Annotated in this window: 50 protein-coding genes; 41 read left to right on the forward strand and 9 right to left on the reverse strand. The window is 40.1% G+C overall.

Features of this window, described 5'->3' with window-relative positions; all coding sequences use genetic code 11:
• Positions 1–451 precede the first annotated feature (451 nt).
• From H8Z82_RS09765 to H8Z82_RS09775, 3 genes are read left to right on the forward strand one after another with little or no spacing between them, the layout of a single operon-like run.
• A complete protein-coding gene (locus H8Z82_RS09765; protein ID WP_118248154.1) occupies positions 452–2,551 on the forward strand; it encodes a penicillin-binding transpeptidase domain-containing protein in 2,100 nt (699 codons plus the stop codon).
• Between the two features lie 40 nt (positions 2,552–2,591).
• Positions 2,592–3,749: a DUF6070 family protein gene (locus H8Z82_RS09770; protein WP_055052404.1), complete on the forward strand. Its 1,158-nt coding sequence runs from the start codon at positions 2,592–2,594 to the stop codon at positions 3,747–3,749.
• Positions 3,736–4,983, forward strand: coding sequence for a DUF6070 family protein (locus H8Z82_RS09775; RefSeq protein ID WP_186995006.1), 1,248 nt, complete (start codon positions 3,736–3,738; stop codon positions 4,981–4,983). Before H8Z82_RS09770 ends, H8Z82_RS09775 begins: the two co-directional genes overlap by 14 nt.
• 27 nt (positions 4,984–5,010) lie before the next feature.
• Here the strand turns inward: H8Z82_RS09775 and H8Z82_RS09780 are convergent, their stop codons facing one another.
• Both H8Z82_RS09780 and H8Z82_RS09785 read right to left on the reverse strand, forming a co-directional pair.
• Positions 5,011–6,807: a BlaR1 family beta-lactam sensor/signal transducer gene (locus H8Z82_RS09780; protein ID WP_117457978.1), complete on the reverse strand. Its 1,797-nt coding sequence runs from the start codon at positions 6,805–6,807 to the stop codon at positions 5,011–5,013.
• Between the two features lie 10 nt (positions 6,808–6,817).
• The gene (locus H8Z82_RS09785) at positions 6,818–7,192 is read right to left on the reverse strand and encodes a BlaI/MecI/CopY family transcriptional regulator (RefSeq protein WP_092073165.1); all 375 of its coding nucleotides are present in this window, start codon (positions 7,190–7,192) and stop codon (positions 6,818–6,820) included.
• A gap of 118 nt (positions 7,193–7,310) precedes the next feature.
• Between H8Z82_RS09785 and H8Z82_RS09790 the strand changes: the two genes are divergently transcribed.
• Positions 7,311–7,724 carry a winged helix-turn-helix domain-containing protein gene (locus tag H8Z82_RS09790; RefSeq protein WP_186995007.1) on the forward strand — a complete coding sequence of 138 codons (414 nt, stop codon included), beginning with the start codon at positions 7,311–7,313 and terminating at the stop codon, positions 7,722–7,724.
• A 450-nt stretch (positions 7,725–8,174) separates the two neighbouring features.
• Here the strand turns inward: H8Z82_RS09790 and H8Z82_RS09795 are convergent, their stop codons facing one another.
• Entirely contained in the window at positions 8,175–8,513 is a 339-nt protein-coding gene (locus H8Z82_RS09795; RefSeq protein WP_186995008.1) for a type II toxin-antitoxin system RelE/ParE family toxin, read from the reverse strand.
• A complete protein-coding gene (locus H8Z82_RS09800; protein WP_178731713.1) occupies positions 8,500–8,673 on the reverse strand; it encodes a hypothetical protein in 174 nt (57 codons plus the stop codon). Before H8Z82_RS09800 ends, H8Z82_RS09795 begins: the two co-directional genes overlap by 14 nt.
• A gap of 644 nt (positions 8,674–9,317) precedes the next feature.
• Between H8Z82_RS09800 and H8Z82_RS09805 the strand changes: the two genes are divergently transcribed.
• Complete coding sequence (locus H8Z82_RS09805; RefSeq protein ID WP_186995009.1) at positions 9,318–9,788, forward strand: low molecular weight protein-tyrosine-phosphatase; 471 nt, start codon at positions 9,318–9,320, stop codon at positions 9,786–9,788.
• A 234-nt stretch (positions 9,789–10,022) separates the two neighbouring features.
• Positions 10,023–10,958 carry a DUF5688 family protein gene (locus H8Z82_RS09810; RefSeq protein ID WP_186995010.1) on the forward strand — a complete coding sequence of 312 codons (936 nt, stop codon included), beginning with the start codon at positions 10,023–10,025 and terminating at the stop codon, positions 10,956–10,958.
• A 66-nt stretch (positions 10,959–11,024) separates the two neighbouring features.
• On the opposite strand, the gene H8Z82_RS09815 is transcribed toward H8Z82_RS09810, so the two are convergent.
• From H8Z82_RS09815 to H8Z82_RS09825, 3 genes are all read right to left on the reverse strand, one after another.
• The gene (locus tag H8Z82_RS09815) at positions 11,025–11,819 is read right to left on the reverse strand and encodes an ABC transporter ATP-binding protein (RefSeq protein ID WP_186995011.1); all 795 of its coding nucleotides are present in this window, start codon (positions 11,817–11,819) and stop codon (positions 11,025–11,027) included.
• A gap of 2 nt (positions 11,820–11,821) precedes the next feature.
• Complete coding sequence (locus tag H8Z82_RS09820; RefSeq protein ID WP_186995012.1) at positions 11,822–12,739, reverse strand: ABC transporter permease; 918 nt, start codon at positions 12,737–12,739, stop codon at positions 11,822–11,824.
• Between the two features lie 91 nt (positions 12,740–12,830).
• A complete protein-coding gene (locus H8Z82_RS09825; RefSeq protein ID WP_186995013.1) occupies positions 12,831–13,859 on the reverse strand; it encodes an ABC transporter substrate-binding protein in 1,029 nt (342 codons plus the stop codon).
• 169 nt (positions 13,860–14,028) lie between these two features.
• On the opposite strand from H8Z82_RS09825, the gene H8Z82_RS09830 reads away from it, so the two are divergent.
• Both H8Z82_RS09830 and H8Z82_RS09835 read left to right on the forward strand, forming a co-directional pair.
• Positions 14,029–14,793 (forward strand): N-acetylmuramoyl-L-alanine amidase, encoded by a 765-nt coding sequence (locus H8Z82_RS09830; protein WP_186995014.1) that lies wholly within the window; start codon positions 14,029–14,031, stop codon positions 14,791–14,793.
• A 137-nt stretch (positions 14,794–14,930) separates the two neighbouring features.
• Positions 14,931–15,530 (forward strand): YdcF family protein, encoded by a 600-nt coding sequence (locus tag H8Z82_RS09835; RefSeq protein ID WP_186995015.1) that lies wholly within the window; start codon positions 14,931–14,933, stop codon positions 15,528–15,530.
• Positions 15,531–15,580: 50 nt separating this feature from the next.
• On the opposite strand, the gene H8Z82_RS09840 is transcribed toward H8Z82_RS09835, so the two are convergent.
• A complete protein-coding gene (locus tag H8Z82_RS09840) occupies positions 15,581–16,867 on the reverse strand; it encodes an HlyC/CorC family transporter (RefSeq protein WP_186995016.1) in 1,287 nt (428 codons plus the stop codon).
• Between the two features lie 292 nt (positions 16,868–17,159).
• Here H8Z82_RS09840 and H8Z82_RS09845 point away from each other — a divergent pair, with 292 nt between their 5' ends.
• The 14 genes from H8Z82_RS09845 (at position 17,160) to H8Z82_RS09910 (ending at position 34,781) form a co-directional block, all read left to right on the forward strand.
• Positions 17,160–18,653, forward strand: coding sequence for a hypothetical protein (locus H8Z82_RS09845; protein ID WP_243176439.1), 1,494 nt, complete (start codon positions 17,160–17,162; stop codon positions 18,651–18,653).
• Between the two features lie 90 nt (positions 18,654–18,743).
• On the forward strand, positions 18,744–19,094 hold the full coding sequence (locus tag H8Z82_RS09850; RefSeq protein WP_186995018.1) for a TIGR04086 family membrane protein: 351 nt from the start codon (positions 18,744–18,746) through the stop codon (positions 19,092–19,094).
• A 73-nt stretch (positions 19,095–19,167) separates the two neighbouring features.
• Entirely contained in the window at positions 19,168–19,308 is a 141-nt protein-coding gene (scfA, locus tag H8Z82_RS09855; RefSeq protein WP_015524633.1) for a six-cysteine ranthipeptide SCIFF, read from the forward strand.
• Between the two features lie 126 nt (positions 19,309–19,434).
• The gene (scfB, locus tag H8Z82_RS09860; protein WP_019162136.1) at positions 19,435–20,802 is read left to right on the forward strand and encodes a thioether cross-link-forming SCIFF peptide maturase; all 1,368 of its coding nucleotides are present in this window, start codon (positions 19,435–19,437) and stop codon (positions 20,800–20,802) included.
• A gap of 40 nt (positions 20,803–20,842) precedes the next feature.
• Complete coding sequence (secD, locus tag H8Z82_RS09865) at positions 20,843–23,257, forward strand: protein translocase subunit SecD (RefSeq protein ID WP_186995019.1); 2,415 nt, start codon at positions 20,843–20,845, stop codon at positions 23,255–23,257.
• A gap of 163 nt (positions 23,258–23,420) precedes the next feature.
• Positions 23,421–25,133 (forward strand): single-stranded-DNA-specific exonuclease RecJ, encoded by a 1,713-nt coding sequence (gene recJ / locus H8Z82_RS09870; RefSeq protein ID WP_186995020.1) that lies wholly within the window; start codon positions 23,421–23,423, stop codon positions 25,131–25,133.
• Positions 25,134–25,229: 96 nt separating this feature from the next.
• Positions 25,230–25,754 (forward strand): adenine phosphoribosyltransferase, encoded by a 525-nt coding sequence (locus tag H8Z82_RS09875; RefSeq protein ID WP_019162133.1) that lies wholly within the window; start codon positions 25,230–25,232, stop codon positions 25,752–25,754.
• 36 nt (positions 25,755–25,790) lie between these two features.
• The gene (locus tag H8Z82_RS09880; protein ID WP_186995021.1) at positions 25,791–28,118 is read left to right on the forward strand and encodes a RelA/SpoT family protein; all 2,328 of its coding nucleotides are present in this window, start codon (positions 25,791–25,793) and stop codon (positions 28,116–28,118) included.
• A gap of 53 nt (positions 28,119–28,171) precedes the next feature.
• Positions 28,172–28,801, forward strand: coding sequence for an MBL fold metallo-hydrolase (locus H8Z82_RS09885; protein ID WP_019162131.1), 630 nt, complete (start codon positions 28,172–28,174; stop codon positions 28,799–28,801).
• Entirely contained in the window at positions 28,773–30,305 is a 1,533-nt protein-coding gene (hemZ, locus tag H8Z82_RS09890) for a coproporphyrinogen dehydrogenase HemZ (protein ID WP_186995022.1), read from the forward strand. Before H8Z82_RS09885 ends, hemZ begins: the two co-directional genes overlap by 29 nt.
• A gap of 18 nt (positions 30,306–30,323) precedes the next feature.
• Complete coding sequence (locus H8Z82_RS09895) at positions 30,324–30,893, forward strand: HD-GYP domain-containing protein (RefSeq protein ID WP_186995023.1); 570 nt, start codon at positions 30,324–30,326, stop codon at positions 30,891–30,893.
• A 21-nt stretch (positions 30,894–30,914) separates the two neighbouring features.
• A complete protein-coding gene (hisS, locus tag H8Z82_RS09900) occupies positions 30,915–32,171 on the forward strand; it encodes a histidine--tRNA ligase (RefSeq protein WP_186995024.1) in 1,257 nt (418 codons plus the stop codon).
• A gap of 52 nt (positions 32,172–32,223) precedes the next feature.
• Complete coding sequence (gene aspS, locus H8Z82_RS09905) at positions 32,224–34,020, forward strand: aspartate--tRNA ligase (protein WP_186995025.1); 1,797 nt, start codon at positions 32,224–32,226, stop codon at positions 34,018–34,020.
• A gap of 2 nt (positions 34,021–34,022) precedes the next feature.
• A complete protein-coding gene (locus H8Z82_RS09910) occupies positions 34,023–34,781 on the forward strand; it encodes a sulfite exporter TauE/SafE family protein (protein ID WP_186995026.1) in 759 nt (252 codons plus the stop codon).
• Between the two features lie 83 nt (positions 34,782–34,864).
• On the opposite strand, the gene H8Z82_RS09915 is transcribed toward H8Z82_RS09910, so the two are convergent.
• Positions 34,865–36,013 (reverse strand): hypothetical protein, encoded by a 1,149-nt coding sequence (locus H8Z82_RS09915; RefSeq protein ID WP_186995027.1) that lies wholly within the window; start codon positions 36,011–36,013, stop codon positions 34,865–34,867.
• Between the two features lie 254 nt (positions 36,014–36,267).
• Here H8Z82_RS09915 and H8Z82_RS09920 point away from each other — a divergent pair, with 254 nt between their 5' ends.
• The 19 genes from H8Z82_RS09920 to H8Z82_RS10010 all read left to right on the forward strand — a co-directional run bounded on the left by H8Z82_RS09920 (position 36,268) and on the right by H8Z82_RS10010 (position 57,563).
• Positions 36,268–37,737: an efflux RND transporter periplasmic adaptor subunit gene (locus H8Z82_RS09920; protein WP_186995028.1), complete on the forward strand. Its 1,470-nt coding sequence runs from the start codon at positions 36,268–36,270 to the stop codon at positions 37,735–37,737.
• A complete protein-coding gene (locus tag H8Z82_RS09925; RefSeq protein ID WP_019162123.1) occupies positions 37,734–38,405 on the forward strand; it encodes an ABC transporter ATP-binding protein in 672 nt (223 codons plus the stop codon). The genes H8Z82_RS09920 and H8Z82_RS09925 overlap by 4 nt, the downstream gene beginning before the upstream one ends.
• Positions 38,406–38,409: 4 nt before the next feature.
• Positions 38,410–40,350 (forward strand): efflux RND transporter periplasmic adaptor subunit, encoded by a 1,941-nt coding sequence (locus H8Z82_RS09930; protein WP_186995029.1) that lies wholly within the window; start codon positions 38,410–38,412, stop codon positions 40,348–40,350.
• Between the two features lie 18 nt (positions 40,351–40,368).
• On the forward strand, positions 40,369–41,631 hold the full coding sequence (locus H8Z82_RS09935; RefSeq protein ID WP_186995030.1) for an ABC transporter permease: 1,263 nt from the start codon (positions 40,369–40,371) through the stop codon (positions 41,629–41,631).
• A 270-nt stretch (positions 41,632–41,901) separates the two neighbouring features.
• Complete coding sequence (locus H8Z82_RS09940; protein WP_186995031.1) at positions 41,902–42,774, forward strand: DegV family protein; 873 nt, start codon at positions 41,902–41,904, stop codon at positions 42,772–42,774.
• Positions 42,775–42,830: 56 nt separating this feature from the next.
• Entirely contained in the window at positions 42,831–44,597 is a 1,767-nt protein-coding gene (gene argS / locus H8Z82_RS09945) for an arginine--tRNA ligase (protein ID WP_186995032.1), read from the forward strand.
• A 176-nt stretch (positions 44,598–44,773) separates the two neighbouring features.
• Positions 44,774–46,030, forward strand: a complete 1,257-nt coding sequence (locus tag H8Z82_RS09950) for a serine/threonine protein kinase (RefSeq protein WP_186995033.1) — start codon at positions 44,774–44,776, stop codon at positions 46,028–46,030.
• Positions 46,014–46,886, forward strand: coding sequence for a hypothetical protein (locus H8Z82_RS09955; RefSeq protein ID WP_186995034.1), 873 nt, complete (start codon positions 46,014–46,016; stop codon positions 46,884–46,886). The genes H8Z82_RS09950 and H8Z82_RS09955 overlap by 17 nt, the downstream gene beginning before the upstream one ends.
• A gap of 66 nt (positions 46,887–46,952) precedes the next feature.
• Complete coding sequence (locus tag H8Z82_RS09960; RefSeq protein WP_019162116.1) at positions 46,953–47,600, forward strand: HAD family hydrolase; 648 nt, start codon at positions 46,953–46,955, stop codon at positions 47,598–47,600.
• 188 nt (positions 47,601–47,788) lie between these two features.
• Positions 47,789–48,439: a CPBP family intramembrane glutamic endopeptidase gene (locus tag H8Z82_RS09965; RefSeq protein ID WP_019162115.1), complete on the forward strand. Its 651-nt coding sequence runs from the start codon at positions 47,789–47,791 to the stop codon at positions 48,437–48,439.
• Positions 48,440–48,789: 350 nt separating this feature from the next.
• Positions 48,790–49,164 (forward strand): GntR family transcriptional regulator, encoded by a 375-nt coding sequence (locus H8Z82_RS09970; protein WP_019162114.1) that lies wholly within the window; start codon positions 48,790–48,792, stop codon positions 49,162–49,164.
• A complete protein-coding gene (locus H8Z82_RS09975; RefSeq protein ID WP_055058424.1) occupies positions 49,161–50,063 on the forward strand; it encodes an ABC transporter ATP-binding protein in 903 nt (300 codons plus the stop codon). The genes H8Z82_RS09970 and H8Z82_RS09975 overlap by 4 nt, the downstream gene beginning before the upstream one ends.
• Positions 50,038–52,095: a DUF6449 domain-containing protein gene (locus H8Z82_RS09980; RefSeq protein ID WP_019162112.1), complete on the forward strand. Its 2,058-nt coding sequence runs from the start codon at positions 50,038–50,040 to the stop codon at positions 52,093–52,095. Before H8Z82_RS09975 ends, H8Z82_RS09980 begins: the two co-directional genes overlap by 26 nt.
• Positions 52,092–52,859 (forward strand): pseudouridine synthase, encoded by a 768-nt coding sequence (locus H8Z82_RS09985; protein WP_186995035.1) that lies wholly within the window; start codon positions 52,092–52,094, stop codon positions 52,857–52,859. The genes H8Z82_RS09980 and H8Z82_RS09985 overlap by 4 nt, the downstream gene beginning before the upstream one ends.
• A 216-nt stretch (positions 52,860–53,075) precedes the next feature.
• Positions 53,076–53,819: a 30S ribosomal protein S2 gene (rpsB, locus tag H8Z82_RS09990; protein ID WP_019162110.1), complete on the forward strand. Its 744-nt coding sequence runs from the start codon at positions 53,076–53,078 to the stop codon at positions 53,817–53,819.
• A gap of 101 nt (positions 53,820–53,920) precedes the next feature.
• Positions 53,921–54,859, forward strand: coding sequence for a translation elongation factor Ts (tsf, locus tag H8Z82_RS09995; protein WP_019162109.1), 939 nt, complete (start codon positions 53,921–53,923; stop codon positions 54,857–54,859).
• A 304-nt stretch (positions 54,860–55,163) separates the two neighbouring features.
• Positions 55,164–55,706 carry an RNA polymerase sigma factor gene (locus H8Z82_RS10000; RefSeq protein ID WP_019162108.1) on the forward strand — a complete coding sequence of 181 codons (543 nt, stop codon included), beginning with the start codon at positions 55,164–55,166 and terminating at the stop codon, positions 55,704–55,706.
• Positions 55,700–56,806: a DUF4179 domain-containing protein gene (locus H8Z82_RS10005; RefSeq protein WP_186995036.1), complete on the forward strand. Its 1,107-nt coding sequence runs from the start codon at positions 55,700–55,702 to the stop codon at positions 56,804–56,806. Before H8Z82_RS10000 ends, H8Z82_RS10005 begins: the two co-directional genes overlap by 7 nt.
• Positions 56,807–57,179: 373 nt before the next feature.
• The gene (locus H8Z82_RS10010) at positions 57,180–57,563 is read left to right on the forward strand and encodes a glycoside hydrolase family 95-like protein (RefSeq protein ID WP_147641607.1); all 384 of its coding nucleotides are present in this window, start codon (positions 57,180–57,182) and stop codon (positions 57,561–57,563) included.
• Positions 57,564–57,671: the final 108 nt, after the last annotated feature.

The following is a 57,671-nucleotide window of genomic DNA, read 5'->3' on the forward strand; positions in this document are numbered from 1 at the left end:
GCTTAATCTATAAACCACATATTTAGGGGGATATGTCAAGATATTTATATAAAAAAATCCAGAATATAAGCCCAGAATGCTGAAAATTCAACCATTCTGGGCTTAAGTTGACCACATTGGGGTCTGACCCCAAAACAAAATGATTATAAGAAACGAGCAGGGTTATTTCAAAGATCTGCAGATTTAGAGTAGTTCTTTTTTTCTGAGAGAAAATTAAAAATCGTTTTTGGTTCTTCTGGAGAGTGATTATAGCGTTTGGGAAACATCCGGAGAAACCATTACCTCAGGGTGTCGGTAAAGTTCTTTATCAAAGAGGGCTTTGAGATGCCCTTTCTTTTTTTATCCAAATCTTTCCTCTTGTTTACATATATAAACCTAAGAAAAAACTTGACGTTTAAATGTTACAAGTGTAATATTTAAGAAAATACGAAAAAAGGAGAAATAAAACTATATGAGAAAAACGAAAAGAAAAAAACACACGAAGACTATCACAAAAATAGTTTTATTTAGCGGTATATTGATTGGTGGTGGAATCGGTATTGTAACAATAATGAATCGTAATGTTCCTGAAAAAAGACTAATGGAATATATGAAATATATTGAAAAAGGGGAATATGAGCAAATGTATGCCATGCTGGATCAGAAAAAAAGCAGCATGAACAGTAAGGAAGAATTTATAGAACGAAATTCTAAAATATATGAAGGCATTGAGATGTCTGATCTGTCCATAACCGATATTACAGCAAAAAGAAAAGAAAACGGAAATGCGGCAGTTTCCTATACAACAAATATGCAGACTGCTGCAGGAAATGTAGAATTTACCAACAATGCGGTATTTTCACATAACTGGACAGGATATCATTTAATCTGGCAGGATCAGTTGATTTTTCCAGAGTTATCTGCAACGGATAAAGTTCAGGTAACGTCAGAAGAGGCAAAAAGAGGAAATATTTTAGACAGAAATGGTCGCCAGCTGGCTGGAGAGGGAACTGCATCTTCGGTAGGAATTGTTCCGGGCAGAATGGAGAACAGGGAAGATACAATAAAAAAACTGGCAGAGTATCTTGGAATTGGAGCAGACGAAATTGAGGATAAGTTAAAAGCCGATTGGGTAAAAGCAGATTCTTTTGTACCAGTAGCAACAATTCCTAAAATACAAGAGGTCGATCTTCTGACAGTGAATCCGGATGAAACTGTTCTGGAAGAAAAAGAAAAGCAGGACACATTATTGAAGATTCCAGGTATTATGTTATCTGATGTAAAAGTACGAACTTATTATCTAAAAGAAGCTGCCTCTCATCTGGTAGGGTATGTACAGGCGGTTACAGCCGAGGATTTGCAGGAACATAAAGGGGAAGGGTATCGTACAAACAGTGTGATTGGAAAGACGGGACTGGAAACGCTTTATGAAAAAGAACTAAAAGGGACAGATGGGTGTGAGATCTGTATTGTAGATGCAAATGGAAATAAAAAAAGTGTCATTGCATATGAGCCTAAAAAAGATGGAGAAGATATCCATACTACGATTGATGGCGATCTTCAAAGTACTCTTTATGAACAATTTAAAGAAGACAGAGGATGTTCTGTAGCCTTGAATCCTTATACAGGGGAAGTACTGGCGTTGGTAAGTACGCCATCTTATGATAATAATGATTTTGTACGTGGAATGGACAACAGCCAGTGGAGTGCATTAAATGAAAATGAAGACAGGCCTTTATACAACCGCTTTCGCCAGACATGGTGTCCAGGCTCAACTTTTAAACCTGTAATTGCTGCAATTGGATTAAAAGTGGGGGCATTTACTGCAAATGACGATTTTGGAAATGAGGGTCTGGCATGGCAGAAAGATTTCTCGTGGGGAGATTATACAGTGACTACACTTCATGATTATGCACCTGTGATCTTGAAAAATGCGCTTATTTATTCAGATAATATTTATTTTGCAAAAGCAGCATTAAAAATCGGTGCGGATCAACTGATGCAATCTCTAAATCAAATAGGATTTAATCAGGAACTTCCATTTGATATTAAAATGTCAGAGTCTCAGTATTCTAATACGGACAAGATAGAAACAGAAATCCAGCTTGCTGACAGTGGGTATGGACAGGGACAGATTCTGGTAAATCCTTTGCATCTTGCAAGCATTTATACGGCTTTTCTAAATGATGGAAATATGATAAAGCCATATCTTCACGCGGATGGAAGCACTTCCAGTGAAATCTGGATAAAAGATGCTTTTTCACCACAGATTGTTTTGGAGGTTATGGAGGGGCTAGAGGGTGTAGTGAATAACCCGGAAGGAACTGGTTATGGAGCATGCCGGGAAGACATTAGATTAGCAGGAAAAACCGGAACAGCGGAACTGAAAGCTACAAAAGAAGATACATCTGGAACAGAAATTGGCTGGTTTACAGTTTTTACTACAGATAGAGATACAGAGAATCCTATTTTGCTCATCAGTATGGTAGAGAATGTGAAAGATATTGGAGGAAGCGGTTATGTGGTGGAAAAGGATAAGGCGATACTGGATGAATATCTCGGTAATGAATAATTTTTACCTTTAAATATTACAAATGTAAGAGGAAAATGATATGAAAAAAATTTGGAAAATATTTTGGGGAGTTATTTTTCTTGCTGTCTGTAGTGGATGTGGCATAAAGAAAGAGCAGAAAAAGACAATTGAAGATACGAAAGAAAAAATTTACAGAGAGTGTGAAATGCTGGCAGAAGACTATCAGAGCATATATGAGAATGCTGCGAAAGAAAATGCACTATATGAGCTGAGTACAATACAAAAAAGTATGGATTATTTTGGAAAATATGGATATGCAGTAATTGATTCCTACAATCAGCTGGATATGGTTCAAAGTATTAAAGTAGATGATTTTTTGAAAAAAGCAGAAAAAGAGAAGAATGGAAAAACTACTATATTTCAAGTTATAGCAGGAGATCATTTTATTCGGTATGATCTGAAAACCAAACAGGGGAAAATAGACGTTGAAGTAAGCTCTTTTAAATGGAAAGAGGATACTTGGCAGGAAACATATTATCATGAGTTTAGAGCTAATTCATGGAAATATACAGAAAACGGGTATTTCTTTATGGAAGAATATCATCCGGCTGGATATGATGGACCGTCTGGATATCGGGCCTTTCGGGTAGTGCCGTTAAATAAAAAATGCAGGGAGCTGAATCGAAAATATATACTTCCTTTTGGATATACACTTAATAAATTGTTTACTTCTAATTGGAGTGAAAAAAATTATGATGGAATAAATTTTTATGATGTTTTTGACCGTTTACTTTCAATGGAAGAAAAAACTGATGAATTTAAGGAAGGAAAGACTTATGAAATCCCAAAAGAATCATTTGAAGCGATATTTCAAAAATATTTTAATATAAGCGCAGAGATACTGCAGACAGGAACGGTATTTCACACGGAAACACAGACATATCGGTATCGAACCAGAGGAATCGTATATGATTTTGCTCCCACACCATATATTCCATATCCGGAAGTTGTTTCCTACATAGAAAATCAAGATGGAACAATAACACTGGAAGTAAATGCGGTATGGCCACAAAAAGAATTAGATCAGGCGTTTTGTCATAGCGTAACCATTCGGCTGTTAGATAAAGATAGATTTCAATATGTATCCAATTATGTATCAAGGTCAGAAATAGAGGTTACCTGGTATACGGAAAGATTATCAGACGAAAAGTGGGAGGAATGTTATGGAGATAATTGATATGAGTACAAAAAGAAAACTGAAAAAGATGGTGAGTGTTTTATTTATTTTGGGATGCTTTTTCATAGGAAATACAAAATGTAAAGGGGCTGATTTAGAATATATTTCACAGGAAACTGCGAATTATGCTGTACAAGAAAGAGGATATGATTTGCCAGTAGATGAAGTCGTGAAAGAAGAAGCTATTGAAGATTGTAAGAATGTTATGAATCAGATGAAAGCCATTTATCAAAAGGCGGATAAAGGAACTTCATCGAATGTAGTAGTTTCTGAGACAGTAATGGAAGAAATGCAGGAAGTATTAAAGGAAAAAAATGTCCCTGTTATTACATCAGCGCCGTATTCAAATATGGCTAATTATTCTAAGATGGAAGAATTTCTTTTCAGGGCAGAACAGGATCTGACAGGAGATATCGTCTTATATAGGATTAACAGGGATGGTGGGATAGAAAGACTCAAATTCAATTATGATGGGACAGATATGTATTTGCTGGCTGTGAAAGCTGTTTGGGGTATGAACGACAATCCATCTATTGTATATGTTTCGTATACAAGGATAGAAGAATGGAAATATACAGAAAAAGGCTGGTTTGGTTATACGCTATGCGTTCCAAAGTATCCGGAAGTATCAGAAGCGGTTGATGGCAGTTCTATGATAAGAATTAAACCTTTAAGTGATGAATGCCGGGAAGTTTCGAAGAAGTGTGTGTATTTGCTTGGATATCAGGGGAATAATCTTTTATGTTCTGATTGGGATAGATCTGATATGGAAGGGTTAGATTATAATGGTTTATATGAATATTTATATCGAATGAAATACGGGGAGAGATATGAGTTTTCAGGTAACTCAAGTGGAATTCCGGCAGAAGAGTTTGAAAATCTGATAATGGAGTTTTTGCCGATAACAGCGGAGCAAATTAAAAAATGGGCAGTATTTGATTCGGAACATCAAACTTATGACTGGGAACGATTAGGCTGTTTAAATTATAGCCCTACTTATTTTGGAACATCTTTACCGGAGGTCGTTGAAATAAGAGATAGCGGAGAGGGAAACAGTGTGTTGGTTGTTGATGCTGTATGTGATACATTTATATGTAATGATGCCGTTATTACAAGTGAGCTGACTGTTAAGTTCAACGATGATAAGAGTTTTAAATATATGGGGAATAAAATTCTGAATAATGGTACGAAAGAAGTTCCCAAATATCAATATAGAATAAAAAGAAAGAACTGATAACAACTATCAGCCCTTTCATATTTGTTAATTCCATATATGTAATTTTTTTAAGATATCAGAAGTGATTTCAAATGCTTTTTTGCCAGTTGCATTAGAATCACTTTGGATATTGGTTGCAAAATAATAGCTGTTATCGGAAGTTTCTACATATCCGATAAACCAGCCGTTGATATCCTGTCCGTTGACACGACCGGTTCCAGTTTTTCCGTAGAAATTACCATTAGGTGTACTGGCAATTTTTATAGCATTTTTAACAGAAAATACATTTTGGAAATTTAGATGGAATTCATTTGTGTTAAATTTTTTTAATAATGTTACTTGCTCTAAAGGCGAGATTTTTAATGAAAAATCGGACCAGTATAAATCCAGATTTGAACTGGTTGTTTGGTTTCCATATTCTATTTTATTCAAAAATTCCTGGACTCTGTTAATTCCGAGCTGCGAATCAATTGCCTGGAAATACCAGTTAACGGAATTTTGCATAGCAGAGTTTAAATCCTGATCAGCTTCCCAGGATGGAAAAGGAAAGGCATCACCATTCCATGTCATGGAAGAGTGTTCTGGTGTGATGATTCCGGATTCCAACCCTAATAATGCATCGTATATTTTGTAGGTAGACTCTGGCGGAATACGTTTGGTGGCTTCTTCAAGATCGTATATTTTCCAGGAATCCAAATTATTGTCATACAAAACAAATGATCCATCATATGTTCCAAATGTTTCGGATATATCTAACAGGGAGATATTTTTGTCTGTATCACTAAAATGATATACGCTTTGAGTAGAGGCATCAATGGATAAAATGGGTGTACATCCAATAAAAACAGCACTAATGACCAGATAAATTATCAATGCTCTCATTTTTTGATAAAGAGTTTCTTTCCTAAAAACGGCGATGTTGAGAATACGTCGTTTCATCTGCCTGAAATTTCCGGACATTCCAACTGCCAGTGGAGAGGAAAAAGAGGATATTTTTTCTGCAAAATTAATCAGTGTAGTTCCATAAGCTTGGTATTCATCAGCAGAAATCATCTGCAATACAGCAGAATCACAGGCTATTTCACGGTCACAGAGAATTTCTTTTAAAGTGTACCAAACAAAAGGGTTAAACCAGTAGAGTATATTACTTATGACCATGAGGAAGCCAATAAATGTATCTTTGTGACGGTAATGCTGTAATTCGTGTAGCAGCATAAAACGCATATCATCAGGATTCAGTTCGGAAATTAAATGGATGGGAATGTAAATTCTGGGATGTATTATTCCGATTAAAACTGGTGATTTTAAAAATGCAGTACTGTAGACTGATACTGGGTGAGAGATTTTAAGTTCCTTTAAACAATTGTAATAAATAGTTTTTACCTGCTGATTTTGAAGCGGGAGAGCAGATCTTTTTATGGAACGTACATAGTTTAATGAATGAAGGGTGAGGACTGACATAATCATAACACCCGTTATCCATATTAGAAAGAGTATGGTATTCAAGCCTCCAGAAAATTGACTACTGATGGAAACTGAAAAATCATTCACCTGGTTTAACAAAATATTTTGTGTATTACTGGTAAGTTCGGATAGCGTGTCGGTACCAGAGTTAAGTCCTGAGTCAGTTTGAAAAAAATGTAACCATGAAAAAAGTTGTGAGCCATGAATCTGTACAGGAAAAAATGGCACGGCAAGTAATAAAAATAAAAGAAAACAGAGATGGTACTGTGTAGTCGCAGATAAATATTTTTTCAGAAGTTTTTTTGTTCCGATTATTACAAGTGTAAAAATACATATGAAGATATTACTGATTAAAAAGTGGATGATCCAGTTGCTCATTCAAAACCTCCTATTTCTGATGTTTTGATAATAAATGGCGTAAGTTATCAATTTCTGTTGAAGAGAGCTTATCGTCTTCAAGGTAAGAAGCCAGCATAGAAGAAAGATTTCCATTATAATATCGCTTTAAAAAAGAATTGCTTTCCTGGCGTATATATTCATCTTCTTGGACTAATGGAGTATAGACAAATACCCGGCTTTGTTTTTCGTAGGAAAGAGCTTTTTTGGAAACAAGTCTCTTGATAAGAGTTTGAATTGTTTTTGGACTCCAGCTGGTAGTTAGAGTAAGTTTTTCTGTAATTTCATTTGTATTGATGGGAGCATATTTCCATACAATTTTCATAACTTCAAATTCGGCTTCTGAAATCTGGGGTAGTGACATAATAAAATCCTCCTGCTAAATCCTACATATGTAATAAATATATTATATTACTTGTAGAAGAAAAAAGTCAAATGGCAGATGATATATAGAATATAAAATTAATAATGTAGAGGCAATAAAGGTGAAAAAGATAGAAATTATTGAGAGAATCACAGATGCTAATGGAAGCATAAGTGAAAACATATTGACTAGCTGGGAACATAAAAACCAATTCATACCGGAAATTATAAGGTTTGGAGAATTAAAAATATATCTACAGGAACGAATTGTTAAAAAGAATGATAGTGATGTTCATCTTTCAAAATATGAATATGATATTTTACTTCTTTTAGCGAAAAGTCCAGGTAGAATATTTGGAAAAGAAATGGTTTATGATCTGGTATGGAATGAACCTTATTCCGGTGATTATAATGTGGTTATGCGACATATCTGCAATATCAGAGAAAAAATAGAAGATGATCCTGGACAACCATTATATATACAAACAGTACGAGGTGTAGGATATCGGTTTAATGGGAATTTAGGCAACGAGTGAAATCGCTGCCTATTATTATGGTTTTACAAAGAAGGGAGTTGGTTATGAGAAGATCTTTGTATTTCAGGAGCATCCTGTTTGAGATATTTGGACAGGTTTTGATGTATCAATTCCAACTCTTTTATTTCTTGCTTAAAGGAAACGTATTGAGTATTTAGTGATTCCTTTCTGGAAATAAGATCTGCAATTTGCTCTTGCAACTTATTGGAATTAAGATGTTTCAGGTTTATACCATTTTCCTGTAAAATATGTTCAGCACCCGCGAAAAGAATAATTTGAGATTCATATTTACGGAAATAACGATCTGGATCTTTGGAGCTTTTATAATGGTCGTCGTAAATTTTATTTTTCTGATTTTCTGGATATGAGTTATGATTTAATTGACAGTGGGAAGTAATTAAAATTAAAAAGGAAGCTTTTCAGAAAAATCTCTGATCGGCTCCCAGGTATTTATTCTGGATATGTATAAGTTGATCTTTGCAACAGGATATTTTCCCAATCTCGTTCATGGCGCAACACTCGGAGAATATGAATCTCTTTTGTTTCTTCCATTATAATATAAAAAATAATAGAGGGCGGAAAAGATCTTTTATGTATGGAATATCCTCTGTACAGAATTTGAGTTCGGGGAAAGGCAGTACTGAACTTGCTTAAATTCTGCATTTGTTCTTTCAGATCAGATTGAAAACGGTCAGCACGTTGCTGGCCGAATTCTTCTTCAATATAATCTGCAATGTCTGTGACATCGTAAATTGCTTCCCAGGTTAAAATAATTTTATATTCTTGCATTTCTTCGATTATCCCTTAATTCTGTGATTTTGCGAAAAGCATCTTCCAGTGGCAATTCACGACCAGCTTCCATATCATCAATTCCCCGGTCTAACATGCGGAGAAGATGATTGTTTTCCTGGCTTTTATCGGTTGTAGGGATTTTTTTTGTTAATTCCATGAAATCACTCCAATCATACGGTTTATAAATAGTGTATGTTGTTCAGAAGTATCTATCCATAGTCTAGCATAGAATGGGTGGTAATACAATAAATTATTTTGCGGGAGCGTCCGTCAGACCGAGAAGATATTCGCAGGATTGCCAGATCATTAAAATCATATCCTGCAAGTTGTAATTTGGCAGCGAGCGTTTTCTGAGTAAGATTATGAGCCTTTCGTAATTCTTTTACCCGTTGTCCTATTCTGTTTTTACTGTTCGTTTTTTTATCCCAATAAATAATCATTCTGATCCTCAAAAGTTTCTAAAGATGAAGTATTATTATTGATTTTACTGGGACATTCTGATATAGGGGTTACGTTAAATGTATATACGCATCTGGGATTAATTGATGCAAAAGAAGAGATGAATAGGATTGCAAAACTGGCATAGTATGATAAAATAATAGAAAAAAGAATTAAGAATAATCTGATTATAAGGTTCTTAGAAAGCCTGTTTTCCAGGCTGATTATTACTAAGAAGTTACTAAATTTGGATAAGAAAATATACGAATTTATGCTGTGATATACAGGAAAATGACAGGATTGAAGATTATCGGAAAATGCCTGCAAACAGCGTAAATACAGCATTTCAAGGAGTTTTAAGCAATGATAAGTGTGTTATTTGTCTGCCACGGCAATATTTGCCGATCAACTTTAAGTGAGAGTGTCTTTACCTACAAGGTAAAGTCCATGGGCTTAGCCGATCAATTTATAATTGATAGTTTTGCAACAAGTCGTGAGGAGATTGGTAATCCTCCGCATAGGGGAACAGTAAACAAATTAAGGGAGGTAGGAATCCCTTTAGTGCCTCATAGAGCTAAGCAGATTACTTTAGCTGATTATGATAAAGCGGATTATATTATTGGCATGGATACCGCCAATATACGAAACCTCAATAAGATGTTAAAGGGAGATCCAGAGGGGAAGATTTATAAGCTCCTGTCATTTGCCGGGTTGGGAAGAGATATAGCGGATCCATGGTATACCGGTGATTTTGATAAGACGTATGATGATGTACTGGAAGGCTGTGAGGGCTTTTTGGAATATTTGTATGAAAAAGGAGAAATCCATAGATAAGAGGGAATATTACCTTGCAAGGACAGTTGTTTTGGTGAGGTTTTGTCGATGAGTTTTACTTTACAAATGACAGAGAGTATTTTATACTTGGTCTACAGCAACTCTTAAGGGAGCTATCTGCTCCCTTCTTTTTTACCCTGAACATAATTGCCGGGGAATTTCAATCAGGGCGTCCTGCCCGAATATGTTTCCAATTTTTATTCAGTAAAAAAAATAATAGAAAGGAAAAATTATATGCAGAAGGATTATGAAATCTTTATTGAGGATCTCCAGGAAAAAATTTATCAGAAGGGAGATATCCCGCGGGAGAATATGAAGTTTGAAAGGGAGGGCGGCAAATATGCTATTGGCGGTGATAGGCTTTTAGTAAAATTTGCAGAACATGAGGATGCCTGGGAGATGTGCGGAGTGTATACCAAGGAGCTTTTTCGAGCGTTTCAGGAAGGCAGAACCATAGAAGACATTGTGGAAGAAATTGTCAGAGATATATCAGGAATCAGAAAAGCTGCTATTTATGAAAAGACTAGGGATATTTTGGATTATGAGAAAACGAAAAAGAGACTTTTTATCAGATTATTAAATGCAGAAAAATATGAAAATGAATTAAAAGACGCAGTTTACAGAACTCTGGGAGATGTGGCACTGGTACTCTATATGAAAGTTTCTGAGCAGGATGACTGCATTACCAGTACTAAAATTCGCCAGAGTATAGTGAAAAAATGGAATAGAGACTGCGATACAGTAATAAAAGAAGCACTGGTGAATACTTACCTTATGAGTCCTCCCAGAATTTACAGATGGGAACAGATGATTTTTGATCCGGAATATGAAGGAGAGAACTTTATGGATCTGACGGGAATCCATGAATTAAAAAAGGATGCCATGGGAAACTGTTTAAGTACTTCAAAAAAGACAAATGGTGCAGTGGCTGTATTTTTGCCGGGAGTGGCAGAAAGATTGGCGGCACTTCTGGAGTCGGACTTTTATATGGTATTTACCAGTATTCACGAAGTAATGATCCATAATGACAGGAATGTAGAACCAGAGGATCTGAAAGAGGTATTGCAGGAAACCATAAAGTCTGCAACTCCTAAAGAAGACTACCTTACTTCCAGAATCTATCACTACAGCAGGGCAACACATAAGTTTACCTGTGTGTCAGAAGACTAAAAAGAAAAGCCGTTTCGCCAGAGACTTTAGAAGTTTCTGGCCGAAACGGCATAATGATTAAGATTATCATCCTAATAAAGCGGAATCATTACTGAATTCTTTTCCACTTGCTTGTTCGAACTGATCCAGGAGATTTTTCACTGTCAGTTTTTTCTTTTCTTCACCCTGAATATCCAGGATGATTTTTCCTTCCATCATCATGATCAGACGGTTGCCATGAGCGATTGCATCTTTCATGTTATGAGTGATCATCAGGGTTGTGAGATGATCGCGGTTAACAATCATATCTGTGATTTCCAGAACCTTAGAAGCTGTCTTGGGATCAAGCGCTGCAGTATGCTCGTCCAGAAGAAGAAGCTTTGGTTTCTGTAAGGTTGCCATTAACAAAGTTAATGCCTGACGCTGTCCACCGGAGAGAAGTCCTACCTTGGAAGTTAATCTGTCTTCCAGGCCAAGTCCTAGGATTTTAAGCAATTCCTTATATTCTGTACGTTCAGCTTTTGTGATACCGGGACGGAGCAGGCGGGATTTACCGCGGCGCTTGGCAAGGGCCAGATTCTCTTCAATGCCCATGGTAGCTGCTGTTCCGGTCATAGGATCCTGGAATACACGGCCAAGATATGCCGCACGTTTGTGCTCAGAAAGCTTTGTGACATCAATATTATCGATCAGGATCTGGCCTTCATCTACCAGCCAAGTGCCGGCTACTGCATTCAGCATAGTAGATTTACCTGCACCATTTCCACCGATGACTGTTACAAAGTCTCCTTCGTTTAGTTTCAGATTCAGCCCGTTTAAAGCCCGTTTTTCATTAATGGTTCCGGGGTTAAAGGTTTTATAGATATTTTTCAGTTCAAGCATTTTTATTTACCTCCCCTTTTGACTGATTTGTTGAAATACTTGCCCTTCCAGTATGGGAATGCAAGGAAGAGGGCAACTACGATAGCGGAGAGCATCTTCAGAAGATCTGTATCAATGCCCATCCAGATTACTGCCTGAAGAACCAGGTAATAGAGAATGGAACCAAGGATTACAGCTACCATGCGCAGGGCAAAGTTGTGGAAAATACGTCCGAAAATTGCCTCACCGATGATAACAGCAGCAAGACCGATAACGATGGAACCACGTCCCATATTTACATCGGCAAATCCCTGATACTGTGCAAGCAGCGCACTGGAAAGTCCTACAAGACCATTGGAGATCATAAGACCGAGAACTTTGCACAGATCTGTATTTATGCCCTGTGCCCGGGACATGTTGGGGTTACATCCCGTAGCGCGCAGGGAGCAACCGAGTTCTGTACCAAAGAACCAGTAGAGAACAGCAATAAGAACAATACATATCACTGCTACAATAAAGATAGCGTTTTTGGTCAGATCGGAGTTTTTAATATGGCGCAGGGAAACCAGAAGATTATATTTATCTACGTTAATTGCTTGGTTAGCTTTTCCCATGATTTTTAGGTTGATGGAATACAGGGATAACTGAGTCAGGATTCCGGCCAGGATTGCGGGTATTCCCATGAAAGTGTGAAAAATGCCGGTTACAAGTCCTGCGAGCATTCCGGCAATTGTTGCTGCCAGCATTGCAGTCCAGACATTGTGTCCTGACAGCATCATCATGATACAGACAGCGCCTCCGGTACACATAGTACCGTCTACTGTAAGATCGGCAATATCAAGAATACGGAATGTCAGATAAACTCCGATTGCCATGATTCCCCAGATCAGACCCTGAGCAACAGCACCGGGGAGCGCTGCGATTAATGTCATTATTTGCATTATACTTATTCCTCCTGTTGAACGCGAAAAGCGAGAGAGGTACATAGCCTTTCTCGCTGATCAATTTTTAATTAATTTGTGAGTTGCTTCTTTATTCTGCTGCTTCTGTATCAGCAGTGTCGTCAGAAGCTTCCTCAGAAGTGCTATCGTCAGATGCTTCGCCGATTGCTACATAATCGTCCGGGACTTCAACTCCAAGCTCTTCACAGATATCTTTGTTATATTCCTTGGTGAAGTTTGGTGCATATTCAATTGGCATCTGAGAGATATCTTCTCCGTCTTTCAGGATTTTTACAGCCATTTTACCAGTTGTAGCACCAAGGTCATAATAGTTAATAGAAAGAGTAGCAACACCGCATCCAGCACAAATTCCCTCTTCTCCTGTGATTACAGGAACTTTTGCAGGAAGACAGATATTGTTAATGATTTCTGTGTTGGAAGCAACGGTATTATCTGTAGGAACGTAAATAACATCGCTGTCATTAGCTGCTGTTGTTGTAACAGAAGACAGGTCATTTGAATCGGAGAAAGCATAGTATTCGCATGTATATCCAAGTTCCTCCAATGCAGCTTTTACAGTATCAACCTGATACTGGGAATTTGCTTCTGCTGAACAATAGAGAAGCCCCACTTTCTTTGCATCAGGGAAAAGCTCCTGGAGCATGGCTGCCTGCTCATCCAGCGGAGCAAGATCAGAAGTACCGGAAATATTTCCACCTACTGTACCGTCAAAGTCCTTTAAATCCAAAGCAACACCATATTCTGTAACTGCTGTACCAAGAATAGGGATATCACTGGTTCCTGCAGCTGCTGCCTGAAGAGATGCGGTAGCGTTTGCGAGGATCAGATCCTCGTTATTGGATACAAAACTGTTGATGATAGTAGAACAGGTATTGGAATCACCCTGAGCATTCTGCTCATCAAAGGTAACTGCGTCTTCACCCAGTTCTTTTACAATTTCATCCTTAAATCCCTGAGTTGCTGCATCCAGTGCTTCATGCTGTACAAGCTGACAGATACCGATTGTATATTTGTCCCCATCTGCAGCACTGGCTGTAACTGCGCAGGTTCCCATTGCCATAACAGCAGCAAGCGTAATTGTTAATGCTTTTCTTTTCATATATTATAACCTCCTAAATAATAATCACTTTAAAGTAGTTGATTTTTAAAGTATAACGCTTTAAAGCGAAAAAGTCAAGATGATTTATAAATAATTTCACAGGAGGGATTTTGTGTCATATATTAAAGTGAAAAGTTATTTATGATAAAAGTCAGAAAGGTTATTGGCTATGGCATATTCAATCATGCTGGATGCTGGCCATGGAGGCCAGGATCCGGGAGCGGTATATAAAGGAAGACAGGAAAAGGATGACAATCTGAAACTTGCACTTGCTGTAGGAAAAATTCTGGAAAGTAATGGAATTAATGTGTTATATACTAGAACCACAGATGTTTATCAGACTCCTTTTGAAAAGGCCCAGCTGGCAAATCAGGCGAAGGTGGATTATTTTATTTCATTTCATCGTAACAGCAGTTCAGGTGAGGATAAGTACACAGGTGTGGAGGTCCTGGTTTATGATAAAAGTGGAATCAAATATCAGATGGCAGAAAACATTCTGGGGGCTCTGGGGGAAATTGGTTTCAGGGAAATCGGAGTAAAAGAGCGACCGGGACTTGTTGTGCTTAGAAAAACCAGGATGCCGGCTCTTCTTATTGAAATAGGATTTATCAATTCTGAAAAAGATAATCAGTTGTTTGATAATAAGTTTGCCGAAATCGCACAAAGTATTGCAGATGCAATTTTGGGAACCTTAGATAAAGAAATAATAGAAGAACCTTTATATTATCGGGTACAGACTGGTGCCTTCCGGAACAGAAAAAATGCAGACCGTATGTTATATCAATTGCTGGATAAGGGATATCCGTCATTCCTGCTTCATGAAAACGGGCTATTTAAGGTGCAGACCGGTGCTTATCGTCAGTTGGGAAATGCAGTCCGTATGGAACAGAGATTGCGGGAAGACGGGTATCATACAGTGATTGTGACGAGATAAAGTAAGTGTGCGGAAACATAAAAAGCTAAAGACAAGACTTTGATAATATGATAGAATCTATACCAGGTTAGAAAGACAAAAATATCTTTTGATCCTGGTATAGACAAATGAAACTATGAAAGAAGAATAGAATAATTATGATAAAAGATACATACCCACAATTTCTGGCTGATGTGGAAGAATTTATTTTTGTTGAAAATATACCACAGAAAGCAGATATTATTTTTGTACCTGGAAACGGGTATCCTCAGATGGCAGAAAGGGCAGCACAGCTTTATAAACAGGGACTGGCAGATTTTGTTTTGCCCAGTGGCCGATATAGTGTGGTAAATCAGAAATTTTCAGGTGTTATGGCAAAACAGGATGTTTATAATGGAAATTATGAAACGGAATGGGAGTTTCTTCAACAGGTTCTGATTAAAAATGGTGTGCCGTCAGAATGTATTTTGAAAGAAGATATGGCTACCTTTACTTATGAAAATGCTATTTTTTCCAGACAGGTTACAGATAAGGCGGGACTTAAGATAAAAAAAGCCATTTTGTGCTGTAAATCTTATCATAGCAGAAGGTCACTGATGTATTATCAACTGTTATTTCCAGATACTGAATTCTTTGTAGTACCTGTGGATGCAGATGGGATTACAAGGGAAAACTGGAGAAAAACAGAGGAAGGGATAGAGGCAGTTACAGGAGAAATAAACAGAATTATGAAACAGTTTTCGTTGATGCTTGCATAAAAAGGGCTCTGGCAAATGCCAGAGCCTAAAATATTCAGAAAAATAGGTATTTAGTCTTGTTCACTGTTAGCATTCTCTGACTTTTCGGGAAGCCAGATATGAACAAGTTCAATTCTGTTTTTGTCAAGAAGATCAACAACCAGACGGGTTCCGTTTTCCAGAGTGACGGATTGACCCTCAGAGGGGAGACAGTCCAGCTGTTCAATGATATATCCACCGATGGAATCATAATCTTCGGATTCTAGCTGTGTTCCCAAAGCCTCATTAATATCATCAAGCTTTGCGGAGCCCTGAACTACATATTCCCTGCCAGGCTGAATTTCTTTGATATCTTCAACCTCATCTTCATCGTATTCATCACGGATTTCGCCTACGATTTCTTCCAGAAGGTCTTCCAGTGTGACCAGACCGGTAGTGGCACCGTATTCATCCAGGACAATAGCAAGATTTACGGATGCTTTCCGCATTTCAATCATAAGATCGGCAGTTGCCTTATATTCGTAAGTAAAATAAGGTTCGCGGAGAATCTTTCGTATGGAAAATGTCTGATCCTTTGGATAAACAAGGAGGTCTTTCATGTTAATGATTCCGATTACATTATCCGTATTATCTTCATAAACAGGAAAGCGTGTATGCATGACTTCTCGGAATATTTCCATAAGTTCTTCATAAGTAGAGTCTACATTGACAAAAGTCATATCTATACGTGGAATCATTACATCTCTGGCTGCAGAATCTCCAAAATCAAAAACATTATAAATCATCTTTTTTTCTTCGTTTTCGATCACACCCTCTTCCTGACCTACGTTGACAAGGGTGCGGAGTTCATGTTCGGTCATTACATTTACCCGTGTATTGGGATCAATATGAAGAAGAGCCAACACACCGGAGGTTATTTTTGTAATAATAAATGCGGCTGGTGTGAGAAGGACAATCAGGAAATATATAATCCGTGAGTAGGAGAGTGCCAGCTTCTCTGCATGGATTGTGGCCAGATTCTTTGGGGTGATCTCTCCGAAGATCAGAATTAACAGTGTCAGGATTCCGGTGGCAATCCCTACATATGCATTTCCGAAAAGCTGAATAGTGAGTGTGGTCATCAAGGCAGAAACGGACATATTTACAATATTGTTGCCGATAAGGATTGTGCTGAGCATTTTGGGAGAATTGGAAATGATTTTCTCCAGGATTATAGCTCGTTTATCTCCTTGAGAGGCAAGAGATTGTACCCTTATCTTATTGACAGTAGTCATGGCGGTTTCTGCAGAAGAAAAGAATGCAGAAAGTAAAATAAGGATAATAACTGCAGTTAATTGGAAAATAGTACTTGAATCCAAAGTGGTGTCACTCCTTCTTATATTTTAGACATTATGTGTTTGACAGAAAATATACCGTATTTTTTATGGAAAATCAAGAATAAAAATAGAAAAGGGGGTGTTTAAAAAGATGAATTTGTGCTATAATGCATTCGACAAAAAGCGAAAAAAATAATGTTACAGATTCTTTACAAAAGAATAAAGATTTGATAATATAAAAACGTACGATATCATCGTGTTATATAAAATTGATAAATACAAATAGATTTGTTTAAGAATACAGAGGTGCAAAATGTCTAATAGAAATAAAAAAATGAAAAAGAATTACATGTTAACCGGAAAAAAAGCAGGATTTCTCGCTGTTGCAGCTATGTCTGCAGTATTAGTGGGAGGACAGGTTTCGGCAGGTGCGGCTTCAGCCGGTGCTGCACAGGAGGCTTCTGTTTCCAATATGATTCCGGATAATATTACCATAGACAAACCGGTTCAGTTGGCAGATATCAGTCTTCCGGGAAATGAATATGGTTCTCTGGAGTGGTTGGATGGAAGCTATGTTCCCTCCAATCGTGTAGAATCCTGTAAGGTGATTCTGAAGCCGGCAGAGGGACGTGATCTGAGCCAGGTACAGGGCTGGGATTCAGAAGCTGGCGGAGTGATAGGATATATTAATGTGATTGTCAATGACCCGGAAGAAGATGGGGACGATGTGAAGGATAACAGTGCAGACAATCAGACGGAGCCCACAGTGACACCTGAAAATATTCAGCCAACGCAGAAGCCGGATTCAGAGACTGATAAAGAAGATAATAAAAACAATAACAAAAAAGAAGAAGATCAGAAACAGGATAAAGAGGAACTTAAAGACGGCCAGAAAGATGAAGTACCACCGTCAGAAACACCGGATACAGAACTTTCAGTAACTCCGGAACCGGGAAAATCAGAAGCTCCGGACAAAGAGGGAGAAGAACCGGAAGAGGAAACAGAAAAATCAGAAGAAATAGAGGGAGAACTGGAGCCTGAGGAAACTCCGGCAGAAGATGAAAAAACAGAGGATAATATTTTTGATAATCCTGTGAAACCGGATCAGGAGGACGACCGTCCTGCAGAGGCTGAAGAGAATCTTACTGAAGAAGAAAAAGAAGCGCGTGCTCAGGTGAACCATACCTGTGACGGAATTACGGTAAGTGGTATTGATCTGCCCTGGTATGTGCAATTCAGAGTTTCCAGCGGGGACAGCTACCAGTTTACAAATGAAACAGATGCAATGATTTTTCAATCCTTTGAGTTTGAACTTTGGGATTTGCAGAATAATACGGAGTATGAGATTCCCAATGGAGAGTATATCAGTGTGACAGTACCGGTGAAGGCAGGATATGAGTATACCATTGAGCATTTGCTGGACAATGGGGCTACAGAATCAATTATTCCTACTGTGGAAAATAATACTATGGTATTTAGTACCCATTCTTTCAGTCCCTTTGGCATTGCAGGAAGCAAGCAGCTGGTTGGACCTGATGACAGTGACAATGCAGAGGTTACGCCTGTTGCTGATTCTACAGTGACTGTTACACCATCTGCACAGAAAACAGAAACTTCTGCGCAGAATTCTGATAATGCAGGAGCGGTCAGTGAGAATTCCAATGGCAATGCCGCATCTGATGAAAAACAGGCAGACAGCAACTCTTCCAAATCTGATCATGCGGTAGAGACAGGTGATACAACAACAATCATGCCCTTTGTGGTGCTGATTGCGGCAGCGGCGGTTATTATTGGTGCAGTTGTTTTCCTGAAAAAGAAAAAGAAATAAGCAGAATATCATAAGAAATCTCCTCATAATATTTTATAGAGCTTTAAAAAAGAAATCTGTAAAATATATTCGTAAAGTTGGGGGAAGCTTATGAAGATGAGAAATATTTTGAGTTCACTGTTATTTGCATATGCGCTTACAGGTGTGGGGTTATTACTGTTGGCTTTTTTTCTATATGTTTTTAAACTGGGAGAGACAGCTGTAGATGTGGGTATTATTTTGATTTGCATTTTCGTTTGCTTCATGGGCGGACTTATGACCGGAGGATTCTTGCGGGAAAACAGAGTTTTCTGGGGAATGCTCACAGGTTTGGCATATTTTCTTTTGCTTCTCATTGTTTCTTTTGCAGTAAAACGACGTTTGGATATGAGAGCTGTTCATGCCGTGACCACTTTTTGCATGTGTATTGGGGGCGGAACTCTGGGAGGAATGCTGTCGTAAAAAAAAGCTTTCATAATTTATAAAATTATGGTATACTATGCCAAGAATATAATTACATAAGGAGGATAGAGTGATGGAACATATCAAAACCCTGAATACAAAGAATTTACAGAACACAGTAAAAAAAGGTGGATGCGGTGAGTGTCAGACTTCCTGCCAGTCCGCATGTAAAACTTCCTGTACAGTAGGAAACCAGAGCTGCGAGCATAAATAAGATCAGCTGTGGATACAGAGAACCTGCCACCGGCAGCTTCTCTTATATGCTGTGGCATAAAAGAGATAAGCAGCGGAGTAGATTACTTCGCTGCTTATCTTACGCTTAGAAAGGATTTAGTTAGAAATGAGTCTGATTCATCGTTACAAAAGCAATGGCTTTAATATTGTTCTGGATATAAACAGCGGATGCATTCATCTTGTAGATGATGTTACATATGAAGTACTGCCTTATCTGGAGGAAGGACTTTCATCAGATGCTATTGTTGAGAAACTAGGAGACCAGTATAAAAAAGAAGATATTGAGACATCCGTAAAAGAGTGTAATAAGCTGAAGGAAGATGGAATGCTTTTTACCCGGGATGTCTATGAAAATGCAATTGAAGAATTTTCTAATAACCGGCAGACCGTTGTAAAAGCATTGTGCCTGCACATTGCTCATGACTGCAACCTGGCCTGTCGTTATTGTTTTGCCGAGGAAGGGGAATATCACGGAAGAAGAGCACTGATGTCCTTTGAAATTGGTAAGAAAGCTTTGGACTTCCTTATTGCCAATTCAGGCTCCAGGAGAAACCTGGAAGTGGATTTCTTTGGCGGAGAGCCGCTGATGAACTGGCAGGTTGTAAAAGACCTTGTAAAATATGGCCGTGAGCAGGAGAAAATACATAACAAGAATTTCCGTTTTACCCTTACTACCAATGGCGTATTACTGAATGATGAAATTATGGAATTTTGCAATAAAGAGATGGCGAATGTGGTACTTAGCGTGGACGGGCGTAAGGAAGTTCATGATTATATGCGTCCTTTCCGTAAAGGCGCGGGAAGCTATGATCTCATTATCCCGAAATTTCAGAAATTTGCCGAGTCCCGTAACCAGGAGAAGTATTATGTGAGAGGTACCTTTACTCATCATAATCTGGATTTTTCAAAGGATGTGCTTCATCTGGCAGATCTTGGGTTTGAACAGATTTCTGTGGAACCTGTAGTTGCGGCAGATACAGAGGAATATGCAATCCGTGAGGAGGATATTCCACAGATCATGGCTGAATATGATGCACTGGCAAAAGAAATGATCAGGAGAGAAAAAGAAGGAAAAGGCTTTAACTTTTTCCATTTTATGATTGATCTTACCGGTGGTCCCTGCGTTTATAAGAGACTTTCAGGCTGCGGATCAGGTACTGAATATCTGGCAGTAACTCCTTGGGGAGATCTTTATCCCTGTCATCAGTTTGTGGGAGAAGAAGAATATCTTATGGGAAATGTGGATGAGGGTATTACAAAACCGGAAATCCAGAAAGAATTTGGCGGCTGCAATGTTTATACAAAAAAGGATTGTAAAGACTGCTTTGCACGTTTTTACTGTAGTGGCGGATGTGCTGCTAATGCTTATCATTTCCAGGGAGACATCAAAGGTAATTATGCAATCGGATGCGAGCTCCAGAGAAAACGTGTGGAGTGCGCTATCATGATAAAAGCTGCCCTGGCATGTGAGTGATCAGATGACAGCCTAAATAAATCAAGAAGGGAAAAGAACTATGAAAAAAAGTAGAGGAATCGTAGTGCTGCTTCTTACAGTGATTCTGACAGTGTTCTTTTGCTTTACTGCAGCCGTAGGTATCGGTCCTACCGGAACCGGCGCAGCAAAACATATTAACACAGGTCTGGATCTTTCTGGTGGCGTCAGCATTACCTATCAGACCAAGAAGAGCAATCCTACCAAAGAGGAAATGTCAGATACTAAATATAAGCTTCAGAAACGTGTAGAACAGTACAGTACAGAAGCACAGGTATATCAGGAAGGCACTGACAGAATCACTGTTGAAATTCCTGGCGTAACAGATGCAGATGCAATTCTGAATGACCTGGGTAAACCCGGATCATTATATTTCATCACACAGGAGGATGCAGACGGCAATCAGAACTTTACCACAGGACAGAATGGTTATGTGCTTGCAAGAAGCATGGATGAGATCAAGGAATCCGGCAGTGTTGTTCTGGAAGGTAGTGATGTAGCCGACGCAGAGGGTGGAGCTATTCAGAATCAGAGTACCAGTGCCAAGGAATATGTAGTCAGCCTGACACTTACTTCTGACGGTAAGAACAGTGGAAAAGAAAAATTCTCTGAGGCAACCAAAGAAAACGTAGGCAAACAGATTGCTATTATTTATGATAATCAGGTTGTAAGTGCTCCAAATGTAAATGAGCAGATTTCCGGTGGAAAAGCACAGATCAGTGGTATGAAGGACTTGGAGGAGGCACAGAATCTTGCTTCTTATATCCGTATCGGTTCTCTTAGCCTTGAACTTGAGGAACTCCGTTCCAGCGTGGTAGCTGCACAGCTTGGTGAGGAAGCAATTTCTACCAGTGTTATAGCAGGTGCTATAGGACTTATAATCGTAATTCTGTTTATGATTATTGCATATCGTGTTCCGGGTATTGTTGCAGGGATTGCATTGATTCTTTATACAGTCCTGATGCTGATCACGCTGAATGCTTTTGACATTACCCTGACGCTTCCGGGTATTGCAGGTATTATTCTGGGTATTGGTATGGCTGTAGACGCCAACGTTATTATTTATGCCAGAATCCGAGAGGAAATCGGTGCAGGTGTTTCTGTGCGGAGTGCTATCAAGGCTGGCTTCAGCAAAGCTTTTTCAGCTATCTTTGATGGAAATATTACAACATTGATCGCAGCTTTTGTATTAATGTGGCTGGGCTCAGGTACAGTTAAGGGATTTGCTTATACCCTGGCACTTGGTATTGTTATTTCAATGTTCACATCCCTGGTTGTATCCAGACTGATCGTGAACGCACTGTATGCAGTGGGTATACATGATCCTAAGTTCTATGGAAACACAAAAGAGCGTAAAGCAATTAATTTTGTGGGAAAAAGAAAGGTATTTTTTATTGTTTCTATTATCCTGATTCTGAGTGGTCCTGCTGCAATGCTGATCAATTCTCAGGCAGGCAATAAAGCATTGAATTATAGCCTTGAGTTTTCAGGCGGTACTTCAACGACGGTTACATTTAATGAAGACATGGATATTAAAACCATTGATTCAGAGGTGACTCCGGTTGTTGAAGAAGTGACCGGTGACAAGAATGTACAGCCTACTAAGGTTGTGGGAACGAATCAGGTAGTGATCAAAACACGTTCCCTGACTCAGGAAGAACGTGAAGCTTTACAGAATGCCCTGGTTGAAAAATTTGGAGTGGATGAGAATACTATTTCCACAGAGAGCATTTCCTCTACAGTAAGTAAAGAGATGCGTCAGGATGCAATCGTAGCTGTGATTGTTGCAACAATCTGCATGCTTCTTTATATCTGGTTCAGATTTAAGGATATTTGTTTTGCCAGCAGCGCAGTTCTTGCCCTTCTCCATGACGTTCTGGTGGTACTTGCGTTCTATGCCATTGCCAGAATATCTGTAGGTAATACGTTTATTGCCTGCATGCTGACGATTGTAGGTTATTCTATCAATGCGACTATTGTTATCTTTGACCGTATCCGTGAAAATATGCATGGAAGCCGTAGAATTGATAATATTGAAGAGGTTGTTAATTCAAGTATTACCCAGACACTGACCAGAAGTATTTACACTTCCTTTACTACCTTTGTTATGGTAGCAGTTCTTTATATCATGGGTGTTTCTTCTATCCGTGAATTTGCTGCGCCGTTGATGGTTGGTATTCTGGTAGGTGCTTATTCTTCTGTTTGCGTAACCGGAGCTCTGTGGCTGGTAATGAAGAAGAATATTAAAAGAAAAGGTCAGCCGGCTGTTACAATGACAGCTACAGGAAAAACTTCCGGTACATCCTCTGTTCAGAAGAAAGCAAGAGATGTATCCCAGAAAGATCCTGCTCAGCCGAAAAAGAAAAACAGAAAAAGAGTAGCTGAGCGTCTGGCTGCACAGGAAGCAGCTCAGAATAAGACTGAGGATGAGAAATAAAAAATGAATCAATAATAAGAAGACTGTTGAGCATGAGCAGCTGCCGTAAAAAGCTGCTTATGACAACAGTCTTTTTTATTATGTAAAATAATAGATGCACGTGACAGAATCTTTTTTGTGCGGTAGAATAGGATGAGATTATGATGAAAACAGGAGATACAAAATGGAAAAATGGGTTGTGGCTGCGAAAAGGGCGGATTTTAATTCTATAGGACAGGAATTTGAAATTGATCCGGTAATTGCCAGACTGATCAGAAATCGTGATGTGACAGGACGAGATAATATCCGAATGTATTTAAAAGGGGAAATAGAGGATATTCCCTCTCCCTGGCTTATGAAAGATATGAAAAAAGCAGTGAAAATTATAAAAGAGAAAGTATCTGAGAAAGCAAAGATAAGGATTATTGGAGATTATGATATTGATGGTGTGATGTCTACATATGTCCTGTTAAGAGGACTAATAAGAATTGGTGCAGATGTAGACACATATATTCCGGACAGAGTGGCAGACGGCTATGGTATTCATGAGCATCTGATTAATAGGGCGGAAGAGGATAAAGTTGATACGATTCTGACCTGTGACAATGGAATAGCAGCAGTTTATGAGATTCAGCTTGCAAAAGAAAAAGGCATGACGGTAATTGTGACAGATCATCATGAAATACCTTATAAAGAGACGGAAAATGGACGGGAAATTATTCTTCCGCCTGCAGATGCTATTTTGAATCCTAAGCAGCAGGATTGCCCATATCCAGGCAAAAATCTGTGCGGAGCAGTAGTTGCTTTTAAGCTGATTTCTGCTCTTTATGAAGAATTTGGTGTTCCCGGGGAGGAACTGGAGGATTTTTATGAACTGGCGGCTATCGCGACAGTGGGAGATGTTATGGACCTTCAGGGAGAAAACCGGATTCTGGTTAAAGAAGGACTGAAACGTCTAAAAAATACCAGAAATCCAGGATTACGGGAATTGATAAGAGTCAATGGTCTGGAGGATTCAAAAATTACAGCCTATCATGTGGGGTTTGTCCTGGGTCCCTGTATTAATGCAAGTGGAAGGCTGGATACAGCTGCCCGCTCGCTGGCATTGCTGAATGCTGAAAACCAGGACGAGGCTGCAAAGTTGGCCGGAGACTTGACTGCGCTGAATCAGAGCCGGAAATCTCTGACGGAGGAAGGAAAAGAAGCGGCGATCCATCAGGTGGAAAATACAGATTTGAAGGATGACAGAGTTCTGGTAATCTATCTTCCGGATTGCCACGAAAGCATTGCCGGAATAATCGCCGGTAGAATCAGAGAAAAATATCATAAACCGACTTTTGTGCTGACGAAGGGAGAAAACAGTGCCAAGGGAAGCGGGCGGTCTATTGAGGCTTATTCCATGTATGAGGAACTTGTCAGATGCGCAGATCTGCTGATCCAGTTTGGGGGGCATCCTATGGCTGCGGGGCTTTCCATAGAAGAAAAAAATATAGAAAAATTCCGCAGAAGACTGAATCAGAACTGTTCACTTACAAAAGAAGATTTACAACCTAAAATTGTAATTGATGTGCCTATGCCAATTTCTTACATCACTAAAAACCTGATCAGACAGATCGCCCTTCTGGAACCCTTTGGAAAAGGGAATACAAAACCATTGTTTGCTCAGAAAGGCTTAAAGGTTCTGGACGCGGTTGTGGTAGGACGAAACAGAAATGTGGCGAAGGTCAGACTGATGGATCCTCAGGGGACGGTGATGGATGGAGTCTATTTTGGGGAAGCAGATGAATTTGTACGTTTTATCAAAGACCGGTCATCTATTTCTGTTACTTATTATCCGGAAATCAATCAGTTCAGAGGAAGAGAAGATATTCAGATTGTCATTCAGAATTATTGCTAGCGCAGTTTTTTTCAAAGGATTGATTCTGCAATGAAAAGATGCTATACTATAAATTATTTATGAGTTTACATTGTAAATTTCTGGAGGAAAATTAAGATGAAAAAAATTGAAGAGTACGTTAGAAGTATACCGGATTTCCCGGAACCGGGAATTATTTTCAGAGATATCACAAGTGTTCTGCAGGATGCAGAGGGACTTCAACTTGCAATTAATTCCATGCAGGAATTCCTGAAAGATGTGGATGTGGATGTGATCGCAGGAACAGAATCCAGAGGTTTTATTTTTGGTGTGCCTATTGCGTATAATCTTCATAAACCATTTGTACCTATTCGTAAAAAAGGTAAACTTCCTTGTGAGACTGTATCTGCAAGTTATGATCTTGAATATGGCAGCGCCACCATTGAAATGCATAAGGATTCCATTAAACCTGGACAGAAAGTGGCAATTGTGGATGATCTGATTGCTACAGGCGGAACTATTGAAGCTGCCATAAAGCTTGTAGAGGAGCTGGGTGGCGAAGTTGTAAAAGTGATATTCCTTATGGAGCTGGCCGGTTTACATGGACGGGAAAGACTTAAGGGATATGATGTAGAATCCGTGATTTGTTATGAAGGCAAATAAGCACAGCTGGTTGTGCGGGACAGGCAGGTGATACAGATGGCAGAGACAATAAAAAATACAGAAGAAAAAAAAGATGGTATACAGACAGAACAGGAGAAGCTTGAATCTGTAAAGAGGGCAGATGCTGCTGTAAAATCCATGCATGATTTTACAAGTCCGGAAGTACTGTACAGAGAGCTGATAAACAGTGTGCTGAAGTATCATCCTTCCACTGATATTTCTATGATAGAAAAAGCTTATAAGGTTGCCAGTGAGGCTCACAAAGATCAGAAACGTAAGTCTGGGGAACCTTATATTATCCATCCGTTATGTGTGGCGATTATCCTGGCGGATCTGGAGTTGGATAAAGAAACCATTGTTGCAGGTCTTCTCCATGATGCAGTGGAGGATACATGGATGACTTATGAGGAGGTTGAAAAGGAATTTGGCTCAGAGGTGGCACTTCTGGTTGATGGTGTTACCAAGCTGGGACAGTTGTCCTATTCTGCAGATAAGGTAGAAGTACAGGCAGAGAACCTTCGTAAAATGTTTCTGGCCATGGCTAAGGATATACGTGTGATTCTTATCAAGCTTGCGGACCGTCTCCATAATATGCGTACGCTTCAGTATATGAGACCGGAGAAGCAGCAGGAGAAAGCCAGAGAGACCATGGATATTTATGCGCCCATCGCCATGCGTCTTGGTATTTCCAAGATCAAGGTAGAGCTGGATGATCTTTCTCTCAAATATCTGAAGCCGGATGTTTATTATGATCTGGTAAAAAAGGTTGCTCTGCGAAAGAGTGAGAGGGAAAAGTTTGTTGGTGCTATTGTAAAAGAAGTCAAACAACATATGGAAGATGCGAACATTAAGGCTCAGGTAGATGGTCGTGTAAAGCATTTCTTCAGTATATATAAAAAGATGGTCAATCAGGACAAAACCATTGATCAGATATATGATTTGTTTGCAGTCCGTATTCTGGTGGATACAGTTAAGGACTGCTATGCGGCTTTAGGTGTGATTCATGAAATGTATAAGCCGATCCCCGGCAGGTTTAAAGACTATATTGCAATGCCAAAGCCAAATATGTATCAGTCTTTACACACTACACTGATCGGTCCCAACGGTCAGCCTTTTGAAATCCAGATCCGTACCTTTGAGATGCATAAGACTGCAGAATACGGTATTGCAGCTCACTGGAAATATAAAGAATCTTCTGATGGAAAAGCGCCTGTCGGCAAGAGCGAGGAGGAAAAGCTGAACTGGCTGAGACAGATCCTGGAGTGGCAGAGAGATATGTCTGATAATAAGGAATTTATGAGTCTTCTGAAGAATGACCTGGATCTTTTTGCAGACAATGTATATTGCTTTACTCCGTTAGGAGATGTGAAAACTCTGCCAAGTGGTTCCACACCTGTAGATTTTGCCTACAGTGTTCATAGTGCAGTAGGTAATAAAATGGTAGGTGCCAGGGTGAATGGTAAACTGGTTCCTATTGAATATCAGATCAAGAATGGTGACCGTATTGAGATTATTACTTCACAGAATTCCCAGGGACCCAGCCGTGACTGGCTGAAACTGGTCAAGAGTACTCAGGCGAAAAACAAGATTAATCAGTGGTTCAAAAAGGAACTGAAGGAAGATAATATCATGAAGGGTAAGGAGATGCTTACCCAGTATGCAAAAGCCAAGGGATTTAAAATTACTTCTTATACAAAAACGCAATATCTTGAGGCAGTGATGCGTAAATATGGATTTCGTGACTGGGATTCTGTGTTGGCGGCTATTGGTCATGGCGGCTTGAAGGAAGGCCAGGTTTTCAATAAACTGGTAGAAGCTTATGATAAGGAGAACAAGAAGAATCTTACAGATGAGCAGGTCCTTGAAGCTACTGAAGGACAGGAAAAGCTTCATATTGCCAAGAGCAAGAGCGGCATTGTGGTGAAGGGAATTCATGATGTGGCAGTTCGTTTTTCCAAGTGCTGTAATCCTATTCCGGGAGATGAGATTGTTGGATTTGTTACCAGAGGACGCGGAATCACTATTCACCGTACAGATTGTGTAAATGTATTGAACATGTCAGAGATTGACCGTACACGGCTGATTGAGGCAGAATGGCAGCAGCCTGATGTGAAAGCAGTGGAGAAATATACGGCTGGAATCCAGGTTTATGCAAATAACCGAACAGGTCTGTTGGTGGATCTGTCAAAGATCTTTACAGAACGCAAGATTGATCTTCGCAGTATTAACAGCCGGACCAATAAGCAGGAGAAGGCAACGATTTCCATGAGCTTTGAAATTTCCAGCAAAGAGGAACTGAGATCCCTTATTGAGAAAATCCGTCAGGTGGAAAGCGTTATTGATGTAGAGAGAACTACCGGTTGATTTGGTTATGAACGAGTAGTGAGACTGATCGTGTTATCTGAGAAAGGAAGTATATGAATAATTTAGAATTACAGAAGTGTATTCTGGGACCGGTTTATACAAACTGTTATTTCCTGAAAAATAAAGTAACCGGTGAGATGATCATCATTGATCCGGCAGACTGTCCGGAAAAGATTGAACAGAAGGTTATGCAGATGGACGGGAAGCCTGTGGCAATTCTTCTGACTCATGGACATTTTGACCATATTACAGCTGTGGAAGCAGTAAAAGAAAAATACCATATTCCGGTCTATGCCTGTCGTCAGGAAGAAGAGATGCTGAGAGAACCCGTTATGAATATGACCTGTCATTACGAAAAAAGTTGTTCGATAGTGCCGGATGTTTTTTTGGATGACCTGGATGTATTCCGGACAGCTGGTTTTTCGATACAGATAATTCATACTCCCGGACATACTAAAGGAAGCTGCTGCTATTATTTGAAGGATGAAGGTGTCTTATTTAGCGGAGATACCTTATTCTGTGGCTCTGTTGGGAGAACTGATTTTCCGGGAGGCAGTGCTTCGGATATTGTGAGAAGTCTGCATAAGCTTCTGGATTCACTTCCGGAAGAGACTGAGGTTTATCCCGGACATGATGTATCTACTACTATTGGTTATGAAAAGAGGTATAATCCATTTGTATAAAATAGATATTTTATTTCTGGACAGAGAATTTGAGCATGATGTTTATGAACTGATAAAAGCATTTTATCCCGAAGCGGAGATACATACTCTATATGATGAAGCGGAAGCAGGAGAGTATGACCTCCGCTTCCGTGTGGAACGAGAGAATGAAACATATAAAATAAGCTATGATCGCAGGGAGAATGTAACAGCAGGTTTTACAGAAAGAAAAGGTGTTGCTTCGGCAGATGTGATAGGAGAAGATAAACTGACTGTAAAAGATCCTCATGCTTTGCGAAAAGAGAATAAGGATGCGTTGAAATATGCGTTGTATCAGCTTCTGGTTAAACTGACCGGGCGTACTCTTCCCTGGGGAAATCTCACAGGAATCCGTCCGGCAAAGCTGGCAATGGGAATGATTGAGTCCGGGATGAAGAACACCGAGGCTGCCCGGGAAATGCGGGAGAAATATTTAGTCAGTCCGGAAAAAACTGCCCTTGCTGTTACAATTGCAAATAGAGAGAGGGAGATTTTAAAGGATATTGATTATGAGAATGGTTATAGTCTCTATATAGGAATCCCTTTCTGTCCAAGTATTTGTCTGTATTGCTCTTTCAGTTCCTATCCTTTGAAAGTGTGGGAAAAGAGAACGGACGAATATGTAGAGGCACTCTGTAAAGAAATCAGGGAAACAGCATTTCTAATGCAGGGTAGAAAATTGGACACAATCTACATCGGTGGGGGAACTCCAACAACGCTTCTGCCCCATCAGCTGCGTAAGCTTCTGGATACGTTAGGAGAGGCGTTTGGATATGAGGGTCTTGCTGAATTTACAATTGAGGCCGGAAGACCGGACAGTATTACCAGGGAGAAGCTTCAGGCAATCCGGGAGTATCCGGTAACCAGGATTTCTGTAAATCCCCAGACAATGAATCAGGAAACCCTGGACCTCATAGGCAGACGCCATACAGTAGAACAGACCAGGGAGGCTTTTTATCTGGCAAGGGAACTGGGATATGATAATATCAATATGGATCTGATCGTGGGACTTCCGGGGGAAGATATTTCTATGGTTGAGCGTACACTTGAGCAGATACAGGAGCTTGCACCGGATAGTATGACGGTTCATTCGCTGGCTGTAAAACGTGCGGCCCGCCTGAATATTTTCAAAGAAAAATATCAGGAAATGTCCTTTGAGAATAATCAGGAGATCATGGATCTGACCATGAAAACTGCATATGAGATGGGAATGGGACCATATTATCTGTACAGACAGAAAAATATGAAGGGAAATTTCGAAAATGTTGGCTATGCAAAGGTTGACAAAGCCGGAATTTACAATATACTGATTATGGAGGAAAAACAGCCGATCATTGCTCTTGGAGCAGGAGGTTCCTCCAAGTTGGTTTTTGATCACGGAAAAAGAATTGAACGAGTGGAAAATGTAAAGGATGTTTCCAATTATATTTCCCGTATTGATGAGATGATCCAGAGAAAACGGACAGCAATTGATAAATGGCTTTAAGTATTTGGAGGTAAGGTTTTGAATGCAGCACTGAAGACGACATCCGGATCAGAAAAGCGTATTCTTGAATTTGATCTTTCAGCAGAACTGCATCACGGAGTTGTAGTCAGCAATCTGGCTTATGCAGTGGCGGAAGAATTGGGATTGCCCCATGACCAGTGTTATCAGCTTGCCATTGCCGGAATGCTTCATGATATTGGTAAACTGAAACTTACAGGGTATATTAATGGACAGGAAAGAGACCCTCTGGTTATTGAGGAACTGAAATATGTACGGATGCATTCCACACTGGGATATGAGGAACTAAAGGGACAGGGGTATTCGGACTTTGTTCTGCAAAGTATCCTGTATCATCATGAGAATTATGATGGCAGCGGTTACCCTTCCAATAAAGCTGGGAAGGAAATTCCTATAGGAGCCCGAATCCTCAGAGTCTGCGATGTATATGCAGCTTTGACCTCTGACAGGCCTTACAGAAAAGGGTTTGATATGGGGACAGTGATGGAACTGATGATTGATGAAGTGAAAAATTTTGATATGCAGGTTTTTTTGGCATTCCAGAGAGTAGTTCATAAAGAGAAAGCCTGACAGGATAAGAGGAGGAAAAAAATGGCATTAAAGAAGAAACCGGTAACCGGTATGAAGGATATTTTACCAAGAGAGATGGAAATCCGGAATTATGTGATGAACATGATTCGTGAGACTTATGGAACATTTGGATTTTCTGCAATTGAGACCCCATGTGTAGAGCATATTGAGAATCTTTGCAGTAAACAGGGTGGCGAGAATGAAAAGCTTATTTTCAAGATATTAAAACGTGGAGAAAAGCTGAAACTGGATAAGGCAGAATCAGAGGCGGATCTGGTGGATTCCGGTCTTCGTTATGATTTGACTGTTCCGCTTTCCAGATATTATTCCAATAATGCCAATGAGCTTCCTGCTCCTTTTAAGGCACTTCAGATGGGAAATGTATGGAGGGCAGACAGACCTCAGAGAGGTCGTTTCCGTCAGTTTATGCAGTGTGATATTGATATTTTGGGAGAGCCCACTTATCTGGCAGAAATTGAACTGGTACTTGCAACAACTACACTGCTGGGTAAACTGGATTTTCATAATTTTACAATTCGTATTAATGACAGAAAGATCCTGAAAGCAATGGCACAGTACAGTGGATTCCCACAGGAGAGCTTTGACACAGTATTTATCATTCTGGACAAAATGGACAAGATCGGTCTGGAAGGTGTGGCAGAGGAACTGGAAAAAGAAGGGTTTGCAAAGGAATGTATTGATACTTATCTGGGTATGTTCCAGGAAATTACTTCAGACATTCAGGGCGTGCGTTTTTGCAAGGACAAATTGAAGGATGTATTGGATCCAAAGGTTGCAGAGGATCTGGAAACAATTATCACTACAGTGGAATCTGTAAAATCAGCAGACTTTAAAATGGCATTTGATCCCACACTGGTTCGTGGAATGTCTTATTATACAGGTCCGATTTTTGAAATTTCCATGGATGAGTTTGGCGGCAGCGTTGGCGGCGGCGGACGTTATGATGAGATGATCGGTAAATTTACAGGCAACAATACTTCTGCCTGTGGATTTTCTATCGGATTTGAGAGAATCGTTATGCTGCTTCTGGAGAGAGATTACCAGATTCCTACAAAAAATGGAAAGAAAGCATATCTTATCGAGAAAAATATGCCTGCAGATAAGCTTCTGAAGATTCTGGAACAGGCCAGAGAAGAAAGAAATGCCGGAACACAGGTTAATATTTCGATTATGAAGAAAAACAAAAAATTCCAGAAGGATCAGATGAATGCTGAAGGATATACAGAATTTGTAGAATTTTTCAGAGATAAAATGTAAGCCTACTGAACAATTATTTATAAATTATAAAATCAGGAAAAGAGGAAAAACCATGGCAGAAAGTATGCAGGGACTGCACAGAACATGCCGATGTGCAGAAGTGACAAAAGAAATGAAGGGCAAAGAAATCGTTCTTATGGGATGGGTTCAGAAAGCCCGTGATAAAGGCGGCATTATTTTTGTGGATTTAAGAGACCGTTCAGGAATTATGCAGCTGATTTTTGAGAATGGAAGCATTGATGCAGATGGATTTGCAAAAGCAGGAAAACTTCGCAGCGAATTTGTAATTGCAGTTACCGGTGTTGTAGAAGAAAGAGGTGGTGCTGTTAATAAAAATCTGGCAACAGGTGAGATTGAGCTTCGTGTAAACTCTCTTCGTGTGTTGTCAGAAGCAGAGGTTCCGCCATTTCCAATCGAAGAGAACTGTAAGACAAAAGACGAGATCAGACTGAAATATCGTTATCTGGATTTGAGAAGACCTGACATTCAGAAAAATATTATGCTGAAGAGCAAAGTAATGATGCTTACCAGACAGTTTTTTGCAAAGGAGGGATTCATGGAAATTGAAACTCCTATGCTTGGAAAGAGTACTCCTGAGGGAGCCAGAGATTACCTGGTACCGTCCAGAGTTCATCCGGGACATTTTTATGGACTGCCTCAGTCTCCGCAGCTTTACAAACAGCTTCTGATGTGTTCTGGATATGATCGTTACATTCAGATAGCAAGATGTTTCCGTGATGAGGATCTTCGTGCGGACAGACAGCCTGAATTTACACAGATCGATATGGAGCTTTCTTTTGTAGATGTAGATGATGTTATTGATGTAAATGAGAGATTCCTGGCATATCTGTTTAAAGAAGTTCTGGATGTTGAAGTAAAACTTCCGATTCAGCGTATTACCTGGCAGGAGGCTATGGACAGATTTGGATCTGATAAACCGGATATGCGTTTTGGCATGGAACTTCATGATGTAAGTGACGTAGTTAGAAATTGTGGTTTCAGCGTATTTACCTCTGCGCTGGAGAATGGCGGAAGTGTCCGTGGTATCAATGCAGAAGGACAGGGCGCTATGCCACGTAAAAAGATTGATAAGCTGGTTGAATTTGCCAAAGGATACGGTGCCAAAGGCCTGGCATATATTGCCATTGCAGAAGATGGCACAAGAAAATCTTCTTTTGCAAAATTTATGACAGAAGAAGAGATGGATGCAATAGTGGCTGCTATGGATGGTAAGCCAGGAGACCTTCTTCTCTTTGCTGCAGATAAAAAGAAGCTGGTTTATGATGTATTGGGTGCCCTTCGTCTGGAGCTTGCGAAACAGATGGAACTTTTGGATAAGAATGAGTATCGTTTTGTATGGGTAACAGAGTTCCCACTTCTTGAGTGGAGTGAGGAAGAGAACCGTTTTACAGCAATGCACCATCCATTTACAATGTTGATGGAAGAGGATCTGCCATTACTGGATACAGATCCGGGTAAGGTTCGTGCAAAGGCTTATGATATTGTTCTTAATGGTAATGAGATTGGTGGTGGAAGCGTTCGTATTCATCAGGATGACATTCAGGAAAGAATGTTTAAAGAACTTGGATTCACCAAAGAAGAAGCTCATGAGCAGTTTGGATTCCTTCTGGATGCATTCAAATATGGAGTTCCGCCTCACGCAGGGCTGGCTTATGGACTGGATCGTCTGGTTATGCTTATGGCAAAGGTTGACAGCATCCGTGATGTAATTGCATTCCCGAAGGTAAAGGATGCTTCCTGTCTGATGACTCAGTCACCGAGTGTGGTAAGTGAAGCACAGCTTAAAGAACTGGATCTGGAAGTAAGACCGGAGGAAGAAGAAAACTGAAAATGACGCTTACAATTTCGTGTTTTTTGATTGTATGCCCCATGGTTTTTCTTGCAGGATTTGTGGATTCTATTGCAGGCGGCGGAGGTTTGATCTCCCTGCCTGCATATTTGCTTGCGGGAGTTCCCATGCACAATGCCATAGCAACGAATAAGCTGTCCTCTGCAACAGGTACAGCAATTTCCACAGTTCGTCTGTGCAAAAACAAATTTGTGGACTGGGGATTGGCATTTCCCTGTATTTCCATGGCATTATTGGGCTCTTTTGCAGGGGCACATCTGGCGTTGACAGCAAGCGACAAACTTTTGAAATGGATGTTGATTCCCATACTTCCCATTGTGGCTTTTTATGTTTTGAAAAAGAAAAATCTGGAAGAAAATATTCAGACTGACATTTCCAGAAGAAAGCAATGGCTTCTGTGTGCTGCGTGCTCTTTGGCAGTGGGGTGTTATGATGGATTTTATGGACCGGGAACCGGCACATTTCTTCTGATTCTTTATACAGGGGTGGCAAAACTTCCGGTATCAAAAGCTTCGGGGACTATGAAGCTTGCAAATCTTTCTTCCAATATTATGGCTCTTGCTGTATTTTTATTTAGTGGTAAAATTGTAATTCTTCTGGGACTTGCAGCTTCTGTTTTTTCAATTGCAGGACATTATGTAGGGTCTGGGATGGTAATGAAAAATGGGAGTAAAATTGTGCGCCCGATTATTCTTGTAGTACTGGCACTTCTGTTCATTAAGATTATTACCGGTATGTGAGAAAAGATTTCTGTATCATAAAAATGGTTTCATAAACTTGGACGAGCTTGTTTATGAAACCATTTTTATTATTGTTTTTTGGATTATGATTTTGAATCAGAAGAATCATCTAAGGGTGAGGTAGTTAAAGTGCCAAAGATTGCATCTCCCAGAGTATGTCCTTCGTCCTGTAATTTCCATGAAGTACCGTCATTGATCAGTACAAAATCTACATTGGAGGTAGCAGAGGCGGTGTTATTTTCAATGCTTTTCAAAAGCAGATCCAGAGATTTATCATATCGCTTTTGAGATCCGTCAATGACGGAATCTGGAGATGCAAGATAATCATCCAGGCTGTGTTGATAATCGCTGAGAATAGCATTGCTGTCAAAAGTTGTGATTTCCGTAGTGACAGTAGCATTATAGCCATTGACGCTGCTTGTCTTGATTTTGAAATTGAAATTCTTATGTATCTGTTCTACAAGTGCTTCTGCAATAGAGTTCTTTACAGAATCAGAGGTATTCATTATATCTACAACACCAAGATAAGAGCTCATTTCTTCAAGATTCATTTTTTTTAGTGTATTGAAGTATACGGTTAGAGTATCTTCAGGAGAAAGAATATCGGGATCGGACAGATAGACCATGAGACCGCCGACAAGATCATTTTCCAGGGAATAATTCCGTCTGATCTCCCATTTCTCTTTTTTACCGTTACCTTTATTGGTCAGTTGAATGGTAGAATCTGTTACTGTTGAATCATACTTATTATTTGTGAGAAGCTGATTCAGTATTAGATAATGACCTTCCAGAGATTTGGAGGAATCTTTAATATTTCCTGTTTTTGCCTGGGCGGTTTCTGTGATTTTGGTTCTGAGCAGTTCTGCTGCAAAATCTGCTGCAAGAGACTTGGCATCAATAGTGGTAAGCTCAAGAGAAGCCTGGGCATTTTTTTTATCTTCGTCGACGCTGACATCCAGAATTTTATAATCAAATTGCTGGAAGAAAAGAGAAAATACATTCTGTATTTCGTCGGACAGTTTGGTATTTTCTGTTGCATCCGGAAACATCTCAGTATAGGAAATATATTTTTGGGTTGTGTCAGAATCCAGATTTTTCAGTTGATCCAGTTCACTTTTGATTACTTCTTCTGCATCCGAGCTGTCTGTACGGGAGCAGCCACAGAGCATAGACAGAGCCAGTACCAACAGTAATGAGAAGAGAACCGGGAGGAGACGTTTGATAATCTTCATACGTATTCTTTCCTTTCAAAATAATTCCACATTATTTTACCAGATTTTTTTTAAAATGTCAAAAATGTATAAATTATGAATGAATTTCATAAAAAAATAGTGAAAAAATTGTGAAATCTGCATCATTTAGCGCCAAAGCTTTCCTTTTCGAGAGGAATCTGCTATTATAGGAAAGTAAAGATTTCGGCTGCTGAAAAGAAAGAGTGTATAATAGTGGAAGTAAGTAGGCATACAACAGCAGCAAGGAGGTAATTATGAAGAAACGAATTCTTATCGTTTTGGGAATCCTTATCGCAGCCGGTGCTATTGGTACGGGTGTCTGGTATCATTTTTATGGCAACGGTCAGAGTGGAAATGATGATTCCATTGTATATGTTTCCAAGGTCAGTGTTCTTACCGGAGTGGAGTCAGCGGCAACGAATCGTTTTGCCGGAGTGGTAGAACCCCAGGAAACGGTGAGTGTTAAGATAGAGAGTGGACGTAAGGTAAAGGAAGTTCAGGTAAAGACCGGAGATGAGGTTAAGGCCGGACAGCTTCTTTTTGAATATGATCTCAGCAGCATTCAGGATGATCTGCAGCAGGCAAAATTGGAACTGGACAGGCTGAAAAATGAACAAGTGAGCCTTACAGAGCAGATTGCTACTTTGGAAGCAGAGAAGAAGAAAGCAAAGTCAGAGAATCAGCTTTCCTATACAATTGAAATCGAAACCAATAAAATGAATCTGAAAAAAAATGAATATAATCAGAAGAGTAAGACTGCAGAAATTGAAAAGCTCCAGAATGCTACCGGCAATACAGAGGTGAGAAGTGAAATTGACGGTGTGATTCAGAAAATCGATACATCCAAAATGACCAGTGATGACGGGGATACAGTGGATGACAGTGATTCTTCAGATGTAATGTCAGGCGGAAGCGGCAATTCTGACAGTTCTGCTTTTATTACGATTCTGAGTACTGGTTCCTACAGAGTGAAAGGAAAGGTAAATGAGCAGAACAGAGATTCTGTTGTTCCTGGAGAAGCTGTGATCATCCGTTCCCGGGTGGACAGCACAAAGACATGGAAAGGAACCATGGGAAGTATTGATATGAATAATGGAACATCGGAGAGCAATGATGATATGTCTATGATGGGTATGGGCAGCAGCTCAGATGAACAGACAACATCTACCTCCTATCCATTTTATGTGGAGTTGGATTCTTCTGACGGATTGATGCTGGGACAGCATGTATATATAGAAAGAGATATCGGGCAGGATGAACAGAAGGAAGGCCTGTGGCTCAGTGATTATTATATTGTGGATGCTGATACTAACGAGCCTTATGTATGGGCTGCCAATGATAAGAAAAAGCTGGAAAAAAGATATATAACTCTTGGAAAGCATGACGATGATCTGGGCGAATATGAGATTATTGACGGACTGACCAAGAAGGATAGTATTGCGTTTCCTACAGATGCCCTGAAGGAAGGGGAGACTACAGAAGAGGGAGATATTACCCAGACTCTTGGTGAAGGTGAGGATAATCTCAGTATGGATATGACAGGAGCAGACAGTTATGCAATGCCGGATGATTCTGTGGATATGGAACCCATAGAAGAGAGTACTGACGAAGACGTTGAGAATTTTGATGATTCTGAGGATACACTGGATCCAAATGAGGATCTGATCCCTATGGATGAAGCTCCGGGTATAAGTGCGGATGAGGATACGGAGGGAATTCAATGATACTGGAATTAAAAGGGATTTATAAAGAGTACCAGCAGGGAAAGATGAAGGTTCCGGTATTAAAAGATGTGAATTTTTCTATGGAAGAGGGAGAATATGTAGCAATTATGGGACCTTCCGGTTCAGGAAAGACCACACTTATGAATATCATAGGCTGCCTGGATAAACAGACAGAGGGAACCTTTTACCTGGACGGACAGGATATTAAAGCCTGTTCTGAAAATGCAATGTCGGATATCAGACTTCATAAAATCGGTTTTGTATTCCAGAGCTTTCATCTTCTCCCAAAGCAGAGCGCGCTGGCAAATGTGGAAATGCCCTTAAATTATGCCAGGGTTCCAAAGAAGGAACGTAGAGAAAGGGCGCGGAAGGCATTGGAAAGAGTGGGACTTGCAGATCGTGTGGATTTTAAGCCGAATCAGTTGTCCGGAGGACAGATGCAGAGAGTTGCTATTGCAAGGGCAATTGTGAATAATCCAAAGCTTCTGCTGGCAGATGAGCCAACAGGTGCTCTGGACAGTAAATCGGGAGCTCAGGTAATGGAGCTTTTTCAGAGACTGAATGAGGAAGGCGTATCAGTGCTTATGATCACTCATGACGCGGAGATTGCTTCCCATGCAAAAAGGGTGGTTACCATAAAAGATGGTATCCTTCAGGAAAAGAGGTGATTTCATGGGAAAATCCAGAAAAATAATCACCGGTATACTGGTAGTGGCTCTGGCAGGTACCGGAATTGGTGCGGGACTGATGCAGATGAAAAAAAACAGTGTGAAGACAGTAAATGTCACACCAGTCAGTGGCCTTCTGCAGCAGTATTATTCCAGCAATACTACCATTGATGGAACCGTAACAGCCAGTGCCACCCAGACTGTAAGCGGGGATAAAGACCTGATTGTTGATCAGGTGTACGTAGCCAAGGGAGATGCTGTAAAAAAAGGAGATCCGCTGATTTCTTTTGATACTACTCTTGTAGAGATGGAGTTAAATATTGCAAAACTGAAAAAACAGAAACAGGAACAGGATTTGAACAAAGCACAGGCCAGACTGAAAAGCCTTCAGAATGGCGGTCCGGTGGAAGAGTCTGACGGAGGAGCAAATGCAGACAGTTCAGATGTTCCTGGTAGCAGTGCCGCAGATTCCGGGGATGATCTGACTCCAGATAGAACTTTATCTTCTGCTGCAGATATGAACGGTAATTATCTGGCTGTAGCATTCCGTCCCCTGTTGTTGAATGCTTTTACAGATGGAGGAGAGGTGGACGGAGAGACGGAAGCTGTTGAAGAAATAGAGAATGGGCAGAGTGAGGAAACGAATACCAAAGAAGATACAGAACAAAGTATTAATGATACACCTGCTTATGGAGATCCTTCTGCCAGTGATTTCGGAGATGGAACAGAGAATTCCTTTGATGATTCTTCGCAGCTGACACCAACACCTACACCAACCATCGATCAGAATATGACAGATGGTGAAGAGCCTTTTTATCAGAAGCTGGATGGTAAGACTATCCCCTATACAGGAACCGGTACAGAGGAGGATCCATATATATTTCTGTGCAGCAGTGCCAAAGAAAAGGTTACTGTGACAGGTGGCTTTTTCAATAAAATGGCAGGCTATAGTGAGGACGGAACCCAGATAGAGCATCAGGGAGGATACTGGTATCAGCTGGAATTTCATCAGTCAGATAAAATTAGAAATTACGAAGACCGTAAAGAATCCTGTACAGGATATTATCTGATTAACGGAAGCTTGTTGGAGAAGCCAGTATATGAGTTTGCAGAGGTGGAATTTACTCTGGCAGATGCATCCAGATATGAAAATGATGATGCAGATAACGATGGCAGTGGCGGTGAAGACAGTACCAAACCTGCAGGGACAACTGTTTCCAGGGCAGATGCGATTAAATATCAGAACAGTAAGATAGCAAGTCTGAAGTTGGATATCCAGGAGAGTGATATTAAAATCTCACAACTGGAAAAGAAAGCAAATAAGAAGCTTGTAAGCAGTAAGCTGGATGGAACTGTTTCTTATGTGGGAGATGTGTCCAGTGGTACAACTACAGATGGTAAAGCGTTGCTCAAGGTAAAGAGCGCAGATGGTTACTATGTAGTAGGTGCTGTCAGCGAATTGATGCTGGATACTGTGAAAGAAGGTACAAAGTTAAGCTGTACCAGTTATACATCAGGACAATTTGAGGCGGAAATTATGGATGTATCTGAATATCCGGTAGATTCTTACAATTATTATGGAGATAATAATCCCAATGTGTCCTATTATGCATTTACCGCTGTTGTTGACGATAAAAGCCTGCAGTTTGATACACCGGATTATGTAATGGTGGAGTTCCAGAATTCAGCAGTTGATAATGGTAGCATGGTTTTATCCAAGGCTTTTGTAAAAAGTGAAAACGGAAAAAACTATGTGTACAAGGATGATAACGGAATTCTGAAAAAGCAGGAAATCAGAGTGGGCGCAATTGTGGATGGTGGTTATGATATTATCATCAAGGGCGGTATCAGCATCGATGATAAGTTGGCATTCCCTTATGGTAAGGATGCTGTTGAGGGCGCAAAAACTAACGAGGTAACTTTGGACTATATGTATAATCAATAGTAAGAAGGGAGAAATTTTATGATTGAAAATATACGCCTGGCTTTTCAGGGAATATGGTCACATATGATGAGATCCTTTCTGACAATGCTTGGTATTATTATTGGTATTGCTTCTATTATAGCAATTGTATCTACCATCAAGGGAACCAGTGAGCAGATTAAGGAAGATCTTATCGGATCTGGTTCCAATACGGTAAATATCTATCTGTATGATGGTGACAATCGGTATGATTCAGAGTATGGCTCTACTACAAGTCAGACACCGATTTTCACAGATGATGTCAAAGATAAGATTCATGATCTGGATCACGTAGAGAATGCAACTTTTTATTACAACAGTTCGAATGCAACTATTTATAATAATAACAATAGCCTTCAGGGCGGAAGTGTCTATGGTATTGATGTGAATTATCTGGCAACCTGTGGCTATGTGGTTCAGTCTGGAAGAGGATTTGTGACGGATGATTATAAAAAATATAATAAGGTAGCGCTGATTGATGACAATGCTGCACAGAATCTGTTTCCCTCGGAGAATCCTGTAGGGAAAACTGTGGAAATTAATCAGGAACCTTATATAGTGGTAGGCGTGATCCGCCAGAATGAAAATTATCAGCCAACGATCAATAATCTTACCGATTATTATACATATCAGGAGAATATTATTGGAAATGTGATGATTCCTGACAGCTGTTGGCCAATTTCCTTTAAATTTGATGTGCCCCAGAATGCAGTGGTAAAAGCTGACAGTACGGATACTATGAGTACAGTGGGAAATGATGCAGCTGAGGTGCTGAATGAGATGATTCCTTCAGCAGGAAACGGAAAGACATCTACTTTGAAATATAAGGCAGATGATATTATGAAGCAGGTAAGAAATATGCAGAAGCTGAGTGAAAGTACAAACAATCAGCTGATTTGGATCGCAAGTATATCCTTACTGGTTGGAGGCATTGGTGTTATGAACATTATGCTTGTGTCAGTCACGGAGCGTACCAAAGAGATTGGTCTGAAAAAGGCTATTGGTGCACGCAAAAAGACAATACTGGGTCAGTTTTTGACAGAGGCTTCTGTACTTACCAGTATTGGAGGCATTATCGGAGTTGTAACCGGCATCGGACTTTCCAAGGTTGTGGGAAAAGTAACAGGTTCGCCCACTGCTATCAGTATTCCGTCTATTGTGGTAGCTGTACTTTTTTCTACAGTGATCGGTGTGGTATTTGGTTTGCTTCCGTCTGTAAAGGCAGCAAATCTGAATCCGATTGATGCACTTAGAAGTGAATAAGATGAAAGGAATGCACTGACGATGAAAGTCAGTGCTTCTTTTTTGAGTAAATATACAATTCTTTTATAATTTTACAATTTGAAAAAGCTTTGAAAAATTTTACGCTATAAATTTTAAATTCCGGATTGAGATAGCCCCCAAATTATGTTAAACTAAACACAGTATGTATTTTTACATTGCATAGATATCAAGTTAGGGGCAAAATGCCTTTTGACCCTAACATCATTTTATTTATATGAAGGATGAATCAGAAGTAAAGGAGAAATGTATATGGGAAAAGTGGCCATTGTCACAGACAGTAACAGCGGCATAACACAGGACCTGGCCAGGGATCTGGGAGTTAGTGTGATTCCTATGCCTTTTTATATTAATGAGAAGCTTTATCTGGAAGGGATTACTCTTTCTCAGGAAGAGTTTTATGAGCGTTTGAAAAATGAGGAATCTATCTCTACTTCGCAGCCGGGACCGGCAGATGTGTGTGGATTATGGAATACACTTCTGGAAAGCTATGATCAGATTGTGCATATTCCAATGTCTAGCGGACTCAGTGCTTCTTGTGATACAGCCAGCGGACTGGCTCGGGAATATGACGGAAAAGTACAGGTAGTGGATAATCAGAGAATTTCTGTTACACAAAAACAGTCTGTACTGGATGCACTGACATTGAGAGATGCAGGCAGAGATGCCCTGCAGATCAGACAGGTTTTAGAGGAACAGAAATCAGATTCCAGTATTTATATTACTTTGGAAACTTTGAAATATCTGAAAAAGGGCGGCAGGATCACTCCTGCAGCGGCAGCAATCGGAACGGTTTTGAATTTAAAGCCGGTATTACAGATCCAGGGTGATAAGCTGGATGCCTATTCCAAGACTAGAGGTAAGAAACAGGCTAAGCGGGTTATGGTGAAAGCTATGCAGAATGATTGGGAAAATCGTTTTGCTGAATATGTAAAGCGTGGAGAAATGTGCCTGCAGTCTGCCTATGCAGGAAATGAGGAGGAGGCTCTGGAGTTTAAGGAAGAACTGAAAGAGGCTTTTCCGGGGCAGGAGATAGTTTTAGATCCCTTATCTCTGAGTGTGGCCTGTCATATTGGATATGGAGCAGTAGCAGTAGCTTGTTCCAGAAGAGTCGTTGTAAAATAAACTTTTAGGAAAGATGTATTTCTGAGAGAATAATATTTAGTTGAGGAGTTAATAGAATGAAGAAACTGATGGAACAGATGGCGGAAGAACTTTCCGCAGCATTTGAAAAAGCCGGATACGACCCATCCTACGGAAAAGTAACCGTATCCAACAGACCGGATCTTTGCGAATTTCAGTGCAACGGTGCCATGGCAGGAGCCAAAGCATACAAGAAGGCACCGTTTATGATCGCTGATGATGTAGTAGCATATTTGAAAGATAGCCAGGTTTTCTCCATGGCAGAAGTCGTAAAACCAGGATTTATCAATCTGAAAGTAAAAGGTGAATTCCTTGCAGACTACTTAAAGGAAATGGCAGCAGACGAGAAACTTTCCGTATCTGCAGCAAAAGAGCCGAAGACGATCATCATTGACTACGGCGGACCCAATGTTGCCAAACCTCTTCATGTAGGACACCTTCGTTCTGCAATCATTGGCGAGAGCATTAAGAGAATCGGCCGTTATGTAGGACATAAAGTAATCGGTGATGTTCATCTGGGAGACTGGGGTCTTCAGATGGGACTGATCATTACAGAACTGAAACACAGAAAACCGGAGCTGGTTTATTTTGATGATTCTTACACAGGAGAATATCCGAAGGAAGCACCATTTACGATCAGCGAACTGGAAGAAATTTATCCATGTGCAAGTGGCAAATCCAAAGAGGATGAAGCGTACAGAAACGAAGCTCTGGAAGCAACTCATCTTCTTCAGCAGGGCAAACCGGGATACATGGCTCTCTGGAACCATATCATGAACGTATCCGTTACAGACCTGAAACGCAACTATGACAAATTAAACGTATCTTTTGATCTCTGGAAAAAGGAATCCGATGCACAGCCATATATTCCAGGAATGGTTGAGGAGATGAAAGAAAAAGGCTTTGCCTATGTAGATCAGGGTGCACTTGTAGTAGATGTAAAAGAAGAGAACGACACAAAAGAGATCCCTCCATGTATGCTTCTGAAATCAGACGGAGCTTCTCTTTATACAACTACAGACCTTGCAACAATCGTAGAGCGTATGAAATTATTTAACCCGGATGAGATCCTGTATGTGGTAGACAAACGTCAGGAACTTCACTTCATCCAGGTATTCCGCTGTGCAAGAAAGACCAGGCTTGTAAAAGATGATACAAAGCTTTCCTTCCTTGGATTCGGAACCATGAACGGAAAAGACGGCAAACCGTTCAAGACAAGAGAGGGCGGCGTTATGCGTCTGGAAACTCTCATTAAAGACATCAACGAAGAGATGTTTACCAAGATTGTTGAGAACCGCAGCGTAAAAGATAAAGATGCGAAAGAAACTGCAGAAATCGTAGGACTTTCCGCCATCAAATACGGTGATCTTTCCAACCAGGCTACCAAGGATTACATTTTTGATATTGACAGATTTACATCATTTGAAGGAAACACAGGTCCGTATATCCTTTATACAATTGTTCGTATCAAATCTATTCTGAACCGTTTCAAAGAAGAGGGTGGAAACCTTGAAGCAGGTGCAATCCTTGATCCTGTAAACGACAGTCAGAAAAACCTGATGCTTCAGCTGACAGGTTTCGGTGCAACTGTAGAGAACGCCTTTGAAGAAAAAGCACCGCATAAGATCTGTGCATATATTTACGAAGTATCTAATGCATTCAACAGCTTCTATCATGAGACAAAGATCCTCAGCGAAGAGAACGAAGCACAGAAAGCTTCCTTCATCCAGCTGCTGAAACTCACTAAGAAAGTTCTGGAGACATGCATCGATCTTCTCGGATTCTCTGCACCGGACAGAATGTAAAAATAAAATTCAGTAATAAATCAACTTGTTGCTATAAGCCCTGTTTACATATATTGTAAATGGGGCTTTTCAAAAAGAACGAAGTGTGCTATTCTGTATTTATCTAATCTATGCGTGATGAAATTCTTTCATCATATTTTCCATTTTGTTTTAACAATTGAACAGGAGGTGAACCGGTGAATTTATCTGGAACTGTATTAAAAGGGCGTTACTGTATCCTGGAGCCTGTTGGAAAAGGCGGTGGAGGGAAAGTTTACCTTGCCAGAGATCTGGAACTAGGCGTTTTGTGGGCGGTAAAAGAAATACCGGTATCCGGCAAAAGTGAAGCACGTATGCTTTTGAAGCTTTCACATCCGTCCCTGCCAAAGATGGTAGATTATATAGAAGATAACCGCAAATGCTACCTTGTCATGGAATATGTCAGGGGAAAATCTCTGGGTGAGTATTTAAGAAATGGAAAACATTTTTCCATAAATGAAATCGTTAAATATGGAATGGAAATTTCAGAGGTATTCTCCTATTTTCATGGTCGGAAACCACCGGTTTATTATGGAGATCTGAAGCCTGACAATCTGATGCTGGGTGAGAATGGCAGATTATATCTGATCGATCTGGGCGGTGCTGTAAACGGATATAAATATCATCATAAAGAATGCACAGGCACTGCCGGTTTTGCTGCGCCGGAACAATATGAGGGAAAGATAAATGCAGCAACAGATATTTATACATTTGGAAAAACATTATCTGCCTTATGTGGAAAAACAGATTATCTGTTATTCATCCGGAACATGTCATTATTCTGGCTTATTTTCAGATGCTGTATGAAGAAACCGGAAATGCGTTATCAAAATATGAAGACTGTACAGAAAAAACTAAGCAGAATCCAAAAGAGACAAAACCAGAGTAAAATCAAAAACATGTTGGTTTTGGCAGGAAGTAGTATTGCTTTTGCAGTAATAACTGTTTTTCTTCTGTTTAGTTCTGATTTGGCATCCGGTTCCAAAACATTTGATTTTTATAAAGAGCTAACTGATATTACAGACCTTTATTATCAGGAAGAATTTCAAAATGACAGTAAAGCAGACAGGGAAAAAATTTGTAAACAGGCAGATACCGGACTGCGAAAATTACAAAAACAATGCACAGAAAAAGAAGAGTCCCGAAAGATTTTGCAGCTTCTGGCTGTAAACAGTGAGTATCAGGAAAATTATGAAAATGCAGGATTCTACTATGAGCAAATGCTTCTTTATGATGAAACTTACAGAGCCGGATACGGTGAATATGGAATGTTCCTGTTCCGTACCGGACAAAAGGAAGCCGGTCAGATGCTATGGACAGAATATAAGTTGAAAGAAACAATGTTAGACGATACAGTCAGCAGAAATCTGAGATTGTGGGAAAAGGAGATGACTAAAAGTGAAGAAAAATCATAACAGACTCTGGATTGTGACATTTGTATGTTTATGCCTGTGCCTGACTTCGACTATCTCTGCCATGCAGATGGGAGGCTTTGATATTGATGTAGGAAATGGAGAAAGCAGTAGCTGGCAATGGCAGGAACAGCAGCAGTGGAATCAGAGCAGTTGGGAGAATACGTGGGAAAATAACTGGCAGACTGGAGACAACACATCAGAAACTCCTGCACAGAACGATCAGATCCAGAACAATGGATATCAGTATGATTCTGATACAGGAAACGGAACACAGGATAATATACAGCAATGGAATGGTGTACAGCAGAATAATAACGTTCAGAGTAATAATGCCTGGAATAATAATTCTGCAGGGAATAATCAATCTCAGACGGGTAACAATATGCAGGCAACATCCCAGACGGATAATGAATCCACTGTTAAGATGCCAGAAAATCCCGCTCCAACATCAACACCTGTACCAACACCCAAACCTACGAAACATCCGAAGCCAACAAAAACGTCTAAATCAACTCAGACACCAACGCCTAAGTTATCAAAAAAGAAAAATAAGAAGAAACAAAATAAAGAAGACCAGGGGGATACTGCTGAATACACGCATGTAAAAGATGAATCTGTTAAGTTTTATTGCACACAAAATACAGATAGCTCCCATACCCCGCAAATTCAGATAATATCTCAAGGCTCTGTTCAGATTCTGTCTTTTCGGCTTAACAAAACAGAATGTCCATGGCATTGGGAAGGAGACCGGATCATACCGGAGACAGAAGATAAAAATGTAAAAGAAATAGATGTGTTGGTTATTTCTCAAGGTGGAAAACTGATAAAAATGGATCCCTGGATTTTTTCTGCATAGACGCTTCAGGAAAACAATGCTATAATCTATCATATTATATCAATTTTTCTGAAACAGGAGGAATCTATGTACAAAGTAATTTTGTTTGATTTAGATGGAACATTAACAGAATCCGGAGAGGGTATCACGAAGTCTGTTCAGTATGCACTGGAGAGAATCGGCAAGCCTGAACCGGACCCTGAGAAGCTGAAGGTTTTCGTAGGACCGCCACTTATGGAAATGTTTATGAAATATGCGCAGATTGACGAAGAAACTGCAAAAAAAGCAGTGGAAATTTACAGAGAACGTTATTCTGTAACAGGAATTTTCGAGAATGCAGTATATCCGGGAATTGAGGACATGCTGGCACAGCTAGAGAAGAAAGGGTATATTCTCGCAGTAGCATCCTCTAAACCGGAAGTATATGTGAGACAGATTCTGGATCATTTTGGACTTGCTCGGTACTTTACAGAAATCGGCGGAAGCGAAATGAATGGCCGAAGAACAAACAAGACAGAAGTGATCGAAGAAGTTCTGAAGCGTCTGAATATGGACAAACACAGAGATCAGGTTATTATGGTTGGAGATAAAGAACATGACGTATACGGAGCACGCAAAGCAGGCCTGGAATGCATTGCAGTTTCTTTTGGATATGGAACAGAAGAAGAGCTTAAAAAGGCAGAACCTCTGAAAATTGTTGATTCTGCAGAAGGAATCGTAGATTTTTTCGCCTGAGCCCTCTGCGAAAACAAAATATTGTTTCTAAAATCTGGAGGGCAGGATATCCGGTAGGAATCCACTTTATAATCTCACAGATCGTTGCAGGAACTGCGCTGGCAGTATTTGCAAGAACCGCGGCAAACTCAGCTGAGACATATTATAATTACACGATTTTTCTTACCGGCTTAACAGGAATTCTGGCTATGATCCCGGCATTGTATTTTTATGGAAGAGATAAAGTCAGAAGAATTGCCGGCGGTCTGATCCCGGCACAGAAAAAAGTACCGCTTTCCTTACTGGAAATAATTCTTCTGCTTCTGGCAGGAGCCGGACTTGCACAGTATGGAAATTTCCTGATGGCAATTCTTCAGTCATTTATTAACAGCAGTGCCTACCAGGAAAGCATGACCAGAATTACAGAAGGAAAATCACTTCTTATGATGATTTTCTGGATGGGAATTATTGCACCTGCGGCGGAGGAAATGATCTTCCGCTGGTTAATCTATCTGCGTCTGCGTGACTGGCTGAAGATGCCGGTGGCAGCAGTGATTTCCGGGCTGATATTTGGTATCTATCACGGAAATATCGTACAGGGAATTTACGCAAGTATCCTCGGAACTGCATTTGCATGGATACTGGAAATGAGTGGAAATATTTACAGCAGTATGCTGCTCCATATGGGAGCAAACATCTGGTCACTGCTTATCTCAGAATATGCACTGGATTTGTATTCCATGAAATATGGGGTACAGATTCTCATATTGATCTATCTGATTCTGTTGATCAGTGTGGTATATTGCCTTACCCATTTCGAAAAGATGTGCAGTATAAGAAAAAAGAAAAGAATGATATAAAAATAGAGACAAGATAAAGACATCTGCAATTGTGGAATGACAGTACACATGCAGGTGTCTTTGTTATTAGAAAAAAGATTATGTTAAGGCAAAAAGAAAATAATCAGTATACGGAAATTTAGATGTACTGGAAAGAGTAAAACCTAACAGTTTGATTAGGATTCGGAAATAACCTTTTACTGAATTAAACAGAGAATATCTGTTTGACAAATAAGTATTTAGCTATTAAGTACTTGACAGATACAACAGTATTCTGTATTATGAATGTACCAATACAACTAATACACTAAATACACACATAAAATAAAACAACACATCATGAAACACGTAACAGAAAGGAGGAATCACCAGTGATTGTTTTGGATTATCAGGACAGGCGTCCAATCTATGAACAGGTTACAGATAAATTTCAGATTCTAATCCTGAACGGTGTCCTGCCGCCGGGATCGCAGATGCCGTCAGTAAGGCAGCTTGCCACAGAATTGTCCGTCAATCCCAACACGATCCAGCGTGCATATATGGAGCTGGAGAAACTGGGACTGATCTATCCTGTAAAAGGCAGAGGAAATTTCGTAGCAGACAGCTCTCAGGTACAGAAGATAAACAGAGAGAGCTACCGAAAAGAATTCACAGCACTGATACAGAAAGGCAGAAACACAGGATTCAACAGAGAGGAACTGGAGAAAATGCTTGCGGAAATCTTTGAAAAGGAGGACGAATCATGATAGAGATCAGAAACTGCAGTAAAGCTTTCGGAGAGATCCATGCCATTGACCATGTATTAATGGAAATCGGTGAACGCCAGATTTTCGGACTGGTAGGGACCAACGGTGCAGGAAAGAGCACGCTGCTTCGAATGGCTGCCGGAGTGATAAAGCCGGACGAAGGAGAAATCCTGGTGGATCAGGAACCGGTCTATGAGAATGAAAAGATAAAACAGCAGATATTTTACATTTCAGACGGTGGATATTTTCCACAGGGATATACGGCAGCAGATCTGAAAGATTTCTACAGAGAATATTATCCGGACTTTATGACTGACCGTTACAGTAAATTAATGGACCAGTTTCATCTGGATGAGAAACGCAGGATCAGTTCCTACAGCAAGGGAATGAAGAAACAGCTTCTGGTCATTATGGGAATCAGTGCAGGGACAAAATATCTGTTATGCGATGAAACGTTCGATGGACTTGATCCGGTCATGCGTCAGGCAGTAAAGAGTCTGTTTGTGTCTGAAATCATGAATCGGGATTTTACCCCGGTGATCGCATCTCATAATATGAGAGAACTGGAGGACGTGTGTGACCATGTAGGATTCCTGCACAAAGGAGGAATTCTTTTATCCAGAGAACTGGAAGACATGAAATTCCATATCCATAAGATCCAGTGTGTACTGCCGGATCAGACAAAAGAAGAAGCACTTTTGAAAGAATTGGACGTTTTAAAGAAAGAACATCAGGGATCACTTCTGATACTTACTGCAAGAGGGACCAGAGAAGAAATACTTCAGAAAGTACAGACACAGAATCCAATATTCTGCGAAGTGATTCCATTGACACTGGAGGAGATATTTATCAGCGAAACGGAGGTGGCAGGCTATGAAGTCAAAAACATTTTCTGGTAGATCATTAAGAAGCAGCTTAAAAGGCAGTACCTGGATTCTGGTGCTGTTGTTACTGGGGTTTATGGTTGCATTTCCGGTAGCAGAACTGATGCTGATCGGAAATCAGACGGATGAAATCCACAGGATGACTTTTGTCATGATCTGTTCCTATCTGATAGTTCCAGGCTTTTTGGTTACAATGCTTGCGGCCGTTGTAAATGCCCTGAATGAATTCTGGTATCTTTTTTCCAGAGATAAGATTGATTTTTATCACAGTCTTCCGGTAACAAGAAGCAGGTTCTTTTGGGAAAAAGCAATCAGAGGTCTGGTGCTGTATCTGGTTCCATATGTGATCATGGAACTGATCACAATGGCGATCGCAGTCAGCAAAGGACATGGTAGTCATCTGATCACGGCAGCGGGGAAAATGTTTCTGGAACATTTGCTTATGTATCTGCTGCTGTATTTCGGAGCAGTGTTGGCACTGGCAATTGCGGGAAATATTCTGGCAGGTATTCTGTCATTATGCTGTGTTTACCTTTACGGACCGGTACTGGGCATTCTTTTATGGGTGCTGGAAATGATGTATTTCAGAACGAATATGGGACTTAAAGAGGGAATGGCAGAAAAGATATCTGTTTTTCTTTCACCTGTATCTATTTCCGTGGCATTGCGGACTTATTCAGGACAAAAGAATTTCTGGATCATTATAGTGGGCGGGATACTGCTTCTGATTGTTCTGGCAGTATGTGCATATCTGGCATATACAAAGCGTCCAGCTGAGAAAACAGGAAAATCTTTTGTTTACGGATTTCTGGAACCAATCCTTTTGTTTATGGTCGTAATCCCTGCTGCTCTGGCAATTGGAACGATGTTTGCGCTGATCGGACCGGAAGAGAACAGGACTGGCTGGTGGATATTCGGGCTTGTGCTGGGGACAGTTGTATTTTATGGAATTTTGCAGGTTATTTTTGCAATGGATTTCCGTAAAATGGCAGCACATAAGCTGCAGCTTCTGCTTTTGGGAATATGTGTAGCTGTCAGTGCCTGGATATTACACACAGATGCCATCGGATATGATACAAGAATTCCGACAATGGCAAAAACTGAGGGAATCAGTCTGAATCTGGAGTGGATAGGAACTGAGAGTGTGAATGAACCGCAGATGGAAGTGAGTTCTGGTTCATATAAACTGGACAGACTCTTTTATTTTATGGGCGGAAATTATGGCAGATGGACAGATGCAGGAATGTCAGATAAAATCTATGAAGTGTTAAAAGAAATTGCGTCTTATCAGAACAGTAAGGAGTGCAGCGGAACAGAAATAGGAGTTCAGTTTAAAAAGAAGAGCGGTTTCGATATTACCAGACAATATATAGTGACAGCGGAGCAGCTTGGCAGACTGCTGGAAGCATGCTATGAGCAGGGAACATTAAAAGATAATAAATATGATATTATGGAAAAGTACAGACAGAAAGTGTCTTTTATAACAGTAGATCCTTTAAATGAATTAGATGATCAGTACTCTGTAACATTGGAAAAATCTGACAGTCAGAAGCTGCTGGATCTGCTGAAACAGGATATAGCAGAAGCCTCACCGCAGGAACTTATAGGAATCCCGTGTGGACAGATGGAGCTTTACGCTACTTCCTATGCAGATATGGATGAGCATATTGCACCGGAATCCTATGCAGAAGTAGGAAGATATATTTTCCCGACATTTAAGCGGACACTTGTTTTCCTGAAAGAAAAAGGTTATGCTTTTGTTATGGAAAAAGAAAATCTGAAACAGTACGATTATTCAGTGACATATAATGCAGAAGAAATGGATGTCACAGATCCTGAACAGAAAGAAGAATTAGCCCAGAGCCTGATCCGTGAATTGGAGTGTCCGGCATGGCTGGAAACGGAGGCGGGTGTGAGTGTGAAAGTGGCTCTGAACATTACAGAGTCTGCCGGAGAATCGCTAAACGGAATAGAGTTTGCTGTACTGAAAGCGAAAGAGCCGGAATTTATAAAGAAAATAGTAGAAACTGGCGAGGAAGAAGAATGAAGAAAGCAGTTCGTCTGGACAAGTTCCTGGCAGATGCAGGAGCAGGGACCAGAAGTGAGGTAAAAAAATATATTCAAAAGGGAAAAGTCCAGGTCAATGGTGTGCCTGTAAAGAAACCGGAGATCAAGGTCAGTGAAGAGGATGAGATAATTCTGGATGGAAACAGAATTTCCAAGGCATCGGAATTTGTCTATTATCTTCTGCACAAACCTGCAGGTTATATCAGTGCAACAGAGGATAAGCGTGACAGAACAGTGATGGAACTGGTGCCATCAGACAGGAAAGATATGTTTCCGGTAGGGAGACTGGATAAAGATACAGAGGGCCTGCTTCTGATCACAGATGACGGAGCGCTGGCACATGAACTTCTTTCTCCGAAGAAACATGTAGACAAAACTTACTATGCTGTCACAGATGGGTGCATGACAAAAGAAGATGTACAGAGATTTGCTGAGGGCCTGGAGATCGGAGAAAAAAAACCGACTATGCCTGCAAAACTGGAAATCCTCAGTACCAGAAAAGTGGAAGAGACAGAACTGGAGCAGTATCCGTCGGGATGGTCTTCAGAGATTCAGCTTACGATCAAAGAAGGCAAATTCCATCAGGTCAAGCGAATGACAGAAACAGTAGGAAAGAAAGTGATCTATCTGAAACGAATTTCCATGGGAGTATTAACATTGCCGGATGACCTGAAAAAAGGCGAATGCCGTCAGCTGACTGATGAAGAAGAAAAAAAACTGAAAGACAGCATTGGCAGATCTTGAAAAACCTGTAAAAATAATAAAAAATTTGCAAAAAACCCTCTTTACATGGAGGGTTTTTGTATGCTATACTACAGAAGTTGCGAGTCATGCGCATCTATTGCGTGTGCAAAAATATACACGTTCGGAGATTCCCGCGGATGGTGCCCTGCGGTGTGAGGCTGGGTCCCCAGGAAAAAGAACCGGGCGGAAGAAATTAACCAAAAAAGGAGAACAAACATGAGCGTTATTTCAATGAAACAGCTTTTAGAAGCAGGCGTACATTTCGGACATCAGACAAGAAGATGGAACCCTAAAATGGCTCCATACATCTACACAGAGAGAAACGGTATCTACATCATCGACTTACAGCAGTCTGTAGGTATGGTTGACGATGCTTACAATGCAATCGCTGATATCGTAGCAGACGGTGGAAGCATCTTATTCGTAGGAACAAAGAAACAGGCTCAGGATGCTATCAAAACAGAAGCAGAGCGTTGCGGACAGTTCTATGTAAACGAGAGATGGTTAGGTGGTATGCTTACAAACTTCAAAACTATCCAGAGCCGTATTGCAAGACTGAAACAGATCGAAGCTATGGAAGCTGATGGAACATTTGACGTTCTTCCTAAGAAAGAAGTTATTGAGCTGAAAAAAGAACTTGCCAAATTACAGAAAAACATCGGTGGTATCAAAGAAATGAAGAGACTTCCAGATGCAATCTTCATCGTAGATCCTAAGAAAGAAAGAATCTGCGTACAGGAAGCTCATACATTAGGAATCCCGCTTATCGGTATCTGCGATACTAACTGCGATCCAGAAGAACTGGATTATGTAATCCCAGGTAACGATGATGCAATCCGTGCAGTAAAATTAATCGTTTCCAAAATGGCAGACGCTGTTATCGAAGCAAAACAGGGTACTGCAGATGTAGACGGTGAAATCGAAGCTGAATCTGAAGAGTTCGCAGCTACAGAAGAATAATTTTTTTGAACCAGCACAGGAAAGCCGACAGGCTTTCCTGTCATTGAAAAAGGAAAAGCCCCTCCGGGCGATTTACGAATATTATTCAGGAGGAAAATGAAATGGCTATCACAGCAGCACAGGTAAAAGAATTAAGAGAAATGACCGGCGCCGGAATGATGGATTGTAAGAAAGCTCTTACAGCTACAGAAGGTGATATGGATAAAGCAGTAGAATTCCTTCGCGAAAAAGGTCTTGCTACAGCACAGAAGAAAGCAAGCCGTGTAGCAGCAGAAGGTCTTTGCAAAACTTTAGTTTCCGAAGACGGAAAGAAAGCAGTTGTTGTAGAAGTTAACGCTGAGACAGACTTCGTAGCTAAGAATGAAAAGTTCCAGAACTACGTTGCAGATGTAGCAGCTCAGGCTATGAACACAACAGCAGCAGATATCGATGCTTTCCTTGCAGAAGCATGGGCACTTGATACAACTAAGACTGTTAAAGAAGCTCTTGCAGCTCAGATCGCAGTTATCGGTGAGAACATGAACATCAGAAGATTTGCTCAGGTTACAGAAGAGAACGGTTTCGTTGCTTCCTACACACATATGGGCGGTAAGATCGGTGTTCTTGTAGACGTTGAAACAGACGTAGTTAACGATGCTGTTAAAGAAATGGCTAAGAACGTAGCAATGCAGATTGCAGCTTTGAAACCACAGTACACAAGCGACAGCGAAGTAAGCGCAGAGTACATTGAGCATGAGAAAGAAATTCTTATGGCTCAGATCCAGAACGATCCGAAAGAATCCCAGAAACCGGCTAAGGTTATCGAAGGAATGATTACAGGACGTATCAAAAAAGAGCTTAAAGAAATCTGCCTTCTTGACCAGACATACGTTAAAGCTGAAGATGGAAAACAGTCTGTAGCTAAATACGTAGAGCAGGTTGCTAAAGAAAACGGCGCTAAGATCACTGTCAAAGGTTTCGTACGTTACGAGACAGGTGATGGTATCGAAAAGAAAGAAGAAAACTTTGCAGAAGAAGTTGCAAAGCAGATGGGTAAATAATCTGTAAAGATTAATTTTCTATTAAATTTAAGTATTTATAGGCCCTGAGAGTCTTATAAACACTACGTTTGAGAAGTGATTATAAGATTTTCAGGGCTTTTTTCTATTTTTTTCTAAAAAGTCTAAATCATCTTCAGGCATTTTTATTGTATCATTGTATATGTGCAAATTGTATTTTTTAAGTTACAAAATTCTGAGATAATTTTATGAGAACCAATTCTCTTCCCGGTGCATCTAATTAGTGTAAAAGTAAAAAAGTAAACACGTGTAGTAATCCGGCTGGACAAAAGGAGAAGACAAAGTTATGACAAAAGATGTATTTATTAAGGAGGTTCGGGATGCAGAGGCCATGCTGTATCATATATCAAAGTCCATTCTGAAGAATGATTCTGATTGTGGGGATGCTGTGCAGGAAACAATTCTTAAGGCATATGAGAAGCTTCCCACTTTAAAGAAAGAAAAGTATTTTCGAACATGGATCACAAGGATATTGCTCAACGAATGCAAAGGGATTCTTCGGAAAAGAAAAAATGTTATTCCATATGAAGAATATATGGACAATATGAGGCTGACTGAGGAGGACAGATACAGTCATCTGTATATGGCGCTTATGGAACTTCCGGAGGATTTGAGGATTTTGGTAACATTGTATTATTTAGAAGGATTCTCACAGAAAGAGATCAGTGGGGCTCTGGATATTCCGGAAGGAACGATTAAAAGCAGACTTTCCCGTGCGAGAGAATTTTTGAAAGCACAGTTATCTGATGAAGAAGAGAAAAAACCGATGACTGGTAAAAACAGCAAACTATCAAAGAGAATAACAGGAAAGGGGAAAATGTCATGTTAGAGAACAAATGGAATAATATAGCACCGGAAGTACCACAGGATTTTCATAATAAATTTGAAGATACACTAAAACAGATTGAACAGGCGGATTCAGTTGATAAAAAATACAAAAGAAAAAAAATCAGTGGCCGATTATTGATTGCAGCAGCAGTAATTTGTACTGGTATGGCTGTTACTGTGGCTGCAAAAGAGTTCTTTAAATGGAATGATTACCTGGTGAAAAGACTGGAGCCATCGGAGGAACAGCAGGAGACACTGCAGGAATCAACTTATATTCAGAATATAGACCAGTCTGTAACACAAAATGGTGTGACGGTTACCCTGACAGATTCTATTCAGGATCAGGGATTCCTGTATGCTTTTTTTGAAGTGAAAACAGAGGACAGTATTTCTATGACTGATCATACTTCTTTTGAGGAGATGACACATTTTAAGATCGATGGAAAAGAAGTATATGCAGTGGACGATAACAGATTTGGAAGTTTCAATACTGGGGTAGGACAGGATGTGTTGCTAAAAACAGATCAAAATTCTGCACATCTTAAACATTTTAACGCCTGTATATCTTATGACAGTGATTATGATCTGAGTAATAAAACAGTAGAAATCACATTAAAGAATCTTACGGAGGAAGGAGATTATGATACGACTGTTATTACAGATGGAACATGGGATTTTAAATGGACTCTGGGTGCAGTAAAGCCTCCGACAACTCTGGAAGTGAACCGGAAATGTGATTTTGGAGGTTATGAAATCACAGTGAAAAAAATGGAAGTAACGCCCCTTTTATGGTCATTATATCTTGATTATGATGAAGCTATGAAGGTGTATGAAGATGAGAAAAACAAGTTTGAGTATGCAGGTACGGACTATGGCATGGATCTTTATGCCAGAACTAGTATTGACCAGGTGCGTTATAAAGATGGAACGGTTTTAACACTTGATATGACCATGGGAGGCATCGCTGGCGGTGGAGAAAAACAGGATAAGGAAAAAGGTGTCATGATCATCAGAAACAGCTTCCCGCAACTGGTTGATGTAGATAACCTGCAGGCGGTACATTTTGGGAACATTGACCAGTGGCTTGAAGTGCGGGAATAAAGGTTTTTTCGGTGATACAGAAAAATCCTCCCATAATTAGATAATGAAAAAATACAAAAAGAACCGATACAAGGTCTTTGCAAGACTGATATCGGCTCTTTTTGGCTAAATCTGCCAACTGTAAAATTTTGTTTATATATTAACGCATCCTGTTTATGTACAGGAAACGGATTCTAGCGTATACTGAAATTATTGATTACAAGGTCTGCATAAACTGCAAATACAGATTCCGGGTTATATCCGGAAGCCATATTTTGCACTTACCGGTAAAATCTGTAATAGTTGGCATAAAAGTTCATTACATATTCGATATAAGCTTTAAATCTTTTCATTGTCTGTTCCTCCTCTTTACGGGGAACATGCACTGGGGCTTTTGAAAAACCAGCTCCGTTATACCAGGGAGGAAAATATTTCCTGTGTGGGAGGCGGCATTTATCCCAACATGCTTTGTGCGCATCCACCGTTCCAGATCGATGGGAATTTTGGCTTTGCAGCTGCAGTTGCAGAGATGCTTATCCAGAGCAGGAAAGGGCATATCCTGTTGCTTCCGGCACTTCCGGATGAATGGAAGGACGGAAATGTCCGGGGAATGAAGGCACAGGGTGACATCACAGTTGAGTTTGAATGGAGAGAGGGCAGGATACACAGGGTTCGCCTCTGTTCTTCCCATGAGCAGAAAGTAACGCTGGAATGCAATGGAATTTCGAAAACAGTATTTTTAAAACCTGATGGGACAGAGGATATGATTTTTGATTGATCTGTCCTGAGGGGCTGGAATCATTGGCAGCCGTATCATGTAAAAATACATGGTACGGCTGTTTTTAGTACCTGGAATATTTTATAGCACCTTGACTGATAATCATGA

The organism is Blautia difficilis, from assembly GCF_014297245.1.
GTDB classification, from domain to species: domain Bacteria; phylum Bacillota; class Clostridia; order Lachnospirales; family Lachnospiraceae; genus Blautia_A; species Blautia_A difficilis.

Coding starts and splice junctions, on each gene's coding strand:
- H8Z82_RS09985 (WP_186995035.1), top strand. CDS start 52,092: ATGAAGAAAGCAGTTCGTCTGGACAAGTTCCTGGCAGATGCAGGAGCA.
- H8Z82_RS09780 (WP_117457978.1), bottom strand. CDS start 6,807: ATGAGCAACTGGATCATCCACTTTTTAATCAGTAATATCTTCATATGT.
- H8Z82_RS09850 (WP_186995018.1), top strand. CDS start 18,744: ATGAAGATGAGAAATATTTTGAGTTCACTGTTATTTGCATATGCGCTT.
- H8Z82_RS09810 (WP_186995010.1), top strand. CDS start 10,023: ATGCAGAAGGATTATGAAATCTTTATTGAGGATCTCCAGGAAAAAATT.
- H8Z82_RS09830 (WP_186995014.1), top strand. CDS start 14,029: ATGGCATATTCAATCATGCTGGATGCTGGCCATGGAGGCCAGGATCCG.
- hemZ (WP_186995022.1), top strand. CDS start 28,773: ATGAAAAGAGGTATAATCCATTTGTATAAAATAGATATTTTATTTCTG.
- scfB (WP_019162136.1), top strand. CDS start 19,435: ATGAGTCTGATTCATCGTTACAAAAGCAATGGCTTTAATATTGTTCTG.
- H8Z82_RS09825 (WP_186995013.1), bottom strand. CDS start 13,859: ATGAAAAGAAAAGCATTAACAATTACGCTTGCTGCTGTTATGGCAATG.
- scfA (WP_015524633.1), top strand. CDS start 19,168: ATGGAACATATCAAAACCCTGAATACAAAGAATTTACAGAACACAGTA.
- H8Z82_RS09845 (WP_243176439.1), top strand. CDS start 17,160: ATGAAAAAGAATTACATGTTAACCGGAAAAAAAGCAGGATTTCTCGCT.
- H8Z82_RS09935 (WP_186995030.1), top strand. CDS start 40,369: ATGATTGAAAATATACGCCTGGCTTTTCAGGGAATATGGTCACATATG.
- H8Z82_RS09930 (WP_186995029.1), top strand. CDS start 38,410: ATGGGAAAATCCAGAAAAATAATCACCGGTATACTGGTAGTGGCTCTG.
- H8Z82_RS09975 (WP_055058424.1), top strand. CDS start 49,161: ATGATAGAGATCAGAAACTGCAGTAAAGCTTTCGGAGAGATCCATGCC.
- H8Z82_RS09980 (WP_019162112.1), top strand. CDS start 50,038: ATGAAGTCAAAAACATTTTCTGGTAGATCATTAAGAAGCAGCTTAAAA.
- H8Z82_RS09770 (WP_055052404.1), top strand. CDS start 2,592: ATGAAAAAAATTTGGAAAATATTTTGGGGAGTTATTTTTCTTGCTGTC.
- hisS (WP_186995024.1), top strand. CDS start 30,915: ATGGCATTAAAGAAGAAACCGGTAACCGGTATGAAGGATATTTTACCA.
- H8Z82_RS09910 (WP_186995026.1), top strand. CDS start 34,023: ATGACGCTTACAATTTCGTGTTTTTTGATTGTATGCCCCATGGTTTTT.
- aspS (WP_186995025.1), top strand. CDS start 32,224: ATGGCAGAAAGTATGCAGGGACTGCACAGAACATGCCGATGTGCAGAA.
- H8Z82_RS09915 (WP_186995027.1), bottom strand. CDS start 36,013: ATGAAGATTATCAAACGTCTCCTCCCGGTTCTCTTCTCATTACTGTTG.
- recJ (WP_186995020.1), top strand. CDS start 23,421: ATGGAAAAATGGGTTGTGGCTGCGAAAAGGGCGGATTTTAATTCTATA.
- H8Z82_RS09765 (WP_118248154.1), top strand. CDS start 452: ATGAGAAAAACGAAAAGAAAAAAACACACGAAGACTATCACAAAAATA.
- H8Z82_RS09835 (WP_186995015.1), top strand. CDS start 14,931: ATGATAAAAGATACATACCCACAATTTCTGGCTGATGTGGAAGAATTT.
- tsf (WP_019162109.1), top strand. CDS start 53,921: ATGGCTATCACAGCAGCACAGGTAAAAGAATTAAGAGAAATGACCGGC.
- H8Z82_RS09880 (WP_186995021.1), top strand. CDS start 25,791: ATGGCAGAGACAATAAAAAATACAGAAGAAAAAAAAGATGGTATACAG.
- H8Z82_RS10000 (WP_019162108.1), top strand. CDS start 55,164: ATGACAAAAGATGTATTTATTAAGGAGGTTCGGGATGCAGAGGCCATG.
- argS (WP_186995032.1), top strand. CDS start 42,831: ATGAAGAAACTGATGGAACAGATGGCGGAAGAACTTTCCGCAGCATTT.
- H8Z82_RS09820 (WP_186995012.1), bottom strand. CDS start 12,739: ATGCAAATAATGACATTAATCGCAGCGCTCCCCGGTGCTGTTGCTCAG.
- secD (WP_186995019.1), top strand. CDS start 20,843: ATGAAAAAAAGTAGAGGAATCGTAGTGCTGCTTCTTACAGTGATTCTG.
- H8Z82_RS09920 (WP_186995028.1), top strand. CDS start 36,268: ATGAAGAAACGAATTCTTATCGTTTTGGGAATCCTTATCGCAGCCGGT.
- H8Z82_RS09960 (WP_019162116.1), top strand. CDS start 46,953: ATGTACAAAGTAATTTTGTTTGATTTAGATGGAACATTAACAGAATCC.
- H8Z82_RS09795 (WP_186995008.1), bottom strand. CDS start 8,513: ATGCAAGAATATAAAATTATTTTAACCTGGGAAGCAATTTACGATGTC.
- rpsB (WP_019162110.1), top strand. CDS start 53,076: ATGAGCGTTATTTCAATGAAACAGCTTTTAGAAGCAGGCGTACATTTC.
- H8Z82_RS09965 (WP_019162115.1), top strand. CDS start 47,789: ATGATCCCGGCATTGTATTTTTATGGAAGAGATAAAGTCAGAAGAATT.
- H8Z82_RS09925 (WP_019162123.1), top strand. CDS start 37,734: ATGATACTGGAATTAAAAGGGATTTATAAAGAGTACCAGCAGGGAAAG.
- H8Z82_RS09940 (WP_186995031.1), top strand. CDS start 41,902: ATGGGAAAAGTGGCCATTGTCACAGACAGTAACAGCGGCATAACACAG.
- H8Z82_RS09775 (WP_186995006.1), top strand. CDS start 3,736: ATGGAGATAATTGATATGAGTACAAAAAGAAAACTGAAAAAGATGGTG.
- H8Z82_RS09885 (WP_019162131.1), top strand. CDS start 28,172: ATGAATAATTTAGAATTACAGAAGTGTATTCTGGGACCGGTTTATACA.
- H8Z82_RS09815 (WP_186995011.1), bottom strand. CDS start 11,819: ATGCTTGAACTGAAAAATATCTATAAAACCTTTAACCCCGGAACCATT.
- H8Z82_RS09800 (WP_178731713.1), bottom strand. CDS start 8,673: ATGGAATTAACAAAAAAAATCCCTACAACCGATAAAAGCCAGGAAAAC.
- H8Z82_RS09805 (WP_186995009.1), top strand. CDS start 9,318: ATGATAAGTGTGTTATTTGTCTGCCACGGCAATATTTGCCGATCAACT.
- H8Z82_RS09875 (WP_019162133.1), top strand. CDS start 25,230: ATGAAAAAAATTGAAGAGTACGTTAGAAGTATACCGGATTTCCCGGAA.
- H8Z82_RS10005 (WP_186995036.1), top strand. CDS start 55,700: ATGTTAGAGAACAAATGGAATAATATAGCACCGGAAGTACCACAGGAT.